This is a genomic window from Nocardia sp. NPDC004415 (assembly GCF_053602435.1).
Genome location: NZ_JBSGDP010000015.1, coordinates 55,697 through 105,832, shown reverse-complemented (window position 1 = coordinate 105,832; position 50,136 = coordinate 55,697). Strand labels below are relative to the sequence as shown.

Below are 50,136 nucleotides of genomic sequence, written 5' to 3'. Positions count from 1 at the left end.
CTGCGCCGATGGTACTGCACTCGACAGGGTGTGGGAGAGTAGGACACCGCCGGAACATCATTGCGAAAGGCCCCCAGCATTGCGCTGGGGGCCTTTTTGCGTTTGCCCGTCGGCTACCGTGGAGCTATGGCGACGACGAAGATCGGCACCCACATCAACGCGTCCCGCGCGGAGGTCTACCGGCTGCTGCTCGACGGGGACGCGGTGCGGATGTGGATGGTGCCCGACGGCATGGCCAGTGAGGTGCATCGGTTCGAGGCCGAGGTGGGCGGGTCGTTCTCGATCACCCTGATCTACGACGAGGTCACCGATGCGGGGATCGTTCCGCAGCACGACGCCTATTTCGGCACGTTCCGGCAGTTGACGCCGGACGAGCAGGTGGTCGAGGTGCTCGAGTTCGTCACCGAGAAGCCGGAGATGACCGGCGCGCAGACCGTCACCTTCACCCTGACCGACGAGGACGGCGGCACCCGCCTCGACATCCTGCACGAGGACGTGCCGCACGGGCTGAGCCCGGCCGACAACGAACTGGGCTGGCAGATGGCGCTGCGCAAGCTCGTCGCGCTGGCCGAGCGCGGCACGGTCGACTGATCCGTAGCGCGACCGCCATTTTCGACGTCGGCTACCCGTAAAGAGGCGTCCCTACAGTGGAGGGATGTCGTCGCCGGCTCGACACCCGTCCACCGTCGCGGACTATGACGATGCGCGACGGCGGGCGCGGCTGCGCGAAACCCGGCTCGGTCACGGGTGGCGCTCGTGGCGGTGGGTCCGGCTGGCGGTGTTGCGGTGCGCGCTGGTCGCGGTGGCGGTGCTGGCACTGTTCGGCCAGTACTGGCGCTACGACATCGCCCCCGAACGGGAGCGGCTCGCGCACACCACCCCGGCGCTGCTGCCCGTCGCGCCGCCGCTGCACGAGGACGGCTGGGATACCGCCGTCATCGATCTGGTCGGTCTGGGCGGGCTGAACGCGGCGCCGACCGCGGCCGCGCTGCCCTCGCTGCGGAACCTGGGCGTGGTGTGGGGGGTGCGTTACGACAACGCCGGTATCGACACCAAGGTGATCGCCGACATGATCGTGGGCGCCACCCAGCGCGCGGGCGTGCGCGACATCGTGCTGGTCGGGCACAGCATGGGCGGGGTGATCGCGCTCGAGGTAGCCCGGCACATCCATCTGGGCAGCGACCGCAGGCTGGTGTCGGTGCTGCTGGACTGCACGCCGGTGGACCTGGACGCGGTGCGGCCGCAGAGCCGGGGCCGCGGCACCGACCTGGTCCGGTTCATGGGCTGGTTGCCCGGAGCCAGGGAGAGCAGGCTGCTGCGCATGGCCGTGGAGACGACCGCGCGGCAGGACCGTTTCCTGCGGCGGGAGCGGGGCGCGTTCCCGGAGATCGATCTCGGTGAGCTGCGCGGGGTGTTCGGGGAAGTGTTGCGCGACAAGATCTTCTCGCGTGACGCGGCCAGCAACGGATTGATCGAGGCGCAGTTCCTGGCGATCGTCGCCGGTGGTGCGGCGGGGGATCTGCGGGCGCTGGCCAAAGAGTATCCGGACAAGCAGCGCCCGGCCATCGTGTTCATCCGGCCGCGCGACGGCGACCGCGACCAGGTCGTGGATGTGGAGTACTCGCATCGGGTGCTGATCGAGCTCTCCGGTGGCGTCGACGGCACGCTGCTGGTGGTGCGGCCCCGGCAGATCGAGCACGCCGATCCGCGCCAGCGGCCCGCGGAATACAACGCGGTCATCGAATCGCAGGTGCTGCCGTTCGTGCAGCGCTACCAGCGGGCGAACACACCATGACGGGGTGTTCGCGCGGTTCGAATCACGCTAAGGCTAAAGGTATTAGCTCACCACCGTAATTGCTTCAATCCGAGCTATGCACCGACCGAATCATTTCTTGCCCGGCCTGCGTGGCCGCGCCACCGCCGCGTTTCTCGCGGTGGCAACCATCGCGACCCTCGGCCTGAGCGGGTGCTCGGGCGGCAGCGAGACGCCGGTCGGCACCCCGGACGCGCCCCTGCCGACCGAGGTCCCGCCGGGGACCACGCTGGTGGTCGCCGACCAGCAGGAGCGTCTGCAGACCGCGCTGCGGCTCTCCGGTGAACTGGACAAGCTGCCGTTCAAGATCGAGTTCGCGAACTTCGTCGGGGGGCCCGCGATCCTCGAAGCCTTCCGGGCGGGGGCGGCCGATGTCGGCCAGGTCGGTGACGTGCCGCCCATCCACGCCTTGGCCGCCGGTCAGGACGTGCCGATCGTCGGTTCGTACCAGACCAACCCGCAGGCGCTGAAACTCGCTGTGGCGCCGGGACGTTCGATCACCAAGCTCACGGATCTGAAGGGCAGGAAGATCGCCTACGCCGAGGGCACCGCCCAGCAGGCGGCCGTGCTCAAGGCGCTCACCAAGGCCGGACTGAGTACCGGTGACGTGCAGCTGGTCCGGCTGCAGCTGGCCGAGTTCCTCGACGCCGTGCGCACCGGTCAGGTCGACGTCGCCCCGCTCATCGAGCCGAACGTGACCCGGCTGCTGCGCACCCAGGGCACCTCGGTGCTCGCCGATTCGGAGACCGCGGGCATCTACGCCGGTCTGGCCTATGTCTACGCGCGCCGGGCCGTGGTGACCGACCCGGCCAAGGCCGCGGCGACCCGCGCGCTGGTCGGCGCGTTCGTGCGGGCCTGGCACTGGACCAACACCCACCGCGCGGAATGGGCGACCCGCTACTACGTGGAGAGCCAGAAGGTCAGCGCCGACGACGCCGCGCGTATCGTCGAGTCGCTGGGCACCTACACCTTCCCGCACCTGGACCAGGCGCTGGTCGCCCGGCAGCAGACGACCATCGACGCCATCGACGCCGCGGGTGAGCTGCCCAAGAAGATCCGGGCCACCGACGGCTTCGACCTGCGCTTCGATGCCGTGATCACCGAGGCCGTGACCGCCGCGGGCGCCGCGTTCAGTCCGGCGGCGAGCTGATGGCCACGCTCGACGCCGGTGTACTGCGCCGGATCAGGGGCACCACGCAGGCACCGGCCGAGGCGCTCGCGCCGCGCGGCCGGGGCAAGCGCAGGCTGGGCCCGGGACGGCCGATTCCGTTCGGGTTCGCGCTGGGTCCGGCCCTGTTGATCGGGGTCTGGGTCGTCGGCTCGGCGGTCGGGGGTATCGACCCGGAGACGCTGCCCGCGCCGTGGACGGTCGCGCAGACCGCCGGTGATCTCCTCGCCGACGGCAGGCTGCAGTCCAACCTGCTGACCTCGCTGCAACGCGCGGTGATCGGGCTCGGGCTCGGCGTGCTGATCGGTGTGGTGCTGGCCCTGGTGGCCGGGCTCAGCCGCCTCGGTGAGGCGGTCGTCGACGGGCCGGTACAGATCAAACGCGCGATTCCGACGCTGGCGCTGATCCCGCTGTTCATCGTGTGGTTCGGCATCGGGGAGGAGATGAAGCTGATCGTCATCACGACCAGTGTGCTCATCCCGGTCTACATCAACACCCACGCCTACCTGCGCAGTGTGGACGCGCGGTATGTGGAGCTGGCCGAGACGGTGGGGCTGTCGCGGTGGGGTTTCGTGCGGCGCATCGCGCTGCCGGGGGCGCTGCCGGGTTTCTTCCTCGGGCTGCGGCTGGCGGTGACCATCTCCTGGCTGGCGCTGGTGGTGGTGGAGCAGGTCAACGCGACCAGCGGCATCGGCTACCTGATGACGCAGGCGCGCACCTACGGGCAGATCGACGTGATCGTGGTCGGCCTGGTGATCTACGGACTTCTCGGACTCTTCGGCGATCTCGCCGTGCGGGCCACGGAACGGAAGGTACTGGCATGGCGACAGACACTGGGCGACTGAGCCAGGAACGCGTGGTGGTGCGCACCCGCGCGCTGACCAGGGGTTTCGGGACGCGGGTCGTGCTCGACGGGATCGACCTGGAGATCCGGCGCGGGGAGTTCGTGGCCCTGCTGGGCCGCAGCGGTTCGGGCAAGAGCACGCTGCTGCGCGCGCTGGCCGAGCTCGACGCCGAGGTGCCGGGCTCGGGCGAGCTGAGCGTGCCCACCCAGCGGGCGGCGGTGTTCCAGGATTCGCGGTTGCTGCCGTGGTCGCGGGTGCTCGACAATGTCGTGCTCGGGCTGAGCGGCCGGGACGCGAAGGAACGCGGCCGGTCGGCACTGGCCGAGGTCGGCCTGGCCGGACGCGAGAACGCTTGGCCGCGTGAGCTTTCCGGTGGCGAACAGCAGCGGGTGGCGTTGGCGCGCTCGCTGGTGCGGGAACCGGAACTGCTGCTGGCCGATGAACCCTTCGGCGCCCTGGACGCGCTGACCCGCATCCGGATGCACGCGCTGTTGCAGGCGCTGTGCGCGGCGCACCGGCCCGCGGTCCTGCTGGTGACCCACGACGTGGACGAAGCCGTTCTGCTCGCCGACCGGGTGCTGGTCCTCGACGAGGGCCGCATCGCGATCGACCAGCGCATCGACACCCCGCGCCCGCGCAGGCACGCGCATCCGGAGTTCGTCCGGTTGCGCGAGGTCCTGCTCGCCGGCCTCGGCGTCGACACCACCGAATTCGAGAAAGTGAAGCAGGCATCATGAGTGCGCCCCGGCAGCTGAGTCTCAACGCGTTCATCTATCCGTCCGGTCATCACGAGGCGGCCTGGCGCCACCCCGACAGCAGGCCGGACCGGATCTACGACGTGTCCTACTACCAGGAGATCGGGCGTACCGCCGAGGCGGCGAAGCTGGACGCGGTGTTCTTCGCCGACGGTCCCGCCCTGCGCACCGATGTGCGCCACAACGCGGCGCCCGGGCTGGAACCGATCACGTTGCTCACCGCGATCGCCGCGGCGACAACGCATCTGGGCCTGATCGCCACGGCGTCGACCACCTACTACGAGCCCTACAACCTGGCCCGGCTGTTCTCCTCGCTCGACCACATCTCCGGTGGCCGGGCGGGCTGGAACATCGTCACCACCGGCACCGATCTGGCGGCGGCCAACTTCGGGCTCGACCGGCATCCCGATCACGCCGAACGCTACGCCCGCGCACGGGAATTCGTGGATGCGGTGGTGGCGCTGTGGGACAGCTGGGAGGACGACGCGATCCTGCTCGACCGGGAGGCGGGCGTCTACGCCGATCCGGACAAGATCCACCCGATCGACTTCGTCGGCGAACACCTGCGGGTGCGCGGGCCGTTCAATGCTGCCCGCACACCGCAGGGACATCCGGTGCTGGTCCAGGCCGGTGCCTCCAACGAGGGGCGCGCTTTCGCGGGCAAGTACGCCGAGGCCATCTTCACCGCGCATCAGCGGCTCTCGGACGCGCAGGCCTTCTACGCCGACATCAAGGGCAAGGCCGCCGAGTACGGGCGCACCGCCGACGAGGTGAAGATCCTGCCGGGGATCAGCCCGTTCATCGCCGACACCGAGGAGGCGGCGCTGCGGCTAGAGCGGGAGTTCAACGAGCTGACCGTGCCCGAATACGGGCTCAAGCAGCTGGAATCCATCACCGGCACGTCGCTGCGTTCGCTGGCGCTCGACGAGCCGGTGCCCGTGGAGACCTTCGCGGGGGCGGGCGATGTCACCGACAACGCGCGCAGCCGCCTGCAGGTGGTGGCCGGGATCGTCGAACGGGAGCGGCCGACCCTGCGCGGGCTGCTGCACCGGCTGGCGGGCGCGCGCGGGCACCGGGTGTTCGCCGGGACGCCCGAGCAGGTCGCCGACACGATCGAGGAGTGGTTCACCCAGGGCGCGGCCGACGGTTTCAATGTGATGCCGCCGTACTACCCCGGTGGGCTGGAGATCTTCGCCGAGACGGTGGTGCCGATCCTGCAGGAGCGCGGGCTGTTCCGGACCGAGTACAGCGGGACCACGCTGCGCGATCACTTCGGGCTGGCCCGTCCGCAGAGCCGGTTCGCCCGCTCCGCCGCGCTCGCGGGATGAGGGCCTGCCGAGCGGATCTCGCTGTCGGCGGGACCGCACGGTGACGCTGACGGGACATTCGGAATCGGCCGGTGAGCAGGTGACGGGCGCGCCGCGCACGCGGCTGCGGTCGATGGCGCTGGCGGTGTTCGTGCCGTCGGCGGTGTACGGGATCGGTTCCGGCGCGGCGGCTCCCATGCTGCCGCTGCACGCGCTGGAACTGGGCGCGTCGGTGGGGACGGCGGGCGTGGTCGTGGCCATGATGGGCTTCGGGCTCATCCTGGGCGACCTGCCCGCCGGGTGGCTGGTGGCGCGGACGGGGGAGCGCCGCGCCATCGCGCTCGGCTCGCTCGCCTGCGCGGTCGGGCTGCTGATCGCCATCCTCGCGCCGAACATCGCGGTGTTCGCGCTGGGTCTGCTGGTCAACGGTGCCGCGGGGGCGGTGTGGGGGCTGGCCCGGCAGACCTATGTCGTGACCATGGTGCCCGGTGCGGACCGGGGACGGGCGTTCTCGGCGCTGGCCGGGTGGATGCGGTTCGGGTTCTTCGCCGGGCCGTTCCTCGGCGCGGGCGCCGTGCACTGGCTCGGGCCGGTCGGCGGGCTGTGGATCCAGTTCGTGGCCACCGTCATCGGCGGCATCATGGTGTTCGCCATGCCGGAACCCGAAGGCGCGCCCGCGGTGGTCAGCGATCACACGATCCGGTCGGTGGTGGTGCAGCACCGCAGGCTGCTCGGCACGCTCGGGCTCGGTGCGCTGCTGATGGGCGCGGCGCGGGCGGCCCGGCAGTCGCTGCTGCCGCTGTGGGCGGTGCACATCGGGGCGGACGCGGCCACCACCAGTCTGGTGTTCGGTATCGCGGGCGCGGTCGACGTGCTCATGTCCTACCCCTCGGGCATCCTGCTGGACCGCTACGGCCGCCGCGCCATCGGCGTGCCCGCCATGATCGGCTTCGCCGTCGGGTACGCGGTGCTGCCCTTCGCCGGGTCGGTGGCCGGACTGACCGCGGTCGCGGTGCTGCTCGGCTTCGCCAACGGGCTGAGCAACGGCGTGATCATGACCGTCGGCGCCGATGTCGCCCCGCCCGAACAACGCGCCGAATTCCTCGGCGCCTGGCGGCTCACCCACGACATCGGCATGTTCGCCGGGCCGATCGCGGTCGGCGCGATCAGCGCGGTGACGGTGCTCGGCGCGGCCGCGGGCACCCTCGCGGTCGCGGGACTCGGTGGCGCGGCGGCGATGTACCGCTGGTTCCCGGGGCGGGTGACGGCCTCGGTCTCGGTGGTCGAGACGGGCGCCGGGCAGGCCGAGCGTGGTGCGAGTGTCGTCGACCGCGGTCCGGCTGTTCAGGAAACGTCGCCGACCAGCGGTGACGCGGTCCACGCCGGGTCACGGCCGGTGAGTGCGAGCAGCCGGTCGAGTAGTGGTGCGGCGGGGTCGACGGCGACCTCGGGGCCGTAGATCCCCATCTCGCGACCCTGCCGGGCGGTGGCGGTGGTCTCGGCGAGGGCGTAGGCGAGGAGGTCTTGGTTCCAGTCGACGGTGACGTCGACGGCGCGGGCGAGATCCCAGCCGTGGACGATCAGTTCGCCGGCGACCATGCCACCGACCAGTGGGGCGGGCAGTTCCATGGGACCGCCCATGACGGTGAGGCCCCGCCAGGCGGCCGGGTCACGCCACGCGTCGGTGAGCGCGTCGAGATGGGCTTCCAAGGCGGCGATCCCGTCGGTGCGGTCGCCGCCGGGCCCGTCGTCCGGCGGGGCCACCATCTCCTTGCGCGCGGCCCCGATCAGCGACGGACCCCAGAACAGCAGGTGGTCGATGAGGCCGCGGACATCGAAGTCGGCGCAGGGGGTCGGCGCGGTGAGCTGAGCAGGGGTGATGGCGCGCAGCAGCGCGGGCCAGGGGGCCGCGGCCTGGGCGATGCGTTCGGTGTCGGACATGCTTCGAGCCAACCACCACCGCGTGGCCGCTGTCTTGAACGAACGCGACATACACTCGCCGCATGGCGCGCGATCCGCGGGAACTCGGCGGTGCGTGGCAGTCCGCGCAACGCCACAGCTTCCGCGCGCCGTCGAGTGCGCTGGCACCCTATGTCGACCGGTACTGGGCGGTGTCGTGGGAATACGACCGGCCCTACCGGCAGTTGGTGGTGCCGCTGCCGCAGGTCCATCTGACCTTCCACCACGATCACGCCGAACTGCACGGACCCTGCTCCGCCCACGTCCATCGTGACTTGTCCGGTGCGGGATCGGTCTTCGGTGTCGCGTTCCGGCCCGGCATGTTCGGGGTGTTCCTCGGCGCGCCGGTGGCGAGCCTGCGTGATCGAACGGTCGACGCCACCACGGTTTTCGGGTCCGGACTGCCGATGGTCGCGGACGCCGCCACGGTCGAGCGCTTCCTGCTCGCCCGGCTGCCGGCACCCGATCCGCTCGCCGAGCTCACGGCGGACATGGTGAGGACCATCGCCACCGATGCCGCGGTGACAAGGGTGGACACCCTGGCCGGGCGGTTCGGGATCGGGGTGCGGCGGGTGCAGCGGCTCTTCGCCGACCATGTCGGGATCGGGCCGAAATGGGTGATCCGCCGCTATCGCCTGCACGAGATCACCGAGCGGCTCGCCGCCGGGGGCGAGATCGACTGGGCCTGCCTGGCCGTCGAACTCGGCTATGCCGATCAGGCCCATCTCAGCCGCGATTTCCGCCGGATCTTCGGCGAACCACCGACCGGCTACGCCCAGCGCTACGGGCCGGGGTGAGGTCAGCGGATGCGGGCGCCGAGGATGCTGCGGACGCCGGCGAGGAACAGTTGTAGGCCGAAGTCGAAGCGGGCGGTGGCGTCGGGGGTGTCGAGCAGTGGGGAGGAGTCGTCGGGGAGGGCGCCCGCGGAGTCCATCTGCATGCGGGACTGTTCGTCGACGGTTTGGCCGAGGACGTAGTAGAGCAGGGTGTAGGCCGTGAGTTCGGCTTCCTCCCTGGTCATTCCGGCCCGGATGACGATGCCCGCCAGGCGTTCGCGGGCCTTGCTGGTGGTCAGGCGCGAGGCGTAGGTGGCCGAGACCAGTTCGGCGCCGTCACGGTAGGCGAGCAGGCAGTCACGCAGACGGTGGGCCAGTTCGGTGACCTGGCCCTGCCATTCGACGGCCGCGACCGGGTCGTCCATGGGGGCCAGGATCCGGTCGGCGACCGCGCCGAGCAGGCTCTGCTTGTCCTTGACGTGCCAGTACAGCGCGCCGGGCTGCACCTGCAGCGAGCCCGCCAGCCTGCGCATGGTCAGGTCGGCCAGGCCGTACTGGTCCAGGATCTCGACGGCGGCATCGACCACATCCGTCTTCCGCAGTTGCACGCGCGTCCTTCCGTCCGATTCGCCGACCCGGGTGTGATGGCTCACTCCCAGCCGCTACCCTATCCTGAACACCGTTCAAGTTGTGCGGCCACGCCGGGTGGATCACACCCCTCGCGCCGCGCGAACCCCGACGAAGGGACAACACGTCGTGACGCAGGCACCCGTCCAGACCGACATTCTGGCCATCGCCCGTGAGCAGGTGCTCGAGCGCGGCGAGGGCCTCACCGAGGAGCAGACCGTCGAGGTGCTGCGCCTGGGTGACGACCGCCTGGAAGCGCTGCTCGAGCTCGCCCACGAAGTGCGGATGAAGTGGTGCGGCCCGGAGGTCGAGGTCGAGGGCATCATCAGCCTCAAGACCGGCGGCTGCCCCGAGGACTGCCACTTCTGCTCGCAGTCGGGCCTGTTCCAGTCGCCGGTGCGCGCGGCCTGGCTCGACATCCCCAGCCTGGTCGAGGCGGCCAAGCAGACCGCCAAGACCGGCGCCACCGAGTTCTGCATCGTGGCCGCCGTGCGCGGTCCGGACGCGCGCCTGATGGCCCAGGTCGCCGCCGGTGTCGAGGCCATCCGCAACGAGGTCGACATCCAGGTCGCCTGCTCGCTGGGCATGCTCGACCAGGAGCAGGTCGACCAGCTCGCCGCCATGGGCGTGCACCGCTACAACCACAACCTCGAGACCGCCAAGTCGCACTTCCCGAAGGTCGTCACCACCCACACCTACGAGGAGCGCTGGGACACCCTGCGCATGGTGCGCGAGGCGGGCATGGAGGTGTGCTGTGGTGGCATCCTCGGCATGGGCGAGACCATCGAGCAGCGTGCCGAATTCGCCGCGCAGCTGGCCTCGCTCGAGCCCGACGAGGTGCCGCTGAACTTCCTCAACCCGCGCCCCGGCACCCCCTTCGGTGACCTCGAGGTGCTGCCCGCGGCCGACGCGCTGCGTGCCATCGCCGCCTTCCGCCTCGCGCTGCCGCGCACCATCCTGCGCTTCGCCGGTGGCCGCGAGATCACCCTCGGCGATCTCGGTGCCAAGCAGGGCATGCTCGGCGGTATCAACGCCGTCATCGTCGGCAACTACCTGACCACGCTGGGCCGTCCGGCCGAGTCGGACCTCGACCTGCTCGGCGAGCTGAAAATGCCGATCAAGGCCTTCAACGACACCCTCTGACACGACGGCACAGTAGGGTGACAGACATGGACGAGCGCTACAACCCGTTCACCGGCAAGCGGATAGTGCCCGGTCTCGACGACGCGATGCCCACCGCCGCCGCACTCGGGCTCGAACCGCCCCGGTTCTGCGAGCAGTGCGGGCGCCGGATGATCGTGCAGGTGAGCCCCGACGGCTGGTGGGCCAAGTGCTCCCGGCACGGGGTCATCGAGTCGGCGCAGCTGGAACGCCGCTAGTGCTCGGCGCGCGGCCGCGTCCGGAGGTGTTGCGGCGCGAGGTGATCGGGGTCGGTCTCGTGGCCGGCCTCGTCCTCGTGGCCGGTGTGGTGGCCGGGATCGTCTGGGGTGTGCTCGCGCCGACCCAGCGGCTGCGGGTGACCACGCCGGAGAAGGGGGTGCCCCTCACCGGCGAGAGCCTGCATCTGTTCGACGGGGTCGCGATATTCCTGTGTCTGGGCGCGGTGGTCGCGGTGCTGAGTGTGGCCGCGGCCTGGCGGGTGCGCGGTGCGCGCGGGCCCGCGCTGGTCGTCGGGCTGCTGGCGGCCTCGGGACTCGGTGCGGCCGTGATGATGTGGGTCGGGGAGTGGGTGGCGCAGGTGCGGCATCCGCGTCCCGACGATCCCGCGATCGGGCAGATCGTGGCGCTGCCCGCCGAGGTGGGTACCGATCTGGTGTTGCTCGTGCAGCCGCTGCTGGCCGCGCTGGTGCTGCTGTTCCTGGCCGCGCTGCATCCGCGCACCGATCTCGGTTCGGGCACCGCGGGCCTGCTCGGTGACCTGCGACCGGCCGAATTCGACGACTATCCGGTGCACGACGCGGCCCGGGAATATCGGCCGAGCGGCGATTTCGACGCGAGTCCGCAACCCCGGGCCTGAGCCCCTCCCGATCGCTACCATCGCGAGTATTCGCAGGTGGGCGGCTCGGGAGGAGCGGTCATGGGATTCATCGGTGGCGGCCCGGTCGTCGAAGAGCTGGACGCGAAATTCTGGCGGCTCACCGAACCGCTCACGTATCAGGGGGCGGTCGAAACCTTCACCGTGCCCGCCGGATTCCGCACCGACTTCGCGTCGGTGCCGCGCCCGCTGGTCTGGTTGATCCCGCGCTACGGCGCCTACACCCGCGCGGCGATCCTGCACGACTATCTGTGCCGCGGCGCGGAAGTGAGCCGGGCCGACGCCGACGGCATCTTCCGGCGCTGCCTGCGCGAGTTCCGGATCTCGGTGCCGCGGCGCTGGATGATGTGGGCGGCGGTGCGGCTGGGTTCACATCTGCGCGGCGCCACGGTGGGTGATGTGCTGCGCTGGTTGCTGATCGCGGTGCCCTCGCTGGTGTTCCTGGCCCTGCCGGTCACCGTGGTGACCACCTTCCTGCTGCTGTTCTGGCTGGTCGAACTGGCCTTCTGGGCGGCGAGCAGGCTCGCCAGGCGCACCACCGTGCCGCCGCCGGCCCCGCAGATGAAGACCGCCTAGGGCCCGTGTGATTCACCCGGAACGGGCGATGCCCGCGGCCGGTGGGCGCTCTAGCGTCGGGAACGACAGTGGTCCGCCCACCGCCAGGAGGCCCCGATGCGTCTGCCCGAGCGGGCTTCCGAACCCGCGACACCGGAATGGTCGATCCCACGCGGGCTGATCGTCCTGCTGGCGGTGGCGGCGAGCGTGGTGGCCATCGGCGGTATGAAGGCGTTCTCCGGGGTGATCGGCCCGACCTTCCTGGCCCTCATGCTCACCATCGCGGTGCAGCCGGTGCAGGAGTGGGCGCGCAAACGCGGTTGGCCCGCCTGGCTGGGCATGCTGTGCGCGCTGGGCGCGGTGCTGTTCATCCTGATCGGGCTGGTCGGGGCGCTGGCGCTGTCGGCGTATCAGCTGGCCTCGCAACTGCCCGAATACACCGCGAAACTCAACGATCTGCTCGACTACGCGCGCGATCTGCTCGCCGATCTGGGGGTGAGTACCGAACAGATCCAGAAGGCCCTGCACAACATCGACATGAGCAAACTCGTCGGCCTGATCGACGACCTGCTCGGCGGCGCGATCGGGGTGTTCTCGAATCTGTTCTTCGTCGTCGCGCTGCTGCTGTTCATGGCGGTGGACGGGATGAGCATCCGCCAGCGCATGGGCGTGGTGGCGCGGCAGCGGCCCGCCATCGCGCACGCGCTGGGCGAATTCGCCTACGGCACCCGCAAATACCTGGTGGTCTCGACGGTGTTCGGCGCGATCGTCGCGGTGCTCGACGGTGGGGCGCTGTGGCTGATGGGGGTGCCGCTGCCGCTGCTGTGGGCGCTGCTGTCGTTCATCACCAACTACATTCCCAATGTCGGGTTCGTCATCGGTGTCATCCCGCCCGCGCTGCTGGCCCTGCTCGACAGCGGGCCGGTGCTGATGGTGTGGGTGATCGTGGTGTACTCGGTGATCAACTTCGTGATCCAGTCGATCATCCAGCCCAAATTCGTCGGCGACGCCGTGGGATTGAGCGTCACGCTGACCTTCCTGTCCCTGGTCTTCTGGACCTGGGTGCTCGGCGGTCTCGGCGCGATCCTGGCCGTCCCGCTGACCCTGCTGGTGAAGGCGCTGCTGCTCGACATCGACCCCTCGACCCGCTGGGCCGACGTACTGATCGGCGCCCCGCTGAACAAGAAGGAACTCGCCGAGGAGAAGGAGTCGCCGTGACCCCCGCCCGCTCGGCACCGCATCCGGTCCGGCAGGGGTTCGCCGGGGGCATCACCATGCTGATCGTGGTGTTGCTGCTCGTGTCGAGCATCCTGTCGATCCTGCGCGGGATCGCCCTGCTCGCGGGCGATCTGTTCGTCCGGGTTCCCGACTATGCCTACGCGTTCGACCCGGTCACGTGGGGCTGGGTCGATCTGGCGCTCGGCCTCACCGGCGTCTGCGTCGCCGTCGGGCTGATCCTCAGCGCCACCTGGGCGCGCGTCCTCACGACGTGCGTGGTGGCACTGTCGATCGTGGGCAGCTTCCTGTCGCTGCCGTACCACCCGTGGTGGTCGGTGATCGTGATCGCCCTCGACGTTATCGTCGTCTGGGCGGTGTCGAACTGGGAGCCCTACCACTTCTGACCCGCCGGAAAACCGGTGGCGCCCACGATCAGCCGTCCCTACTGTTGGCCGGTCACCATTTCCCGGGGGAGGACCCGATCGTGCAGACCACCGACCAGCAACCCACCGAACGCCCCGATCTCACCGCCTGGCGCCACCGCCACGCCCTGCGCAGCTCCAACGCCGCCACCCCGGTCCCGAGCGGGCGTCGCTACCGCCGCTCCGACAAACACCGGAACCGCAGGTACGAGTAGGTACGCTGGGGTGATGAACACTTCGGGGGACGAGTGGGTTTCGGTGGTGCGGTACGACAATGTCGCCGGGGCACCGCGGCCGAAGAGCGCGCTGCGGGGTTGACTGCGGGAGCGGGGGATCGACTGGATGCCGTTCTCCTGGGACGAGATCGGGTTCGATCTGTTCCGGGTGCGGCACGCGGACGGGCGGATGGGGTGCGTGGCCGGGGTCCGGGTGCGGGCCGGTGCGCTGTGGGCGTTGGGGCTGCATCCTGATCAGCCGTCGTCGCGGGTGGTGGGGCCTTCGCCGCCCGGGTGGTGGCATGCGGCGGGGGAGCGGAGTCCGTGGGCCCGATGGTGATGGGGCGCCCCGGGTTTCGGCCGGGGCGCCCGGGATCACATGTCGAGGCCGAGGTCCAGGACGCGGACGGAGTGGGTGAGGGCGCCGATGGCGAGGTAGTCGACGCCGGTGCCCGCGTAGTCGGCGGCCTGGTCGAGGGACAGGCCACCGGAGGACTCGAGTTTCGTGCCGGGGGCGGTGGCGTCGCGGCGCTGGACGGCGGCCTGGGTCTGCCAGAGCGGGAAGTTGTCGAGCAGGACGAGTTCGACGTTCTCGGCGAGGACGGCGTCGAGCTGTTCGAGGCTGTCGACCTCCACCTCGCAGTCGATCTCGGGGGCCAGTTCGCGCACCGCGCGCAGGGCGTTCACCACCGACCCGGCCGCCACGACGTGGTTGTCCTTGATCAGGGCCGCGTCACCAAGGCCCATGCGGTGGTTCACGCCGCCACCCACGCGGACCGCGTACTTCTGCAGGGCGCGCAGGCCGGGCAGGGTCTTGCGGCTGTCGCGGATCCGGCAGCCGGTGCCCTCGACCGCGTCGACCCAGGCCGCGGTGGCGGTGGCGATGCCGGACAGGTGGCAGACCAGGTTGAGCATGGTCCGCTCGGCGGTGAGCAGGCCGCGGGTGGGCGCGACGACGCTCAGCACCGAGGTGCCGGGCTCCACCCGGGTGCCGTCGGCGACCCGGCCGGTGATCTCGTAGCTGTCCGCGCCGAGCACCTCGTCGAGCACCAGCAGCCCGACGTCGATCCCGGCGACGGTGCCGTGCTGGCGCGAGACCACCGACGCCTTGCTCACCGCGTCGGCGGGCACGGTCGCCACGGTGGTGACATCGGGCCCGTAGCGCAGGTCCTCGTCGAGGGCGCCGCGGATCAGCGTCAGCAGTTCGTCACGGTCCAGAGCGGCATCCAGTGCCATCACTGCACTCCTGTTCTCCGGCGCGCGGAGCGCCGGGTCGATCCGGTGGCGACGCCGTGCGCGCCACCGGTGGTCTCGCCCGGGCACCACGCGAACGCGGTACCCGGGACTTCGGGTTGATCAGCCGACGCGCGCACGGAGTGTCACCGTGCGGCCAGCGGTGCCGGGCCGGATCGCACCGGCAGTGCTTCGCCGACAGGCACCGACGCCTCGGCCCGCACCTCGAGTTCGCCGTCGGCGTTCAGCCGGATCGCGGTGCTGTGGCGTCGGCCGTCGACCGGCCCCTGGTATTCCGCGCGGGTGTGGCAGCCACGGCTTTCCGCTCGGTCGGCGGCCGCGATCAGCAGGGTGCGGGCGGTCAGGGTGAGGGCCGCGTCCTCGATCCAGCGCAGGACTCGCGCGGAGTCGAAACCTTCTGGTACGTCAGCGGTTTCGTTTGCCGTGCTTCGTGCTGAATCCGGGGCAGCGTCCACTGGGAACGGCGCAGGTCGCGCGTCGCCGGAATCCTCGGGGTGGTAACCGGTTCCGTGGTTCGGCGCCGAGGCTGGGATCGGTGATCCCGCCGCGGCGGCGTCGAGCGGTGACGCTGTCGAGCGGGCGGCGTCGATCGTGGCGAGTGCCGCAGTGAGGCCGGTGCCGTCGCGGACGACCGAGGCGTGCTCGGTCATGGCCCGCTGGACCACGCCTCGGTCGGCGAATTCCACTGTCCAGGAATCGATGTCGCCGAGATCGGTGCGCAGGCCGAGGCGTTCGGACGCGGCGGCACCGGCGCGTTCGCCGACGACCAGGCCCTCGAGCAGGCTGTTGGAGGCCAGCCGGTTGGCCCCGTGCAGGCCGGTCCGGGCGACCTCGCCCGCGGCGTAGAGACCGGGGACGCCGGTGCGGCCGTGGGTGTCGGTCAGGACGCCGCCGCACTGGTAGTGCGCGCCGGGGGCGACCGGGATCAGCTGGGTCGCGGGGTCGATGCCCGCCGCCAGGCAGGAGGCGGTGATGGTCGGGAACCGCTGGGCGAAACCCGTGAGATGGCGGGCGTCGAGGAAGACGTGATCGGTGCCGGTGGCCCGCATCCGTTCCGCGATCGCCCGCGACACCACATCGCGGGGTGCGAGATCGCCGCGCGGATGCACGCCCGCGGTCACCGAATCGCCGTGCGCGTCGAGGAGAATCGCCCCTTCGCCGCGCACGGCTTCGCTGATCAGCGGTCGCCTGCCCACCCCGCCCGGCGTGTAGAGCACCGTCGGATGGAACTGCACGAACTCGAGATCGGCCACCGCGGCACCCGCCCAGAGGGCCAGGGCCACACCGTCGCCGGTCGCGCCGGGTGGGTTGGTGCTCGAGGCGTAGAGCTGGCCGAGCCCACCGGTCGCCAGCAGCACCGCGGGGGAGCGGACCACACCGAAACCGTCGGGCGAGACCGCCACCACACCGCACACACCGTCGGGCCCGGTGAGCACGCGCAGCGCCGCGGCGCCGAAGAGCACCGGCAGCCCGGCCGCGTTGAGCGCGCGCTGCACCTCCGCGCCGGTGGCGTCACCGCCGGCGTGGATGATCCGGCGGGTGCTGTGGCCGCCCTCGCGGGTGCGCGAGATCTGGCCGTCGCGGCCCAGATCGAACACCGCGCCCAGGTCGGTCAGCGCGGCCACCGCCGCCTGACCACCCTCGACGATGGAACGCACCGCGTCGACCTCGCACAGCCCGGCACCGGCCTCGACCGTGTCGAGCACATGCGAGTCGACCGAATCGCCCCGCGGCGCGACCACCGCGATGCCGCCCTGGGCGTACTGGGTGGAGGTGTCGGTGGGCCCGCCCTTGCTGAGGATCAGCACGCGCAGGCCACGCAGTGACGCCGTGCGCGCGGCCGTGAGCCCCGCGACGCCACCGCCGACGACCACCAGGTCCACCTCGGCCTCCCAGGAGACCGGAACCGTCGCCGTCACGGCCGTTACCGCGTCGACCGCGCGGGAGCCGAGGGGGTCACTCCCCACCGCCGGGGTTGCCGATCTCGATCATCCGCTGCACCGAGGCCCGCCCGGCCTCGGCCATCGCCAGGTCGACGTGCACCTCGTCGGCGCCCTCGACCAGGCAGCGCAGCAGCGCGGCCGGGGTGATCATCTTCATGTACGGGCAGGAGGCGCGGTCGTTGACGGCCTGGAAGTCGATGCCGGGGGCGGCCTTGCGCAGCTGGTGCAGCATGCCGATCTCGGTGGCGACGAGCACCTGGGTGGACTTGGCCTGCTTGGCGGCGTCGATCATGCCGCCGGTGGACAGGATGTGCACCCGGTCGGCCGGGAACGAGCCCTCCCCGGCCAGGTACAGCGCCGAGGTGGCGCAGCCGCACTCGGGGTGCACGAACAGCTCGGCGTCGGGGTGGGTGCGCGCCTGCTCGGTGAGCTCCTCACCGTTGATGCCCGCGTGCACGTGGCACTCGCCCGCCCAGATGTGCATGTTCTCGCGCTTGGTCTCGCGCTTGACGTGCGCGCCGAGGAACTGGTCGGGCAGGAACAGCACCTCGCGGTCGGGGTCGATCGAGGCGACCACGTCCACGGCGTTGGAGGAGGTGCAGCAGATGTCGGTGAGCGCCTTCACCTCGGCGGTGGTGTTGACGTAGGAGACCACCATCGCGTCGGGGTACTCGGCCTTCCAGGCGCGCAGTTCGTCGGCGGTGATGGAGTCGGCCAGCGAGCAGCCCGCGCGCTCGTCGGGGATGAGCACGGTCTTGGCCGGGCTCAGGATCTTGGCGGTCTCGGCCATGAAGTGCACGCCGCAGAACACGATGGTGTCCTCTTCGGCCTCGGCCGCGATCCGCGAGAGGGCCAGCGAGTCGCCGACGTGGTCGGCCACGTCCTGGATCTCGGGCAGCTGGTAGTTGTGCGCGAGGATGGTGGCGTTGCGCTCGCGCGCCAGGCGGCGCACTTCGCGCGCCCATTCCGGGGTCGCCTCGACACCCGCGTATCCGGTGGGTCCGTCGAACACCGAGCCCATCAGCGGCTGTGCAGTCGTCGTCGCCATGATGGCTCCCTTCTTCGTGCGAGCGGCTCCGTCGCCACGATTCGCACCAAACCAGGTTTTCGACTTATAATCGAAAACGTGCCCCATAGTAACACCATCCACGAATCGCTCACCGCGGTGTTCCAGGTTCGCCGCTTCCCCGCCGACATTTCCGCAGGTAGCAGCGTTTCGGGTCGGTCGAAGCACCCGGAACTGGCCGTTCTGCTGTGGGAGCGGGCACTGGATCCGCAGAAGGGCACCTGGTCGCTACCGGGCGGTCGGTTACGCGACGACGAGGACCTCGACACCTCGGCGCGCCGTCAGCTGGCGGAGAAGGTCGACGTGCGCGAGCTGTCGCATCTCGAGCAGCTCTCGGTGTTCAGCAATCCGCACCGGGTGCCCGCGCCGCGCCGCATCGCCTCGGCCTATCTCGGCCTGGTCCCGCTGACCACCGAGCCGGAGCTGCCGCCGGACACCCGCTGGCATCCGGTCTCGGCGCTGCCGGACATGTCCTTCGATCACGGCACCGTCGTCGAGCACGCCCGCACCCGGCTGGCCGCCAAACTGTCGTACACGAACATCGCCTACGCCCTGGCCCCGGACATCTTCACGCTGTCGGTGCTGCGCGAGATCTATTGCGCCGCACTGGGGTACGACGTGGACACGACCAATCTCCAGCGGGTCCTCACCCGCCGCAGGGTGATCACCCCCACCGGCGACACCGCCCCCTCCGGCCGCGCGGGTGGGCGCCCCGCCGCGCGCTACCGCTTCACCGATTCCGGCCTGCGCGTCACCGACGAATTCGCCGCCCTGCGCCCACCGGGCTGAGTGGTTTCGCGCGGTCCGAACTTGTCGGTGCCCGGTGCGACACTGCTGTCATGGATGCCGAATCGAATGTGCCGGACAGTGCCTCGACCATCTCCTACGACGATCCCGACGCGCCCTGGAACCGTGAGTACTCCCCGGAGGAGATGGTGGGCTGGAACGACGGGGTGATCACCGAGTTCCGGGAGAACGGTGGCGCGGTCGGCGGCGACTACGCCGGCGCGACCCTGCTGCTGCTCACCACGACCGGCGCGAGAAGTGGGCGCTCCCATCTGGTTCCGCTCGGCGCGCTGTACCGCGACGACACGCTGTATGTGAGCTCGTTCGTCGAGGGGAAGTACCCGGCCTGGGTCCACAACGCGAAAGCGAACCCGCAGGTGACCGTGGAGCTGGGTGGTGAGACCTTCGCGGCCACCGCCGAGGTGCTCGAAGGCGCCCGCTACGACGAGTTCGCCGCGTGGGCGCTGGCGAACAACAGCCTGCTGGCCGAGTACCAGGCCACAGTGGACAAGCCGCTGCCGCTGGTGGTGTTGCGCCGCGACGCGTGACCGGTGATCAGCAGGCGCGCGTCATCGTCTGCTGGTGCACTCGTTCGCCCCGGTAGCGCAGGCCGGGGACATCGGCGGGCGTGCCGGTGGGGGTGAAGCCGAGGCGGGTGAAGAAGCGGACGGCCCGGGTGTTCTCGGTGAGGGTCTGCAGGTAGCAGCCGGGCGCTCCGGCGGCGCCGGCGTGGTCGAGGAAGCGGTGGACGAGAGCTTCGGCGGCGCCGGTGCCGCGGGCGGCCGGGGCGACATTGATGTGCAGGTGGGCGGGGTAGCCGGGGTCGGTGAAGTCGCCTGCCAGCTCGCGGCGGCGCAGGCGGGAGGCGAGGGTGTCGGCGACCGCGCGGGCGAAGAACAGGGCGGGGCCGCGGCGCAGCACCAGGCGGTAGCGGCGGATGGCCTCGGTCATCCGCTCCTCCTCGCTGGGGAAGTTCGCGGAATCGACACTGCCGACCAGGTAGCCGGTGAGCTTGCCGTCGGCGACCGCGACGAACACCGATTCCGGTTCCCGGTCGAGGTAGGGATCGAGATACACCGCGGCCTCGGATTCCGGATGCCCCCACAGGCTCTCGGTCGGTGACCCCGACCCGGCGAGCACGGCCAGCTCCCTGAGCTCGATGCGGTCCTGTTCGGTGAATCCACGGATCTCCACCCCGCCGACGTTACCCGGGCCGGGGCGCGCGGCTCAGGTGGTGAGTTCGCGTTGCAGCGGTGTGCGGAACCGGGGGATGGCGCGGACATCGCCGAACCAGGTTGCCGTGCGGGCGATCTCGGCGTCGATGAGGGCGCGGTGGTCGCGGCCGACGTCCTCGAGCAGGCGGGTGACGATCTCGCCGTCGGCGCGCTGGGCCCAGCCGCCGACGATGCGGCCGTCGGCCCAGATGGTGGGGCCGATATTGCCGTTGCGGTCGAACAGGGCCGGGGCGTGCGGGCCGAGGAACCAGTCGCGGGACTGCCAGCCCATCGGGGTCGGGTCCAGGGCGGGCAGCAGGGCCGCCCACGGTTGCGGCTCGGGGACCGGGGCGAGGTCGTCGGCGAGCAGGAGGCCGGTGGTGCCGTCGAGGTCCACCTCGGCGATCGGCAACTGGGCCAAGGCTTTACGAACCTCCCCGAGCGTCCAGCCGGTCCACCACTTCAGATCCGTCACCGGCGCGGGTCCGAAGGCGTAGAGCCACTGCCGTACCAACTCGGCCCTCGCCTCCTCCGTCGACAGCGCCGAACCCTGTTCGGGCAGCCAGGTTTCCACCGGCGCCCAGGTGTACTGGCTGCTCGTCCAGCTGCCGTTGGGGCGGCCGCGGACGATGCGGCCCTCGGCACCGAGCACCACCAGCACCCAGGTGGTGATGTTGGTGGGCTTGGAGTACGACTTGCCGGGCGCGGTATCGATCTGGGTGCGCAGGCGCGGCACGTCCTTGCTGAGCTGGGCGCCCGTCGCCGCGCCCCGGGCCAGCAGCGCCGCGTGCGTCTCGGCCTCGACCTCGGCCAGCCACGAGGCGACGTCACCGTCGACGACACCGGCCTGCTCGATCAACCGGCCGTAGGTGCGCCGCTGCTTGTGGGCCAGCGCGTCACAGGTCGAGGCCTGCAGCACCGGCACCAGTTCGGTGGGCGCCACGAACATGGTGCGCCGCATGGCGAGCAGCCGCACCAGCGCGCGCTCGTCGTAGAGGGCCCGTTCCATCGCCGCCGGGGTGAGATCGATCCCGCGCGCGCCGACCGAGAGGTACACCGTGGCCGGGTCGGTGGCGTGCAGCACCACCATCGAGCGCGCGATCTCGACGGGGTCGGCCGCACGGGCCGACAGGGCGAGACGGTGTCTGGTCGCCAGCCGGGCCCGGCGCTGCGCGATATCGATCGAGGGCATGCGCGGATCGTAGGCGGGGCCACCGACATCCCCGAAGATCGCCGCCGTGGAACCCACTGCGGCACAGCACGGAACGGGCGCGGCGACCGGGGGAGTTTCTGTCACTTTTGTGCAGAATCCAGGGTCGTCGTTTTCGCCGTGGGGCAGGGGCCGATGTTGTTATCGTCGCGCTCATGAGCGCAGCGCCACCGGTTGTCACGGCCGCTGAACTGGGCGTCGACGACGAGGAACGCCCTGCCCGCGAGCTCACCGGGTTTTCCGCGCGGCTGGTCGGGATCGTGGCGCTGGGGCTGGCAGGACTGGCGCTGTGGCAGGTTTTCCGGCCGCTGTCGCAGGGCAGCCAGTACTACCTGGTCGTGTTCCTCGCGGTCGCACTGCCGCTGGTGTTCCTGAGTTACCGGTCCGGGTGGGGCAGGCTCGACCGGGTCGACGGGCCCGCGGTGCTGGACTGGGTACTGGCGGTGGGCGCGCTGCTGGTGTGCCTGTATCCGGTGCTGCCGTTCGTGATCGGTGACGGCGGCGGTGGTTACGACGCGTTCCTGGACCGGCAGGGCATGCTGGCCGGGATCGACATGGTGCTCGGCACGATCCTGCTGGTGCTGGTCCTCGAGGCGTGCCGCCGCACCACCGGCCCGATCCTGCCCGCGGTGTGCCTGGTGTTCCTCGCCTACGGCTACTACGGCGGGCTGCTGCCGCAGAGCTGGACCATCGCGCACGCGGGCCTGGACGTGGACCAGATCGTCGACGCCCTCTACAACTCCGGCAGCGGCTTCTACGGCACCCCGCTCGACGTGGCGGCCAGCTACATCGTGCTGTTCACGATCTACGGCGCGGTGCTCGAATTCTCCGGCGCCGCAAGGTTCTTCGTCGATCTGTCGGTCTCGCTGTTCCGGCGCTCGCACAGCGCGGCCGGACGCACCGCGGTGGCCTCGGGCTTCCTGCTGGGCACCGTCTCCGGCTCGGGCACCGCGACCGCGGTGAGCACCGGCGCGGTGACCTGGCCGATCCTGCGCAAGGCGGGCTACCGGCCCGAACAGGCCGGTGGCATGCTGGCCGCCGCGGGCGTGGGGGCCATCCTCTCGCCGCCGACGCTCGGCGTCGCGGCCTTCATCGTCGCCGAATATCTCAACGTGTCGTATGTGACGGTGCTCGGCTGGGCGCTGATCCCGACCCTGCTCTACTACCTGGGCATCCTGCTCTCGGTCGAGATCGACGCCCGCCGCATCCACGCCGAGGGCCGCGCACCCGCCGACCTCGCCGACGCGGCGCCACCGGTGTCGGGGTGGATTCTGCTGGGCCGCTTCGGTTATCACTTCTCGTCACTGATCGTGATCGTGGTGTTGCTGCTGGTGGGGATGAGCGCCACCCGCGCCGTCGTCTACGCCACCCTGCTCGCGCTGCTGCTCGCCGTCCCGGACCGGCTCCTGCGGGCCCGGGCGGCGGAAGATCCTGCGGCACAGAAGATCGCACCGGGCCGGTTCGTGCTCGACGCGCTGCGCGCCCTCTCGCTGGGGATGCGCGCGGCGCTGCCGGTGGTCGCGGTGTGCGCGGCGGCGGGCGTGATCACCGCCATGACGACCAAGACCGGGCTCGGCGCGCAGGTGGCCGCGCTGCTGGTGCGGGCGGGATCGGTGCTCTCGGACAACCCCGCCGTCGTGCTGGCGACCACGGCGGTGCTGGCGGCGGTCGCGCTGTCGCTGCTGGGACTGGCGGTGCCGGTGACGGCCTCGTTTGTCATCGGCTGGGTGATCATCGGGCCCGCGCTGCTGGAGCTGGACGTGCCCGCGCCCGCCGCGGCGATGTTCGTCTTCTACTTCTCGGTGCTCTCGGAGGTCACCCCGCCCACCGCGCTGGCCGCTGTCGGCGCCGCCGCGGTGACCGGCGCCAAGGCCATGGCCACCATGTGGCACGCCCTGCGCTACGCGCTGCCCGCCTTCCTCGTGCCGTTGATGTTCGTGCTCACCGACTCCGGCCAGTACCTGCTGGGCCGGGGTGCGGTGCTCGACGTGCTGTGGGTCGGCGCGGCCGCCTGCCTGGGCGTGGCCGCGCTGGCGGTGGCGACCGGCGGCTGGCTGTTCGGGATCGGCGCGGTCGGCACCCCCGTCCGCGTGCTCGCCGCGCTGACCGGGCTGACGCTGCTCTACCCGGCGCCGCCCGCCACCACGATCGGGCTCGGACTTCTGCTGGTGACGGTGCTCGCCGGGGTGGTCGAGCGGGCACGCGGCCGGACCGTCACGGAGACACCGTGACTCGAGAGGGGACACCATGGTCAGAACTGTTGTAGCCGCGGTCGCGGTGACCGCCGCGGCGGCGCTGCTCACCGGTTGCGGCGGCAGGCAGGACACCCCGACCGCCGACTCCGGCGGCGCGGTCACCTGTGAAGTCCACCAGGACACCAGGATCGGCATCGCGACCGGCAATGCCACCGGCGTGTACTTCGCGCTGGGCAACGCCTTCGCCGAGCAGATCTCCGACGCGACCAGCGGCACGGTCAAGGCCACCGCCGCCGAGACCGGCGCGTCGGTGCAGAACATCCAGCAGGTGGTCGGCGGCACCTACCAGGTCGGATTCTCGCTGGCCGACTCCGCCGCCGACGCCGTCCAGGGCACCGGCGGCTTCACCGACGCGCAGCCGATTCGCGCGCTGGCCCGCCTCTACGACAACTACACCCAGGTCATCGTGCGCGCCGACGCGGGCATCGCCACGCTCGCCGACCTGCGCGGCAAACGCGTGTCCACCGGCTCGCCGAAATCGGGCACCGAGGTGATCGCCCAGCGCGTGCTCCAGGCCGCGGGACTGAACCCGGACAGCGATGTGTCCGCGCAGCGCCTGGATCTCACCAAGACCGTCGACGGTATGAAGGACGGCTCGATCGACGCCATGTTCTGGTCCGGCGGGCTGCCCACACCGGGCATCACCGACCTGTTCACCACCGCGAAGGACAAGGTCCGCTTCCTCGACATCACCGGTGCGCTGCCGAAGCTGAAGGAGATCAACCCGGTCTACGAGGCAGGCGCCATCCCCGCCGCGACCTACGGGCTGGCCGCCGACGTGCCCACCGTCGTGGTGCCCAACCTGCTCGTCGTCCGCGAGGACCTCGACGCGAACCTGGCCTGCGTACTCACCCGCACCCTGCTGGACCGCAAACCCCAACTGGAACAGGCCAACCCGGCCGCCGCGGGCATCGACCGTGCCACCGCGAGCAAGACCGCACCGGTGCCGCTGCACCGCGGGTCGGAGGTCGCGCTGGGCTGACCGGGCTGTCCGTCGGCTGCTCGCGTGGGACGTGCCGGGGCGGTGTGTCGCGGGCCGACGGCTTCCCACGCGAATGCCGGTGCGTGCGGTATCGGGTGCGCGCTGGACGCCCGGTGCGTGGTGGCGGACAATCGCGGGATGAAGCGGGTCGGCGGTGTCGTCGCGGTGTGCGCCCTGGTGTTCGGCACGGTGGTCGCGTTCGGGCCCGTGCTGCGCGCGGAGCCGCTGTGCGCGGCCGGGGTGGCGGTGGAGCCCGTCGCGCTGACCGTCGACGGGGAGCGGGCCACCGGGCGCGTCTACGAGCCGTATCGGTGCGTGCCGGGTGATGCCCCCGCCACCCAGCTGGTGGTGGCCGTGCACGGGCACGGTGGGTCCTCGGCCGACTTCGCGCCGTATATGACCGCGCTGGCGCGGGCGGGCGGGTCACCGATCCTGCTGATGGATCTGCGCAGCGCGGACGGGCCGTGGCGCACGGGGGAGTGGAACCTGTGGGCGGGCTGGCGTGACGTGGTCGCCGCGACGCATTGGTATCGCGACGAGCACCGGGCGATCACCTCCACCGTGCTGTGGGGCTGGAGTCAGGGCGGGATCACCAGCGGGCTCGCGGTCGCGCACGGTCCGGCCGGGCTGTTCGACTACTGGGTCGACAACTACGGTCCCGCCGACGACTTCACCATGTGGGCCGCCGCGGGCACCGTGAACGCCGACCTGCCCGCCCAGATCGAACGCGACGCGGGCGGTTGCACGCCGCTGGTGTGCCCGCTCGCCTACGTCGACCGGTCGCCCGCGCTGCTCGCCGGGCGGATGAGTATGCGCCGCGCCTTCCTCGTCCACGGCACCGCCGACACCGTGGTGCCCTTCGCGACCAGCGTGGAACTGCGGGCCGCGCTCACCGCGGCGAGCAAACCGTTCTCCTTCTACACCGTCGTCAGCGGGCGCGACCTCGACGGCGCGATCGTGCCGGGCAACCACGATGTCGGACCCGCGCTGTACGAAGGCGGCTGTGTGGTGCTGCGGCTGCTCGCGGGCACCGAACCGCTGGACCCGCCGATCAGCGACTATGTCGTCGACGTGGCGGCGGGCGTGGTCACCGCGCCGCCCGCCCCACCCGCCGCGAAATGCGCCGCCTGAGGCAGGGGACGGAACACCGGCGCGGTCCCGGGTGTTGTCGCGGAGGCAGGGCAGACACCGGCGGAAACGAGGACACGATGAGCGAACCGGCGCGGCGCGCGGACCACTGGCAGCACCCGGATCTGGATCTGGACGCCTACCTGGCCCGCATCGGCTACGACGGACCGCGCACCCCGACGGCGCGGACCCTGCACGCCCTGGTCGAGGCACACACCACGACCATCCCGTTCGAGAACCTCGAGATCATCCTCGGCCGTGGCGTCCCGCTCGATCTGGCGGCGTTGCAGGACAAACTCGTCCGGCGCAGGCGTGGCGGCTACTGCTACGAGAACGTCACCCTGTTCGCGGCCGTGCTGGCCCGGCTCGGCTTCGGCGTCACCGGGATCAGCGGCCGGGTCACCATGGGCACCCTCGACAGCGGGGTGATCCGCCCCGCCACCCACGCGCTGCTGCGGGTGACCACCGACTCCGACGACCGGGTCTGGCTCTGCGACGTGGGCTTCGGTTTCGGCCCGCTCGCCCCGTACGAACTCACCGAGACGCCCGGCGAGTTCCGGATCGGACAGTGGCGGCTGCGGCTGGAGCGCCGCGTCGACGAACTGGGCGGCGACCTGTGGGTGTTGCACCATTTCGCCCGCGACGGCTGGCAGGACCGCTACAGCTTCGGCACGCTCCCGCAGTACCCCGCCGACTACGCGGTGGGCAACCATTTCGTGTCCACCTCCGCGCATTCGCCGTTCACCCGCAGGCCCTTCGTCCAGCGGTTCCGGCCCGAGGCCCACCACGTGCTCGACGACCTGACCCTGACCACCGAGTACCCCGACGGCACCGCCCAGGCCCGTGAACTCGAACCGGGCGAACTGCCGAAAGTGCTGGCAGAGGTGTTCGACATCGACCTGGACGAGGCCGACGCGGCTACGCTGGTCGGCACACCCTGGCGAGTGAACTAGGCACCGGCGCGGGGAGCTCGCGCACGGCCCGGCGGTTTGCTTCCGCGGTGTCGCTACGGCAAATTGATGGTTACTTGCCGGGAAACAACCCCGATGCTGGCTGTGGGGTTCGAGACAGTGGGGTCGTCCGTGCCGAAGCTTCCATCCGTGGTGCCGATTCAGCGGGAATCGGTGACCCGTCCCGGGACGGCCGACGCCGTCACCGTTCGGCGCGGGGATCTGGACGGGCTGCGCGGCGTCGCGATCGCGCTGGTGGTGGCCTTCCACGTGTGGATGGGCCGGGTCTCCGGCGGGGTCGACGTGTTCCTGGTGCTCTCGGGCTTCTTCTTCACCGGCGCGGTGGTGCGCGGGGTCGAGCGGCGCGGCGTCCTCGCCCCGATGGCCACGGCCCGGCGTACCGTGCGGCGGCTGATGCCCTCGCTTGTGCTGGTGCTGGCCGCGATCGTGCTGGCCACCATCGCGCTGCGGCCCTACACCCAGTTCGGCGAGACCGCCGCGCAGACACTGGCCTCGATGTTCTACGGCCAGAACTGGTATCTGGCGGGCGCCGAACTGGACTACCTGGCCCCTGATCCGTCGGTGAGCCCGTTGCAGCACCTGTGGTCGATGTCGGTGCAGGGGCAGTTCTATGTCGCGATCGTCGCGGTGCTGGCGGGCTGGGCGTGGCTGCGCAGGCGCGGCGCGGTCGGCAGGCCCGCCCTGCTGCTCGCGCTCACCGGCCTCGGGCTGCTCTCGTTCTGGTACGCCGCGCACGGCTCGGCCACCCATCAGGCCTGGACCTACTACGACAGCCTCGCGCGCGCCTGGGAACTACTGGCCGGTGCGGTACTGGCCGTGGCCGCGCCCTACCTGCGGATCCCGGTGCGATTACGCGGTGTGGTCGCCCTGATCGGGCTGGTCATGGTGCTGTCGTGCGGGCCGCTGTTCGACGGCGCCAACCAGTTCCCCGGGACGGCCGCGCTGTGGCCGGTGGCCGCGGCCTGCCTGGTGATCGCCTCCGGTTTCGGCCCCGCCGGACCGCGCGCGTGGCCCAACCGCCTGCTCGGTGGTCGCGTCTGCACCGAACTCGGCGCGCTGGCCTACCCGCTGTACCTGTGGCACTGGCCGATCCTGATCTTCTATCTGGCCGAGACCGGCCGCTCGCACGCCGGACTGGTCGACGGACTGCTCGTCATCGGGGTCTCGCTCGTCCTGGCCTACGTCACCGCGCGGCTGGTCGAGAACCCCTTGCGGATGCCGTCCGCGGGCCAGGTGAGCACCGCGAACAACCGGGTCGCAGGCGGTCTGGTCGGGGTCCTCACGGTCGGGGTGCTGGCCGCCACGCTCGGCTGGCAGGTCGTGCTCAGCGCCAATCCGGCGGTGCCGCCGCAGGCCCTGGACCCCCACCGCTATCCCGGCGCGTCGGCCCTGCTGTCCGGGGCCGAGTACTCGCCCGAACCCATGCGGCCCACCGTCTTCGAGGGCCCGGTCGACACCCCCTCGCCCACGACCGACGGCTGTATCACCCCCGATCGTGAGGTCCGCGTCTGCACCTACGGCGATCCCACCGCCACCCGCTCGATCGCGCTGGTCGGCGGCTCGCACTCCGAGCACTGGCTGCCCGCGCTGGAACTGCTCGGCGCCGAGCACGGGTTCCGGGTGATCTCCTATCTCAAGGAAGGCTGCCCGATCGTGCTGTCGGATCAGCCGTCCTACGCCGAGTACCCGTTCCCCGAATGCCACGCCTGGACCGTCGAGGTGCTCGACCGGCTGGCCGCCGATCCGCCCGGCTGGGTGCTGACCCTCTCGACCCGCTACCGCCAGTCCGGCGTGGGCGACGAGGTGCCGGTGGAGTACCTGGAGGCGTGGTCGGCGCTGCAGGACCGCGGGCTCAATGTGCTGGCGCTGCGCGATACGCCCCGCCTGCAGCGCGACGGGGTCTTCTACCGGGCCACCGACTGCCTGGCGCACCGCGGTGACGCCGACAGCTGCGGCATGGATCGCACCGACGCCCTCGACGCCGTCGACCCGGCCGCCGAACCCGCCGCCGGCTACCCGAACGTGCACCTGCTCGACCTGACCGACGCCGTCTGCCGCCCGCAGCGCTGCCGGGTGGTCGAGGGCAATGTGCTCATCTACCGCGACGAACACCACCTGACCGCCAGCTACGCCCGCTCGCTGGCCCCCGAGCTGGGCAGGCAGATCGGTCTCGTCACCGGCTGGTGGTAGCGCCGGATCCCCGCGCGGGCCCGCGACGGCGGCTACCCTCGGTCGCGTGCGACTTCCCCGCAAGACCCCGGTCCTGCTCTTCGCGCTCGCCCTGCTGCCGGTGGCCTGTTCGACCGGACCCGATCAACCCGAGACCGTCGCCACGGCCTTCGCCGCCGCGCTGACCAGCGGTGACGCGGCCGCCGCGGCGGCGCTCACCGACTCTCCCGCGCAGGCCGCGCCGGTGCTCACCGCGCTGTTCGAGAACCTCGGCCGCACCGACACCGTCCGGGTGTCGGGCACCGACGACAGCACCTTCACCCTCGAATCCACCTGGAAGTTCGGTCCCGAGGGCCGCAACGAGTGGACCTACACCACCACCGGCACCGCCACCGACAGCGACGGCTGGAAGATCGCCTGGCGCCCGGAGACGGTCGCGCCCGGCCTGGATCTGGGCCCCCTCGTCTACAGCCCGGTCCCACCGACACCGGCCCGGGTGCTCGACGCCTCCGGCGGTGACCTGATGACCGAGCAGGAGGTGACCCTGGTCCGGGCGGCGCCCGACGCCGACCTGCCCGCCCTGGCCGCGCTGCTCGACCGGCACGGTGTCACCGAGGCGGGCATACGCACCGAACTGGCCGCCGCCGAGGGCAACCCCGTCACCGTGGTCGCGCTGCGCGAGGCCGACATCGCGCCCGTGCGGGAGCCGCTGGGCGCCGTCCGCGGGGTGACGCTCGCGCCGCAGCCCCGCCTGCTCACCGTCGACCCGGCCCTGAGCGGCCCCACCCTGGCCGGGCTGAGCGAACTCTGGCAGGAGCAGACCGACGCCGCCACCGGCTGGGCGGTGCGCGCGCGGACCCCCGAGGGCACCCAGCGCATCGCCGGACCCGACGCGAAACCCGTCACCGACCTCGCGACCACTCTCGACATCGACCTGCAGAACGCCGCCGAGGCGGCCCTCACCCCGATCACCACCCCCGCCGCCATCGTGGCACTGCGCCCGTCGACGGGGGAGGTGCTCGCCGTCGCGCAGAACGATCCCGCCGACGACCAGGGCCCGATCGCGCTCACCGGGCTCTATCCGCCCGGCTCGACCTTCAAGACCGTCACCGTCTCGGCCGCGTTGCAGGCCGGGAACGTGAACGTCGACACCGTGCTGCCCTGCCCGGGCCGCGCGACCATCGAGGGCCGCACGATTCCCAACGACGACGGCTTCGACCTCGGCGCGGTCCCGCTGCACACCGCCTTCGCCCGCTCGTGCAACACCACCATGGCCGAACTCGGCGTGCGCCTGCCCGCCGACGGGCTCACCGCGGCGGCCGCACAGCTCGGTCTCGGCGTGGACTATGTGACACCCGGGTTGACGACCGTCACCGGGAAAGTGCCCGCCGCGCAGAACCCGGCCCAGCAGGTCGAGGCGAGCATCGGGCAGGGCGCCGTCACCGCCTCGCCCTTCGGGATGGCACTGGTGGCCGCCTCGCTCGCCCACGGCTCGGCGCCCACTCCGGCGATCGTGCGCGGCCGCCCCGGCGCCCCGGATCGGCAGGCCGCGCCGGTGCCCGCGACGGTGACGTCGCAGATAGAGACCATGATGGCCGAGACGGTGAGCGCCGGAACGGCCACCGCGCTGCGCGACATCCCCGGTCTGCTCGGCAAGACCGGCACCGCCGAATACCTCGACGACGAGCACGCGCACGGCTGGTTCGTCGGCATCGACGGCGATGTGGCCTTCGCGGTCTTCGTCGCCGACGCTGGCAGCTCCGGACCGGCGGTCGAGGCAGCGGGCAGGATGCTGCGTGTGAAACGATGATCTATGTCACGCGTCGCGGACGGGCAATCACCCCGCTGCCGCACGCGGTCATCCCACGGCCAGCTACACTCGTCGACGGACCATATCCATGGTCAATACGCGGGATGTCACAATTTCGAGAAGGTTCGGAGTAGGCGCCATCGATACCGGTCAGAAGATCGCGGAGCATTACCGCCTGGTCGAGCGTATTGGTAGCGGCGGCACAGGCGTTGTATGGCGTGCTGTCGACGAACGCCTCCAACGCTCCGTGGCTGTGAAGCAGATCCACATCAAACCCAGTTTGCCCGAGGGCGAACGGGATGTCTTGCGCCAGCGCGCGATTCGGGAGGCCCGCAACGCGGCGCGCTTCCAGCATCCCAATGCCATCGTGGTGTTCGACATCACCGAGCACAACGGTGATCCGTGCCTGGTGATGGAGTACCTCAAGTCGGTCAGCCTGGCGGCCGAGCTGGGCCAGAAGGGCCCGCTGCCGCTGGCCGAGGTGGCCCGCATCGGCGAGCAGGTGGCCTCGGCGCTCATCGCCGCCCACCAGGCGAGCCTGGTGCACCGCGACGTCAAACCGGGCAACATCCTGCTCGGCGAGCACGGTGAGGTGAAGATCACCGACTTCGGCATCTCCCGCGCCACCGGTGACGTCACCCTCACCGAGACCGGCCTGATCTGCGGCACCGCCGCCTACCTGGCTCCCGAGGTCGCCCGCGGCTCCGACCCGACGCCCGCCGCCGACGTGTTCGCATTGGGCGCCACGCTGTTCCACGCGCTGGAAGGCGAACCGCCCTACGGCGCCAACGCCAATCCGCTCGCCGTGCTCTACGCCGCGGCCAACGGCCAGGTGCGTGAGCCGCGCAACGCGGGCCCGGCCACCGACTTCCTGCTCGACCTGCTGAACCCGGACCCGCTGGACCGGCCGACCATGGCCGAGTCGCGTGCCGCGCTGGCCGCCTTCGCCGACGCGGACGCCGACGCCGTGCCCGCGGGCTTCGTCCCGGCCAGCGAGGCCTACAACCGCCGCAACTCCGCCGCGGCCACCCAGGTGATCCGCCAGTCCGGCCGCCGCGCCTCGCACGCGGGCGCCTCCACGGCGACCACCCGCCAGATCCGCTCGAACCCGCGGCCGCAGCCGCGCCTGGACACCGCCGCGCATCCGCCGACGCAGGCCCAGCCCGCGCCGCAGCCGCGCAAGCAGGCGGGCAAGGGCCGTGCGGTGCTGATCGGCTCCGGTGTGGGCGCGGTGATCGCGGCGATCGCCGTCGCGGTCAGCGCCATGAGCGGCTCGGACACCGATTCCCCTCAGGTGCAGGCGAATCCGTCGACCTCGGTGCAGTCGCCGGGCCCGGCCGCGAGCAACACCCCCGTGGCGGCGGCGCTCGGGCAGACCACCAATGTCGGCACCGTCGACATCGGTTCGGCCGGTCAGCTGGTGGAGGACTTCTACAGCAACCCGGCCGGTTCCTGGTCGCTGCTCACCCCCGCCGCGCAGAAGCTCTACGGCAGCGAGACCGCGTTCCGTGAGTACTGGAACGGGCGCATCATCAACACCTTCACCAGCATCACGGCGGTCAGCGGCAACAACGCCGACGGCTCCACCGACATGCAGCTGGCCAGCATCACCATCGACGGGCAGACCAGGTCCAACATGGTCATGCGCGTGGTGAACTCCGGCGGCCGCCTGCAGATCGACGGCAACACCCGCTGACACCGCCCACCCGAGCCGATCCCCGCGCCCGCGCCGGGATCGGCTCGCTGCTGTGCGGACCGGGGATGTGCCGGAAAAGCGATGGCGGGCGACCATTAGGCTGGTAGGTGACCTGAGACCGTGTAGAGACAGGATTGCACCCCGATATGACTCCCCGCATCGAGCTCGCCCGCGTCGACTTGCGCGGTCGTACTCCTTCCGCTGCCGAGCTGCGCACCGCGCTGCCGCGCGGAGGAGTCGACGTGGACTCGGTGCTGCATCACGTGCGGCCGGTCGTCGAGGACATCCGCGACCGGGGTGCCGAGGCCGCGCTGGACTACAGCGAGAAGTTCGACGGGGTGCGCCCGGCCGCGGTGCGCGTGCCGGTGGGCGAACTGGCGAAGGCGCTCGACGAGCTGGACCCGGCCGTGCGCGCCGCGCTCGAGGTGGCCATCGAGCGGACCAGGAAGGTGCACGCCGACCAGCGGCGCACCGACACCGTCACCGAGGTGGTGCCCGGTGGCACCGTCACCGAGAAGTGGGTGCCGGTGGAGCGGGTGGGGCTCTACGTGCCCGGCGGCAATGCCGTCTACCCGTCCTCGGTCGTGATGAACGTCGTCCCGGCGCAGGCCGCCGGGGTGGAGTCGCTGGTGGTGGCCTCGCCGCCGCAGGCCCAGTTCGCCGGGCTGCCGCACCCGACCATCCTGGCCGCCGCCGCACTGCTCGGTGTCGACGAGGTGTGGGCGGTCGGTGGCGCGCAGGCCGTGGCGCTGCTGTCCTACGGCGGCACCGACACCGACGGGGCCGCGCTCGAGCCGGTCGACCTGATCACCGGGCCCGGCAACATCTACGTCACCGCGGCCAAGCGGCTGTGCCGTGGCCTGGTCGGGATCGACGCCGAGGCCGGTCCCACCGAGATCGCGGTGCTCGCCGACGCCACCGCCGATCCGGTGCACGTGGCCGCCGACCTGATCAGCCAGGCCGAACACGATGTGCTCGCCGCCAGCGTGCTGGTCACCGATTCGCCCGCGCTGGCCGATGCCGTCGACGCGGCGGTGAACGCCCAGCTCGCCGTGGTCAAGCACAACGATCGCGTGCGCGCGGCGCTCAGCGGCAAGCAGTCCGGGATCGTCCTGGTCGACGACATCGCCCAGGGCCTGCGCGTGGTCGACGCCTACGCCGCCGAACACCTCGAGATCCAGACCGCCGACGCCGCGGCCGTGGCCGCGCGGGTGCGCAGCGCGGGCGCCATCTTCGTCGGCCCCTGGGCCCCGGTGAGCCTGGGCGACTACTGCGCGGGCTCCAACCACGTGCTGCCCACCGCGGGCTGCGCGCGGCACTCCTCGGGCCTGAGCGTGCAGACGTTCCTGCGTGGCATCCACATCGTGGAGTACACCGAGGCGGCGCTGAAGGATGTCGCCGGACACGTCGTCGCCCTGGCGAACGCGGAGGATCTGCCCGCGCACGGCCAGGCCGTGCAGGCGCGGTTCGAGGCGCTGTCGTGAGCACTCCTACCGTGCCCGGCGCCGCCGCGACCCTCGACCAGCTGCCCCTGCGCGACAACCTGCGCGGCAAATCCCCTTACGGCGCACCGCAATTGACCGTGCCGGTGCAGCTCAACACCAACGAGAACCCGCACCCGCCCAGTCGCGCGCTGATCGACGACGTCGCCGAATCGGTGCGCGCCGCCGCCGCCGACCTGCACCGCTACCCCGATCGCGACGCGGTGGCCCTGCGCGCCGACCTCGCCGCATACCTCACCCGGCAGACCGGCGTGCCCGTCGACGCCGTCAACGTGTGGGCGGCCAACGGCTCCAACGAGATCCTGCAGCAACTGCTGCAGGCCTTCGGCGGGCCCGGCCGCAGCGCCCTGGGTTTCGTGCCCTCCTACTCGATGCACCCGATCATCTCCGAGGGCATCGACACCGAGTGGATCGAGGCCAAGCGCAGCGGCGACTTCTCCCTCGACATCGACTACGCCGTGGCCCAGATCGCCGAACGCCGCCCCGACGTGGTGTTCGTGACCAGCCCGAACAACCCCACCGGCCACAGCATCCCGATCGGCGAACTCGAACGGCTGCTCGCCGCCGCCCCCGGCATCGTGGTGGTGGACGAGGCCTACGGCGAGTTCTCGGCCGCGCCGAGCGCGATCACGCTGATCGACCGGTTCCCGACCAAGCTCGTGGTCACCCGCACCATGAGCAAGGCTTTCGCCTTCGCGGGCGGACGCCTCGGCTACCTGGCGGCCTCGCCCGCGGTGATCGACGCGATCCTGCTGGTCCGGCTGCCGTACCACCTCTCGGTGGTCACCCAGGCGGCCGCACGCGCCGCACTGCGCCACGCCGACGAGACCCTCGGCAGCGTCGCCGAACTCGCGGCCCAGCGCGACCGGGTCGCCGCCGCGCTCACCGCGCAGGGCTTCGAGGTGATCCCCAGCGACGCCAACTTCATCCTGTTCGGCCGCTTCACCGACGCCGCGGTGGCCTGGCAGCACTACCTCGACGCCGGGGTCCTCATCCGCGATGTCGGCATCCCCGGCTACCTGCGCGCCACCATCGGCCTCGCCGCGGAGAACGACGAATTCCTGCGCGTGAGCGGCGAACTCGCCGGCACCGACCTCACCCACTGACCGCTGGAGGCAATCGATATGAGCAGAACAGCGCGGGTCGAGCGCGTCACCAAGGAATCCAGCATCCTCGTCGAGCTGAACCTCGACGGCACCGGCAAGACCGAGATCAGCACCGGCGTGCCGTTCTACGACCACATGCTGACCGCGCTCGGCCAGCACGGCGGGTTCGACCTGGTGGTGCGGGCCGAGGGCGACATCGAGATCGAGGCCCACCACACCGTCGAGGACACCGCCATCGTGTTCGGCCAGGCCCTGGGCCAGGCGCTCGGCGACAAGAAGGGCATCCGCCGCTTCGGCGACGCGTTCATCCCGATGGACGAGACCCTCGCGCACGCCATCGTCGACGTCTCCGGCAGGCCGTACTGCGTGTTCACCGGCGAGCCGGATCACCTGGTGCACACCATCATTCCCAGCGCGGGGCCCGGCGCCTCGTACTCGACCGTGCTCAACAAGCACGTCTTCGAGTCGATCGCGCAGAACGCCAGGATCGCGCTGCACGTGCGGGTGCTCTACGGCCGCGACCAGCACCACATCACCGAGGCCGAGTTCAAGGCGGTCGCCCGCGCCCTGCGCGCGGCCGTCGAGATCGACCCGCGCGTCAGCGGTGTGCCGTCCACGAAAGGTGTGCTGTGAGCAAGAAATCCGTCGCCCTGCTCGACTACGGCTCCGGTAACCTGCACTCCGCCGAACGCGCCCTGGTGCGCGCCGGCGCGCAGGTGGAGGTCACCGCCGACCCGCAGGTGGCGCTGGCCGCCGACGGGCTGGTCGTGCCCGGGGTCGGCGCGTACGCGGCCTGCATGGCCGGGCTGCGTGCGGTCCGCGGGGAGCGCCTGATCGGCCAGCGCCTGGCCGGTGGCCGTCCGGTGCTGGGCATCTGCGTGGGCATGCAGATCCTGTTCGACCGCGGCGTCGAGTTCGGTGTCGAGACCGAGGGCTGCGGCGAATGGCCCGGCACCGTCGCGGGCCTGGACGCCCCCGTCCTGCCGCACATGGGCTGGAACACCGTGAAGGCCCCCGCCGACAGCATCCTGTTCGCCGGCATGGACGCCGACACCCGCTTCTACTTCGTCCACTCCTACGCCGCCCAGCAGTGGGAACTGCCCGACAGCGACCACATCGCCCCCGCCCGCCTCACCTGGTCCGAACACGGCGTCCCCTTCCTCGCCGCCGTCGAGAACGGCCCCCTCTCGGCCACCCAGTTCCACCCGGAGAAGTCCGGCGACGCAGGCGCCCACCTCCTGCGCAACTGGATCGATTCGCTCTAGATCGCCTTTCGCCATCGCGACCATACACATCGGCGTCGATGTGTATGGTCGGTGGATGACCGCCGTCCCACCGCGCCCCAAACACCTCGACTCCCCGATGCTGCCCAAGATCTTCAAGATCATGGGGAAGACGCAGGTGTGGGTCTACCGGCGGACCGGTGGGCGGATCGGCGCGAAATGGCGTGTCGGCGCGGGCTTCCGCAAGCCGGTCCCGACCTTGCTGCTCGACCACCGCGGCCGCAAGTCCGGGAAGGTGTACACCACCCCGCTGCTCTATCTCGCCGACGGCGCGGACATCATCGTCGTCGCCTCCCAGGGCGGCCTGTCCACACATCCGCAGTGGTACCGCAATCTCCGCGCCGAACCCGACACCCACATCCAGATCGGCCGCACCCTCCACCCCGTCCACGCCATCACCGCCGACCCTCGCCAGCGGGCGCGCCTATGGCCCTTACTGGTCGACGCCTACGCCGACTTCGACCACTACCAATCCTGGGCCGCCCGCGAGATCCCGGTCGTCATCCTCCGGCCCCGGTCCGATCGGGCCCGCTGATCGTCGGCCGGTCGCGGCTCGTCCGGGAGATCGCGGTGGTGCGGCGTCGGGCCGGGCCGGCTGTCGCTGCGACAGTCGTGGACGGTTGATCGACTAGTTTCGGCACATGCGTTCGAAGAGAAGGCTTTTCGTCGGAGCGACCTTCGCGGTGGCGGCAGTAATCGCCGTATCCGGGTGTGCCGCGTCGGCGCCGGTCGCCACGCCTGTTTCGCCGTCGACGACCACCGTCCCGGCACCAACGACCACCGATCCGGCCACGGTCGGCGGATCCGACTTCGGGCCGGGCCCGTATCGGGTCGAGGCGACCGTGACGGTGGGCGAAAGTCCCACCAGTGTCGCGATCGACCCCGAAACGGGCAGAGCTTTCGTCGCGCGGTACGCGGAAGGCGCTGCCACGCAGTCGGTGTCGGTCATCGATACCCGCACTCACACGCACAGCGGCGACATTCCGGTGGGCCAGGTCTTCCCCTCGGGGCCTCAGTCGATCGCGGTCGACACGGATACCCACCTCGTCTATCTGGTGGGTGGGAACTCCGCAGGTCAGGTGCTGGTCATCGATCCGGACCGGGAATCGGTGACGGCGATCATCGAGGTGGACGGGGATCCGGTCGCGGTTGTCGTGGACGCCTTGCGCCACACCCTCTACGTCGCCAATCGGTTCTTCCGGACCGTCACGGTCGTGGATACCGCCACCCGCGCCACTGTCGCGACGATTCCGGTGGACGGATCTCCCAGTGGCTTGGCGGTCGATCCGGACACCCATCATCTGTGGGTCGCCAGCGAGGCGGGAGTCTCCGTCGTCGACGCAGGCACGCACACCGTGAGCACGACCGTCCAGGTAGGCGGAGATCCGGAACACATCGCCATCGACCCGCAGACGCGGACGGCCTTCGTGACTCACCCGGCCGAGAACTGGGTCTCGCTCATCGATACCACGAGTCGTACGCGGGTGGCCGCCGTATCGCTGGGTGTGCGGGGAAGAGCCTTCGCGGCGGTGGTCGACCCGGTCGCGCACACCGTCTATCTCACAGGCGGAGCTTTCGACGTGGTGACGATGATCGACACGAGCACCCGCGAGGTCACGGCTGCGCGGTACTCGGGAATCACCCGGACCACTCCATACGGCTCGGAAACCCTCGGAGCAGCCGTGGATCCGGTGAGCCACCTGCTCTATGTGACCAACGAGAATTCCGGCCGGATCGAGGTGATCGCCCACCTGTGAAACCTGGTCGTGGCCACGCGCGCCGGAATCACGGCCGGTCGAGGTGGGCGTGGTCGGCGGCTTCGGTGCCTGCGTCCCAGCCGTCGGTGCTGCGGATGGTGATGCCTCGGGTGTGGGTGGTGGGGAAGTAGGTGGTGAGGGCCTGGGTGAGGCGGGTGTGGTGGGCGGCGAGGATCGGGAGGAGGGTGGTGGGGTCGGGGGAGTGGGCGATGGTGGATTCGGTGGTGGCGGTGAGGCGGTCGCCGATGCGGGTGGCGTAGGCGGTGAGGAAGGCTTTTCGGTAGGCGCGGGTGCGGGAATCGCCGGTGCCGGGGGCGGTGTCGATCATGGTGCGGGTGGCCTGGACCAGCAGGGAGGTGGCGAGGAGTTCTACCGCGTCGAGGTCGGGGTCGTCGCCGATGATGGTGACGAAACCCCAGTCGGCGGCGAAGACGGCGCGGGCGCGGTTGGCGCGGGTGACCTGGTCGACGAGCAGGGCTTTGGCGTCGGTGTAGGGGGTGTCGAGCCAGAGGCGGCGGGCGGTGGGGAGCGCCGGGTCGGTGGTGTGGTGGGCGAGGATCGCGCGGTCGATGGCGTACTTGGTCATCAACTCCTGGGCCTTGGCGGAGAGGGCCTCGGCCTCCTCGGCGAAGGAGGTCGACTCGGCCTTCGCGAGCAGACCGCGGACGCGGCCCAGGGTCTTGGCGTCCACGTGCTCGTGGACGACCGGGCGCGCTGGAGTGCCGGGCAGCGGACAGATCGCCTCCAGCTGGGGGAGCTCGAGCAGTAGGGCCAACGCCGTGATGATCGAATCCAGTGCCTCGCTGCCGGACAGCAGTGCGCGGTCGGCCCACTGGCCGGGGTGCGGGCGGTCGGTGTCCCACCAGACGGTGGCGTCCAGGGTGTCGAGCTGGGTCTGCCAGATCTCGTCGACGGTGTCCGCGGCGAAGGGCGCGCGGTGCTCGGCCATGAGATCGGTCAGATAGCCGATGGCGAACTCGTCGACGCGGCGGCGGGCGGCCTGGTGGACGTCCATGGGCAGCCAGCCGGAGTCGAAGGCGTGCGCGATCAGCCGACGGCCCGCCCGCGCCGTGCCCTCGGCCACCTCGGCGGGGAGCGGGCCCGGTCCCGCGAGCTCGTCGACGAAACGGTGCACACCGGCCTTGTCGCCCCGGGCGGTCGCCAGCGCGGCGGTCACGACGGCCTCGGCGATCCGGGCGGGGTCACCGGCGACGGCGGCCGCGTCCAAGGTCGGCCCCGGCACCGGTTTGCGGCCGGTACGGCGGCGGCGGCGGTTCTGCTTGCCCACGGTCCGGGCCCTCCTCGGCGTCCAGTCTCGGCGACCATTGTCCCCGGTGGGGTCACCGCGGCGGGTCGGGCGGTCCCTCGGCGGTGACATCGGCCCAGGCGACTGTCGCGCGCGTGGGAATCACTCGGCGCGCTGATCATGACGCGGCAGCATGGTGGCACTCATGGCCGGACCGACGGCGCGGGCTGCATGTCACCGCGCGCGGATCGCGTTCGCGCGGAGGGGGAGCGGTGGCGAAAGGGGGTGTCGGGCGGTGGGATCGATACCTAGAGTGGGTTCATGAGTTATCGGGGGATGCTGGCCGCGGAACGCGCGGAGATGATCGAACTGCTGCGCGGGTTGAGCGAGGATCAGTGGGATACGCCGTCGCTGTGCGCGGGGTGGCGGGTCAAGGACGTCGTCGGGCATCTGCTCACCGATACCCTCGGCCCGCTCGCCTACCTGCGGACCTCGATCGCGCACCGCGGAAATGTCGACCGCATCAACAACGCGCTCGCCGAATCCTTCGCCGCACTGCCCACCGACGAACTGGTGGACCGGTTCGCGCACCGATCCGGGCGGCTGTCGAAATTCGCGCCGCGTCTCATGCTGGCCGACCTCACGGTTCATCAGCAGGACATCCGACGTCCCCTAGGCGTGGCCCGGACCATCCCGGCCGACCGGCTCACCGCGGTCCTGTCCCACCCCGACCCCTTCGCTTTTCCGGGCAAACGGACCAAGGGTCTGCGCTTCGTCGCCACCGATGTCGACTGGTCCTCCGGTGACGGCCCGGAGGTCCGGGGGCCCGGTGAGGCGCTCGCCCTGGCCATGGTCGGGCGCGCGGTAGTGCTCGACGAGCTCACCGGCGACGGAGTCCCCGAACTCCGCCGCCGCGGCTGAACTACTTCACCAGCGGCGAGTCCAGCTCGTTCACCAGCCACCGGCCCCAGACGTTGGTCAGCTTCACGGTGATCGCCATGTCGAGGCGTTCGGGTTCGGGGGTGGTGCGATTGGTGCGCAGTGGGCGCCGGTGTCGTCCACGGCCCGCGTGACACGGACCTCACCGGTGCCGACCGGTGGCGGCAACCGGGGTGCAGACCCACTAGTCTGATCGCGTGAGTCTTGTGCTGTTGCCCGCCGTCGATGTCGCCAATGGGGAGGCCGTGCGCCTCGTGCAGGGAGAGGCCGGTAGCGAAACCAGCTACGGCTCCCCCCGGGACGCGGCGCTGGCATGGCAGCAGGCGGGCGCCGAGTGGGTGCATCTCGTGGACCTGGACGCCGCCTTCGGCAAGGGCAGCAATCGCGATCTCATCGCCCAGGTGGTCGGTGAACTCGATGTGAAGGTCGAGCTGTCGGGCGGCATCCGTGACGACGACTCGCTGCGCGCGGCGCTGGCCACCGGCTGCGCGCGGGTCAATATCGGCACCGCGGCGATCGAGAACCCGCAGTGGTGCGCCAAGGTGCTCGGCGAGTACGGCGACCGGATCGCGGTCGGGCTCGACGTCAAGCAGATCGACGGCGAATGGCGGCTGCGCGGCCGCGGCTGGGTCACCGACGGCGGCGACCTGTGGGAGGTGCTCGAGCGCCTCGAACGCGACGGATGCTCGCGCTACGTCGTCACCGACGTCTCCAAGGACGGCACGCTGACCGGCCCCAATCTGGAACTGCTGAGCGAGGTCGCCAACGCCGCCGAGGCGCCGGTGGTGGCCTCCGGTGGCATCTCGGTGCTCGACGACCTGGTCGCCATCGCCGGGCTCACCGAGGACGGCGTGGAGGGCGCGATCATCGGCAAGGCGCTGTACGCGGGCCGGTTCACCCTGCCCGAGGCCCTGGCCGCGGTGCGCTGACCGCCCCGATGACGACCGCCCCGAGCACCGCCGAACTGACCGATCTGCTGGCCGTGGCAGGCCAGGTGCTGGACGCGACCGTCCCGCGCTTCGTCGAGGGCGTCGGTGCGCCGAGCGCGGTCACCAAGGGCCGCAACGACTTCGCCACCGAACTCGACCTCGAACTGGAACGCACCATCTCCGCCGAGCTGAGGCAGCGCACCGGTATCGCGGTGCACGGCGAGGAATTCGGCGGCCCCGCGCTCACCGCGGGCACGGCCTGGGTGCTCGACCCGATCGACGGCACCTTCAACTACTCCTCCGGCCACCCGATGTCGGGCACGCTGCTCGCGCTGGTGCACGAGGGCGAACCGGTCATCGGTCTGACCTGGCTGCCCGTGCTCGGACGCCGCTACGCCGCGGTGGCGGGCGGACCGCTGCTGCTCGACGGTGCGGTGCTGCCGCCGCTGGAGCCGGGCAAACTCGCCGACGCGATGATCGGGTTCGGCGCCTTCAACCTCGACTCGGCGGGCCGCATCCCCGGCCAGTTCCGTTTCGATCTGCTCGGCGCGCTGAGCAGGCTGTCCTCCCGGGTGCGCATGCACGGTTCCACCGGGATCGACCTGGCGTTCACCGCCGCGGGCGTGCTCGGCGGCGCGGTCGTGTTCGGGCATCATCCCTGGGACAACGCGGCGGGCGTGGCGCTGGTGCGCGCTGCGGGCGGTGTGGTCACCGACCTGGCCGGGCGGCCCTGGACCATCACCTCCGGCTCGGTGCTGGCCGCCGCGCCCGGCGTGCACGAGGAACTGCTGGAAATGATTTGTACGGTCAGCGAAGAAGAACGAGGCTGAGATCATGACATCGCGTACCGACAGCGCCACCGCGAGCACCCTGGCCGTGCGGGTCATCCCGTGCCTGGACGTGGACGCGGGCCGGGTGGTCAAGGGCGTCAACTTCCAGAACCTGCGCGACGCGGGCGACCCGGTGGAACTGGCCGCGACCTACGACGCCCAGGGCGCCGACGAGCTGACCTTCCTCGATGTCACCGCCTCCACCGGCGATCGCGGCACCATGCTCGACGTGGTGACCCGCACCGCCGAGCAGATCTTCATCCCGCTGACGGTGGGTGGCGGCGTGCGCACGGTCGAGGATGTCGACCGGCTGCTGCGCGCGGGCGCGGACAAGGTGTCGGTGAACACCGCCGCCATCGCCCGCCCCGAGGTGCTCTCGGAGATGTCGCAGCGGTTCGGTTCGCAGTGCATCGTGCTCTCGGTCGACGCGCGCACCGTGCCCGACGGGCAGCCCGACACCCCGTCGGGCTGGGAGGTCACCACCCACGGCGGCAAGCGCGGCACCGGCATCGACGCGGTCGAGTGGGCGATTCGCGGCGCCGAGCTGGGTGTCGGCGAGATCCTGCTGAACTCGATGGACGCCGACGGCACCAAGGCGGGCTTCGACCTGCCGATGATCGCGGCGGTGCGCGCGGCGGTGAAGGTGCCGGTGATCGCCTCCGGCGGCGCGGGCAAGGTCGAGCACTTCCCGCCCGCGGTGCACGCCGGGGCCGACGCGGTGCTGGCCGCCAGCGTGTTCCACTTCGGCGACCTGACCATCGGCCAGGTCAAGTCCGCGATGTCGGCGGACGGCATCACCGTCCGCTGACCTCGCGCTCAGGCTCCGGTGCCGCGCAATCGGGCCAGCGCGGCCGCGGGCACCACATCGTTGGGCAGGACGAAGCCCTGGGTGCCCACCGGCTGCAGGAACACCGTGTCGCCCACGACGATCACCTTCTTGATGTCGGCGTAGCGGTTGGTGACCTGACCGCTGGTCTGCTCGAGCTGCATCGCGTCGCGGGTGTAGCGGGCGGTGATCCGGTGGCCGGGACCGGCGACCGCGGTGAACTTGGGGTTCACCCGGGCCAGCTGCCAGGCGGTGACCAGGCCGATCACCACGAGTTCGAAACCGAGCACGATGAAGAAGGCGCCGAACATCTCGCCGATGTCCGCGTGGCCGCCGTCGGACAGCAGCTTGACGGTGCCGCGGACCAGCAGGAACGCTGGAAGCGCGAGCAGGAACGCCCATTTCGCGGGCAGCCGGAAGGTGACCAGGGCGGCGCCGCGGCTCACCCGGCGGGCGGTGCGGTCGTCACACACATAGGTGACCTCGATCGTGTCCCCGTGCTGCTGGACACCCCCACTGGGCTGCCCCGCGGGCGGGAACTGCTGTGGCGGATAGCCGGGCTGCGGATGACCGGGCTGCTGCGGATAGCCACCCTGCTGCGGATAACCGGGCTGGTACGGATAACGCTGGTACGGCTGATGCGGATGCATGAAATCCCCCTCCGAGCACAACAATTCGACGGAATCGTAGATAACCCTGTTCGACATTGTCGAATCCGGACGGCACCGACCACGCCCATTGTGTGTTGTCTACTGCGAGGATTCCGGCCACCAACCTCGCCGAACCCAAGCCCGCGCGCTCCTGGCCATCGCGTCGAGGCCCGCCGAGGCAGCGAAGCTCACCAAGCCCGCATCGCGGCTGCCCTGCGCCGGGCCGGGCGCAAACGCGGCGCAGGCCCGGCTCAGGAGGCGAGGCCACCCCCGGGTCGCCCCGCTGCGATAGCAAGGATTCGTGCCTAGCTGCCCTGCTACGACCGCCGAGCGTGTCAGACCCTTGGGATACTCTCTGAACATGCAGTTGCGGTACAGATTCCGCGTCTACCCGACCCCCGGCCAACAGATCGCGTTGGTCCGGGCGTTCGGGTGCGCGCGGGTGGTGTACAACGACGCGATCCACACCCGCGAGCAGGCCCGGCGGGATGGTTTGCCGTACCCGAAGGACGCGGAACTGTCGAAATCCCTGACTGCGATGAAGAAGACGCCGGAGCGGGCTTGGTTGGCTGAAGTGTCGTCGGTGGTGTTGCAGCAGGCACTTGCGGATGCGAACACCGCGTATCGGAATTTCTTCGCCTCGATCACCGGCAAACGCAAGGGGCCGAAACTGGGCGCACCCCGATTCAGGTCGCGTCGCGACAATCGGCAGGCGATCCGGTTTACTCGCAACGCGCGTTTCGAGGTGACGCTGGGCGGGAAGCTACGGTTGCCGAAGATCGGTGACGTGTTGGTTCGCTGGTCCCGTGTACTGCCGTCGGAGCTGTCGAGCGTGACGGTCATCAAGGATGCTGCTGGAAGGTACTTCGCCTCGTTCGTGGTCGAGATGACCGACGAGCCGCTGCCCGAGACGGACACCGAGGTCGGTATCGATCTGGGCCTGACCACGTTCGCGGTCCTGTCGAACGGTGAGACCATCACCTCACCCACGTTCCTGCGCCGCGCCGAACGTAAACTCCGCAAGGCGCAACAAGCCCTGTCCCGCAAAGACAAGGACAGCAAGAACCGGGCCAAGGCACGCACCCGTGTCGCCAAGACCCACGCGAAAGTGGCCGACGCCAGGCGCGACTTCGCGCACAAACAGTCCACGACGATCATCCGCGATAACCAAGCGGTGTACGTCGAGGGTCTGTGCGTCAAAGGTTTGGCGCGGAGTCGCATGGCGAAATCGGTCCATGATGCCGGTTGGGGCATGTTCATCCGCACGTTGGAGGAGAAAGCCTCCCGATATGGGCGGGTGGTGGTGAAGGTTGACAGGTTCTTTCCGTCCTCACAAATCTGCTCGGACTGCGGGCGAGTGGACGGGCCGAAACCGTTGTCGGTCCGTACTTGGGCGTGTCCGTGTGGGGTGGTCCACGATCGCGATCTGAACGCCGCGAAGAACATCCTCGCCGCCGGACGGGCGGAGAGGCTAAACGCCTGCGGAGAGACGGTAAGTCTGCCCGCGTAGCGGGGAGCGTGGCTCGACGAAACAGGAACCCACCAAGAGCGCTGCCAGCGCTGGTAGGAATCCTTGGCCTCAGGCCGGGGAGGACGTCAAACCGATCTGATCAGTGCTCGAACTGCTGGTGGCGATCGAGTTGCTGTTATAAACGAGGCATGAGTCTGGATCCCGCCATCGCCACCCGTCTCAAGCGCAACGAGGCGGGCCTGGTCGCCGCGGTCGCCCAGGAGAAGGCGACCGGTGACGTGCTGATGATGGCCTGGATGGACGACGAGGCGCTGGCCCGCACCCTGGCCACCCGCAAGGCCACCTACTACTCGCGCTCCCGGCAGCAGTACTGGGTCAAGGGCGAGACCTCCGGCCACACCCAGTACGTGCACGAGGTGCGCCTGGACTGCGACGGCGACACCGTGCTGCTCATCGTCGACCAGGAGGGCGCGGCCTGCCACACCGGCACGCACACCTGCTTCGACACCGACGTGCTGCTCGGCGCGAACTAGCCCTAGCCGTCCTCGGGAATCCGGTTCAGCCGGTCGGAGAGCACCTCGCCGAGCGCGGCGAGCTGCGCGGTCTGGTCCCGGTCGAGACCGTCGAGGACGAGTTTGCGCACCGCATCGACATAGCCCGGCGCCGCGGCGACGACCTTCTCGAAACCGGCGTCGGTGAGTACCGCGTGGACGCCGCGTCTGCCCGCGGTGGAGTCGCGCCGGGCCCAGCCGAGGCGCTCCAGTTTCGACACCACGTGCGAGAGCCGCGATAGCGACGCATTTGCCTTGTGGGCGAGGTCACTGAGCTGCATGCGGTGCCCGGCCTCCTCCGACAGCAGGCTCAGCACGCGGAACTCGAAATGGGTGAGCCCGGACTCCCGCTGCAGGCGGGTGTCCAGTGCCCCGGGGATCCGGGTCATGAGGGCGACGATCGCCTGCCATGCGCGTTGTTCGACCGGGTCGAGCCACTGGGTCATCGCCGGGACTGCCTCGCGGCCGGATGACAGGGGGGAGGGAGTGGGTCGCGCACCGAACCGAGTTTGCCACGACGTCGCTACGACGTCCGCGAGTTGGCGGTCCTCGTGAGGTCACTCACAGCAAGGCGAGTCCGGTCTCAGACGGGCGGAGCGGCAGGCGGTTCGGCGACCGGCGTGGTCTTGGCGGCCTTGCGGCGGTCGAGTCCGCGCTTGCCCATCAGCGCCAGCAGCAGCGCGAACAGCGCCGCGGCGATGATCGCGCCGACCAGGCAGGCACCGCGGAAGGCCGGTGCGTCGACATCGAGAATGCGCTCGCCGGCGTGCGCGGCATTGTTGCCGCCCAGCACGATGGTCAGCGTCATCAGATTCGGCAGCGCGGTGAGCAGCGCGACGATCACCGCCGCACCGGCGATGAACCTGCCGCCCTTGCGTTTCCACATCCGCACCGCGAGCAGGATCAGCAGCAGCGGGACCAGCGTGAACACCAGCCCGTAGACCAGGCCCCACCAGATGCCGGAGCTGAAACTGCCGTGCACCAGGCTCGCCAGCCGCTGCGCCCACCAGCGCGGCACGAACGACGAGAGGATGAAATAGGCGATCACCAGCACCACGGCCGTGGCGAGAGTGATGATCGCCCGATTGCGCCACACGGTGGCCGTGGGCTTCTGACCGCTCGACTGCACCTCGCCGGATGTCATCTCCCCAGCGTAGGTGCGGTCGCGGTACCGGGCCGCGATCCGCGGCCCGGCGTTTCACGATCGGGTCAGCTCTTGCTGTCCGCTCGCTCGCGCAGGAAGGCCAGCGCCTCGTCGGCGTGCACGGCGGCGCGCAGTTCGCCGGTGACGACCTTCAGGACGGTGCGATCGGTGTCGATGACGAAGGTGTGCCGTTTGACCGGGGCCAGCTTGCCCAGCAGACCACGCTTGACGCCGAAGGCCGCGGCCACCGCGCCGTCGGAATCGGAGAGCACGGGGTAGTCCAGGCGCTGCTTGGTGGCGAAACCGGCCTGCACGTCGACACTGTCGGTGCTGATGCCGACGCAGGTGGCGCCGAGGGCGGCGAACTCCGCGCTCAGATCGCGGAAGTGGCAGGCCTCGGCCGTGCACACCGGGGTGTTGGCGGCGGGGTAGAAGAACAGCACCAGCGGGCCGTCGGCGAGCAGGCCGTCGAGCGAGCGGGCGGTGCCGGTCTGGTCGGGGAGTTCGAACGGGGGCGCGGTCTGGCCTGGCTGCATCCGTCGACCCTAGCCAGCGCGGGGCCGGGAACGGAAGATCCCCGTCCGCGCGGGCGAACGGGGATCGATCCCGGCCGGCGCCGCCCCCGACGGACCGCACCCGCCGTGGCGGCCTAGCGCTCGAGCAGCGCGGCGATCTCCGGGCTCTTGACCTGCATCACGTCGAGGATGCCGTGCGCGCGCAGCAGCGGCTCGAGGCCGCGGATGAGTTCACTGTGCCCGGCGTACTCGTCCGGGAACTTGGCCTTGTCCAGATCCTGCATGGCCTTGGCGTAGGTGACGAACGAGTTCAGCGCGCTCGTGGTGGCGGCCTTCTGGCCCGGACCGTAGTGCTGCTGCGACGGGGCGGCCAGCCGGCCGTCCTGTGCGCCCTGGTGCGAGGGGTACAACTTTGCTCCTCTCGGAAAAAGGGGTTACCGCATGCGACATGGAACGCGCGCGAGTGTAGTGATGCCGGTCACCGCCGGTTCCGGCGCGGGGTCGGGTCAGCGCGCGGCGGTCCCGGCACGCCTGGGATGATGGGCCGCATGCAGGGCGCGCCGACATCGACCACCACGACCCGCGACCAGTTCCGGCTGCTCGCCGCCGAGCACCGGGTGGTCCCGGTGACCCGAAAGGTGCTGGCGGACTCCGAGACTCCGCTCTCGGCCTACCGCAAGCTCGCCGGCGACCGGCCGGGCACCTTCCTGTTCGAGTCCGCCGAGAACGGCCGGTCGTGGTCGCGCTGGTCGTTCATCGGCGCGGGCAGCCCCTCGGCGCTGACCGTCGTCGACGGTGAGGCCGCCTGGCTGGGCACCGTCCCGGCCGACGCCCCCTCCGGCGGTGACCCGCTGCTCGTGCTGCACCGCACGCTCGAACTGCTGCGCACCGAGCGTCTGCCCGGCCTGCCCCCGCTGACCGGCGGCATGGTCGGCTACCTCGGCTACGACGCGGTGCGCCGGATCGAACGGCTGCCCGAACTGGCCACCGACGATCTGCGCCTGCCCGAGCTGGTGCTCATGCTGGCCACCGACCTGGCCGCCTTCGACCACCACGAGGGCGCGATCACCCTCATCGCCAACGCGGTGAACTGGAACGGCACCGACGAGAACGCCGACGCCGCCTACGACGACGCGGTGGCCCGCCTCGACCGGATGACCGCCGCGCTGGCCACCCCCGCGCCCTCCACGGTCTCGGTGTTCGACCAGCCCGACCCGCAGTTCCTGCGCAGGCGCACCACCGAGGAGTTCGGCACCGGCGTGCGCCGCCTGATCAAGGAGATCGAGGCGGGCGAGGCGTTCCAGGTGGTGCTCTCGCAGCGCTTCGAGATGGACTACACCGGCGACCCGCTGGCGGTCTACCGGATGCTGCGCGCGTCCAACCCGAGCCCGTACATGTATCTGATGCACATCCCCGACGGCGCGGGCGGCACCGCGTTCTCCATCGTCGGGTCGAGCCCGGAATCGCTGGTCACCGTGAAGGACGGGGTGGCCACCACGCATCCGATCGCGGGTACCCGCTGGCGCGGCGAGAGCGCCGAGGACGACATCCTGCTGGAGAAGGACCTGCTCGCCGACGAGAAGGAGAACGCCGAGCACCTGATGCTCGTCGACCTCGGCCGCAACGACCTGGGCCGGGTCTGCCGTCCTGGCACGGTGCGCGTCACCCAGTACCGCCACGTCGAGCGCTACAGCCACGTCATGCACCTGGTCTCCACGGTGTCCGGGCAGCTGGCCGAGGGCAAGGTCGCGCTGGACGCGGTGCGCGCCTGCTTCCCGGCGGGCACGCTCTCCGGCGCGCCCAAGGTCCGCGCGATGGAACTGATCGAGGAGCTCGAGCCCACCCGGCGCGGGATCTACGGCGGTGTGGTCGGCTATCTCGACTTCGCCGGTGACGCCGACACCGCCATCGCCATCCGCACCGCGCTGCTCAAGGACGGCACCGCCTACGTGCAGGCGGGCGCGGGCGTGGTGGCCGACTCCGATCCGGTCGCCGAGGACACCGAGGCCCGCAACAAGGCCATGGCCGTGCTGCGCGCGATCGCCGCCGCCCAGACCCTGCGCACCTACGAGGGCGGACCGGCATGACCGCAGCCGCCCCCGCTCCCGCGCAGGCCAAGCCGGTCGTCCCGGTCGCGCTGCTGGCGCTGGCCGCGGCCGGGCTGTGGGCGTCCTCGCGGATGACCTGGGTGACGGTGCGCTCCGCCGACGGGCTCACCGAACCGCGCACCGACGACCTCGACGGCGCCACCTGGTTCGGCGCGCTCACCCCGCTGGCGCTGGTGCTGGTCGCCTCGATCGCGGCGGTGTTCGCGGTCAAGGGCGGGCTGCGCCAGCTGCTGGGTGTGGTGATCGCGGTGGTCGCCGCCGTCGCCGCGGTGCCCGGCTTCGCGCTGACCGTGGGGGCGGGCCGCACCGCCGAGCGGGCGGGCACGCTGGCCGAACTGCCGGTGCGCGCGGTCGTCGAGAGCGCCCAGACGCATCTCGCGCCCGCGATCCTGTCGATCGTGGCCGCGCTGTGCGCGCTCACCGCCGGGGTCCTGCTGACCCGCCGCGCCGCTGCGAGCACCGAGCTGTCGGGCAAGTACGACAACCCGGTCTTCCGCCGCGCCGACGCCAGCGCCCAGGTGAGCAAGCAGCGCGAGGACGACGGTGCCGCGGCGCCGCTGTCGGATCGGGTGCTCTGGGACGCGCTGGACGCGGGCACCGACCCCACCGAGGACCCGGACGACGACACCGCGCCCGGCGACCGGAAACCGTGACCCCCGCCGCACTTGACATCCGCGGCAACCACTATTCTTGACCAGCATCGGTGAGACAGCGCCTGAGGGGACTCTCGGGTGAGAAGTTCGTCTCCCCAGAAAGGATTCGAGCCAGATGACGGTACTCGACTCGATTCTCGACGGGGTTCGGGCGGATGTTGCCGCTCGTGAAGCCCTCCTCGATTTTCAGGCGATCAAAGCCGCAGCGGCCGCCGCCAAGGCGCCGCTGGACGCCCGCGCCGCCCTGCACGAGGACGGGATCGGTGTCATCGCCGAGGTGAAGCGTGCCAGCCCCTCCAAGGGCGCGCTGGCCGACATCCCGGACCCGGCCGTGCTGGCCAAGGCCTACGAGGACGGCGGCGCGCGCATCATCAGCGTGCTCACCGAGAGCAGGCGCTTCGGCGGGTCGCTCGACGACCTCGACGCCGTGCGCGCCGCGGTGAACAT

General features: G+C 70.9%; 52 protein-coding genes (1 of these 52 running past the window's edge). 39 read left to right on the top strand and 13 right to left on the bottom strand.

The window, feature by feature from the left end; genetic code table 11:
* The first annotated feature begins 126 nt into the window (after nucleotides 1-126).
* The 7 genes from ACWEMY_RS10390 (at nucleotide 127) to ACWEMY_RS10360 (ending at nucleotide 7,347) form a co-directional block, all read left to right on the top strand.
* Entirely contained in the window at nucleotides 127-591 is a 465-nt protein-coding gene (locus ACWEMY_RS10390) for an SRPBCC domain-containing protein (RefSeq protein ID WP_452389741.1), read from the top strand.
* A gap of 64 nt (nucleotides 592-655) precedes the next feature.
* Nucleotides 656-1,795 (top strand): alpha/beta fold hydrolase, encoded by a 1,140-nt coding sequence (locus ACWEMY_RS10385; protein WP_452389740.1) that lies wholly within the window; start codon nucleotides 656-658, stop codon nucleotides 1,793-1,795.
* A gap of 76 nt (nucleotides 1,796-1,871) precedes the next feature.
* Nucleotides 1,872-2,963 (top strand): ABC transporter substrate-binding protein, encoded by a 1,092-nt coding sequence (locus ACWEMY_RS10380; RefSeq protein ID WP_452389739.1) that lies wholly within the window; start codon nucleotides 1,872-1,874, stop codon nucleotides 2,961-2,963.
* A complete protein-coding gene (locus ACWEMY_RS10375; RefSeq protein WP_375937983.1) occupies nucleotides 2,963-3,826 on the top strand; it encodes an ABC transporter permease in 864 nt (287 codons plus the stop codon). The genes ACWEMY_RS10380 and ACWEMY_RS10375 overlap by 1 nt, the downstream gene beginning before the upstream one ends.
* Nucleotides 3,802-4,563 (top strand): ABC transporter ATP-binding protein, encoded by a 762-nt coding sequence (locus tag ACWEMY_RS10370; protein WP_452389738.1) that lies wholly within the window; start codon nucleotides 3,802-3,804, stop codon nucleotides 4,561-4,563. The genes ACWEMY_RS10375 and ACWEMY_RS10370 overlap by 25 nt, the downstream gene beginning before the upstream one ends.
* Complete coding sequence (locus tag ACWEMY_RS10365) at nucleotides 4,560-5,909, top strand: LLM class flavin-dependent oxidoreductase (protein WP_375937988.1); 1,350 nt, start codon at nucleotides 4,560-4,562, stop codon at nucleotides 5,907-5,909. The genes ACWEMY_RS10370 and ACWEMY_RS10365 overlap by 4 nt, the downstream gene beginning before the upstream one ends.
* Nucleotides 5,910-5,949: 40 nt before the next feature.
* Nucleotides 5,950-7,347 carry an MFS transporter gene (locus ACWEMY_RS10360; protein WP_452389737.1) on the top strand — a complete coding sequence of 466 codons (1,398 nt, stop codon included), beginning with the start codon at nucleotides 5,950-5,952 and terminating at the stop codon, nucleotides 7,345-7,347.
* Here the strand turns inward: ACWEMY_RS10360 and ACWEMY_RS10355 are convergent.
* On the bottom strand, nucleotides 7,233-7,829 hold the full coding sequence (locus ACWEMY_RS10355; RefSeq protein ID WP_452389736.1) for a TIGR03086 family metal-binding protein: 597 nt from the start codon (nucleotides 7,827-7,829) through the stop codon (nucleotides 7,233-7,235). The two genes, ACWEMY_RS10360 and ACWEMY_RS10355, sit on opposite strands and share 115 nt — an antisense overlap.
* A gap of 62 nt (nucleotides 7,830-7,891) precedes the next feature.
* On the opposite strand from ACWEMY_RS10355, the gene ACWEMY_RS10350 reads away from it, so the two are divergent.
* Complete coding sequence (locus ACWEMY_RS10350; RefSeq protein ID WP_452389735.1) at nucleotides 7,892-8,644, top strand: AraC family transcriptional regulator; 753 nt, start codon at nucleotides 7,892-7,894, stop codon at nucleotides 8,642-8,644.
* Between the two features lie 2 nt (nucleotides 8,645-8,646).
* On the opposite strand, the gene ACWEMY_RS10345 is transcribed toward ACWEMY_RS10350, so the two are convergent.
* Nucleotides 8,647-9,231 carry a TetR/AcrR family transcriptional regulator C-terminal domain-containing protein gene (locus ACWEMY_RS10345; protein WP_452389734.1) on the bottom strand — a complete coding sequence of 195 codons (585 nt, stop codon included), beginning with the start codon at nucleotides 9,229-9,231 and terminating at the stop codon, nucleotides 8,647-8,649.
* 148 nt (nucleotides 9,232-9,379) lie between these two features.
* Here ACWEMY_RS10345 and bioB point away from each other — a divergent pair, with 148 nt between their 5' ends.
* The 7 genes from bioB to ACWEMY_RS10310 all read left to right on the top strand — a co-directional run bounded on the left by bioB (nucleotide 9,380) and on the right by ACWEMY_RS10310 (nucleotide 13,695).
* Entirely contained in the window at nucleotides 9,380-10,393 is a 1,014-nt protein-coding gene (gene bioB / locus ACWEMY_RS10340; RefSeq protein ID WP_452389733.1) for a biotin synthase BioB, read from the top strand.
* Nucleotides 10,394-10,419: 26 nt separating this feature from the next.
* A complete protein-coding gene (bsaP, locus tag ACWEMY_RS10335; RefSeq protein ID WP_375938003.1) occupies nucleotides 10,420-10,629 on the top strand; it encodes a biotin synthase auxiliary protein BsaP in 210 nt (69 codons plus the stop codon).
* A gap of 41 nt (nucleotides 10,630-10,670) precedes the next feature.
* Nucleotides 10,671-11,267: a DUF2567 domain-containing protein gene (locus ACWEMY_RS10330; protein WP_452389732.1), complete on the top strand. Its 597-nt coding sequence runs from the start codon at nucleotides 10,671-10,673 to the stop codon at nucleotides 11,265-11,267.
* Nucleotides 11,268-11,327: 60 nt separating this feature from the next.
* Nucleotides 11,328-11,861 carry a DUF1353 domain-containing protein gene (locus ACWEMY_RS10325; RefSeq protein WP_375938007.1) on the top strand — a complete coding sequence of 178 codons (534 nt, stop codon included), beginning with the start codon at nucleotides 11,328-11,330 and terminating at the stop codon, nucleotides 11,859-11,861.
* Between the two features lie 96 nt (nucleotides 11,862-11,957).
* A complete protein-coding gene (locus ACWEMY_RS10320; RefSeq protein ID WP_452389731.1) occupies nucleotides 11,958-13,058 on the top strand; it encodes an AI-2E family transporter in 1,101 nt (366 codons plus the stop codon).
* Nucleotides 13,055-13,462, top strand: coding sequence for a DUF7144 family membrane protein (locus ACWEMY_RS10315; protein ID WP_452389730.1), 408 nt, complete (start codon nucleotides 13,055-13,057; stop codon nucleotides 13,460-13,462). Before ACWEMY_RS10320 ends, ACWEMY_RS10315 begins: the two co-directional genes overlap by 4 nt.
* Nucleotides 13,463-13,542: 80 nt before the next feature.
* Entirely contained in the window at nucleotides 13,543-13,695 is a 153-nt protein-coding gene (locus tag ACWEMY_RS10310) for a hypothetical protein (RefSeq protein ID WP_452389729.1), read from the top strand.
* Nucleotides 13,696-14,070: 375 nt separating this feature from the next.
* On the opposite strand, the gene nadC is transcribed toward ACWEMY_RS10310, so the two are convergent.
* The 3 genes from nadC to nadA form a co-directional block, all read right to left on the bottom strand.
* A complete protein-coding gene (nadC, locus tag ACWEMY_RS10305; RefSeq protein WP_375938016.1) occupies nucleotides 14,071-14,931 on the bottom strand; it encodes a carboxylating nicotinate-nucleotide diphosphorylase in 861 nt (286 codons plus the stop codon).
* A 143-nt stretch (nucleotides 14,932-15,074) separates the two neighbouring features.
* Complete coding sequence (locus ACWEMY_RS10300; protein WP_452389728.1) at nucleotides 15,075-16,868, bottom strand: L-aspartate oxidase; 1,794 nt, start codon at nucleotides 16,866-16,868, stop codon at nucleotides 15,075-15,077.
* Between the two features lie 37 nt (nucleotides 16,869-16,905).
* On the bottom strand, nucleotides 16,906-17,940 hold the full coding sequence (nadA, locus tag ACWEMY_RS10295; protein ID WP_375938022.1) for a quinolinate synthase NadA: 1,035 nt from the start codon (nucleotides 17,938-17,940) through the stop codon (nucleotides 16,906-16,908).
* Nucleotides 17,941-18,018: 78 nt separating this feature from the next.
* Here nadA and ACWEMY_RS10290 point away from each other — a divergent pair, with 78 nt between their 5' ends.
* Both ACWEMY_RS10290 and ACWEMY_RS10285 read left to right on the top strand, forming a co-directional pair.
* Complete coding sequence (locus ACWEMY_RS10290) at nucleotides 18,019-18,747, top strand: NUDIX hydrolase (protein ID WP_452389727.1); 729 nt, start codon at nucleotides 18,019-18,021, stop codon at nucleotides 18,745-18,747.
* A 50-nt stretch (nucleotides 18,748-18,797) separates the two neighbouring features.
* The gene (locus ACWEMY_RS10285; RefSeq protein WP_452389726.1) at nucleotides 18,798-19,292 is read left to right on the top strand and encodes a nitroreductase/quinone reductase family protein; all 495 of its coding nucleotides are present in this window, start codon (nucleotides 18,798-18,800) and stop codon (nucleotides 19,290-19,292) included.
* A 7-nt stretch (nucleotides 19,293-19,299) separates the two neighbouring features.
* On the opposite strand, the gene ACWEMY_RS10280 is transcribed toward ACWEMY_RS10285, so the two are convergent.
* Both ACWEMY_RS10280 and ACWEMY_RS10275 read right to left on the bottom strand, forming a co-directional pair.
* Entirely contained in the window at nucleotides 19,300-19,938 is a 639-nt protein-coding gene (locus ACWEMY_RS10280; RefSeq protein WP_452389725.1) for a GNAT family N-acetyltransferase, read from the bottom strand.
* A 33-nt stretch (nucleotides 19,939-19,971) separates the two neighbouring features.
* The gene (locus ACWEMY_RS10275; RefSeq protein ID WP_452389724.1) at nucleotides 19,972-21,150 is read right to left on the bottom strand and encodes a winged helix DNA-binding domain-containing protein; all 1,179 of its coding nucleotides are present in this window, start codon (nucleotides 21,148-21,150) and stop codon (nucleotides 19,972-19,974) included.
* A gap of 173 nt (nucleotides 21,151-21,323) precedes the next feature.
* Between ACWEMY_RS10275 and ACWEMY_RS10270 the strand changes: the two genes are divergently transcribed.
* From ACWEMY_RS10270 to ACWEMY_RS10210, 13 genes are all read left to right on the top strand, one after another.
* Complete coding sequence (locus ACWEMY_RS10270) at nucleotides 21,324-23,399, top strand: TRAP transporter permease (RefSeq protein ID WP_452389723.1); 2,076 nt, start codon at nucleotides 21,324-21,326, stop codon at nucleotides 23,397-23,399.
* Nucleotides 23,400-23,415: 16 nt separating this feature from the next.
* Nucleotides 23,416-24,405 (top strand): TAXI family TRAP transporter solute-binding subunit, encoded by a 990-nt coding sequence (locus ACWEMY_RS10265; RefSeq protein WP_452389722.1) that lies wholly within the window; start codon nucleotides 23,416-23,418, stop codon nucleotides 24,403-24,405.
* 138 nt (nucleotides 24,406-24,543) lie between these two features.
* Nucleotides 24,544-25,536 carry an alpha/beta hydrolase family protein gene (locus ACWEMY_RS10260; RefSeq protein WP_452389721.1) on the top strand — a complete coding sequence of 331 codons (993 nt, stop codon included), beginning with the start codon at nucleotides 24,544-24,546 and terminating at the stop codon, nucleotides 25,534-25,536.
* 77 nt (nucleotides 25,537-25,613) lie between these two features.
* Entirely contained in the window at nucleotides 25,614-26,486 is an 873-nt protein-coding gene (locus tag ACWEMY_RS10255) for an arylamine N-acetyltransferase family protein (RefSeq protein WP_375938044.1), read from the top strand.
* A gap of 147 nt (nucleotides 26,487-26,633) precedes the next feature.
* Entirely contained in the window at nucleotides 26,634-28,694 is a 2,061-nt protein-coding gene (locus ACWEMY_RS10250; RefSeq protein ID WP_452389720.1) for an acyltransferase family protein, read from the top strand.
* A gap of 46 nt (nucleotides 28,695-28,740) precedes the next feature.
* On the top strand, nucleotides 28,741-30,483 hold the full coding sequence (locus ACWEMY_RS10245) for a penicillin-binding transpeptidase domain-containing protein (protein WP_452389719.1): 1,743 nt from the start codon (nucleotides 28,741-28,743) through the stop codon (nucleotides 30,481-30,483).
* A gap of 88 nt (nucleotides 30,484-30,571) precedes the next feature.
* Nucleotides 30,572-32,179 (top strand): serine/threonine-protein kinase, encoded by a 1,608-nt coding sequence (locus tag ACWEMY_RS10240; protein WP_375938053.1) that lies wholly within the window; start codon nucleotides 30,572-30,574, stop codon nucleotides 32,177-32,179.
* Between the two features lie 146 nt (nucleotides 32,180-32,325).
* Nucleotides 32,326-33,663, top strand: a complete 1,338-nt coding sequence (gene hisD / locus ACWEMY_RS10235; protein ID WP_452389718.1) for a histidinol dehydrogenase — start codon at nucleotides 32,326-32,328, stop codon at nucleotides 33,661-33,663.
* Nucleotides 33,660-34,787 (top strand): histidinol-phosphate transaminase, encoded by a 1,128-nt coding sequence (locus ACWEMY_RS10230; protein ID WP_452389717.1) that lies wholly within the window; start codon nucleotides 33,660-33,662, stop codon nucleotides 34,785-34,787. The genes hisD and ACWEMY_RS10230 overlap by 4 nt, the downstream gene beginning before the upstream one ends.
* An 18-nt stretch (nucleotides 34,788-34,805) precedes the next feature.
* Complete coding sequence (gene hisB / locus ACWEMY_RS10225; RefSeq protein WP_375938062.1) at nucleotides 34,806-35,420, top strand: imidazoleglycerol-phosphate dehydratase HisB; 615 nt, start codon at nucleotides 34,806-34,808, stop codon at nucleotides 35,418-35,420.
* Nucleotides 35,417-36,052: an imidazole glycerol phosphate synthase subunit HisH gene (hisH, locus tag ACWEMY_RS10220; RefSeq protein ID WP_452389716.1), complete on the top strand. Its 636-nt coding sequence runs from the start codon at nucleotides 35,417-35,419 to the stop codon at nucleotides 36,050-36,052. The genes hisB and hisH overlap by 4 nt, the downstream gene beginning before the upstream one ends.
* 55 nt (nucleotides 36,053-36,107) lie before the next feature.
* Nucleotides 36,108-36,605, top strand: a complete 498-nt coding sequence (locus tag ACWEMY_RS10215; RefSeq protein ID WP_452389715.1) for a nitroreductase family deazaflavin-dependent oxidoreductase — start codon at nucleotides 36,108-36,110, stop codon at nucleotides 36,603-36,605.
* Nucleotides 36,606-36,912: 307 nt separating this feature from the next.
* Nucleotides 36,913-37,827 (top strand): hypothetical protein, encoded by a 915-nt coding sequence (locus ACWEMY_RS10210; protein WP_452389714.1) that lies wholly within the window; start codon nucleotides 36,913-36,915, stop codon nucleotides 37,825-37,827.
* Between the two features lie 28 nt (nucleotides 37,828-37,855).
* Here the strand turns inward: ACWEMY_RS10210 and ACWEMY_RS10205 are convergent, their stop codons facing one another.
* Entirely contained in the window at nucleotides 37,856-39,115 is a 1,260-nt protein-coding gene (locus tag ACWEMY_RS10205) for a DUF2786 domain-containing protein (protein WP_452389713.1), read from the bottom strand.
* 279 nt (nucleotides 39,116-39,394) lie between these two features.
* On the opposite strand from ACWEMY_RS10205, the gene ACWEMY_RS10200 reads away from it, so the two are divergent.
* The 4 genes from ACWEMY_RS10200 to hisF all read left to right on the top strand — a co-directional run bounded on the left by ACWEMY_RS10200 (nucleotide 39,395) and on the right by hisF (nucleotide 42,579).
* Nucleotides 39,395-39,994: a maleylpyruvate isomerase family mycothiol-dependent enzyme gene (locus ACWEMY_RS10200; protein WP_452389712.1), complete on the top strand. Its 600-nt coding sequence runs from the start codon at nucleotides 39,395-39,397 to the stop codon at nucleotides 39,992-39,994.
* Between the two features lie 215 nt (nucleotides 39,995-40,209).
* On the top strand, nucleotides 40,210-40,941 hold the full coding sequence (priA, locus tag ACWEMY_RS10195; RefSeq protein ID WP_278265977.1) for a bifunctional 1-(5-phosphoribosyl)-5-((5-phosphoribosylamino)methylideneamino)imidazole-4-carboxamide isomerase/phosphoribosylanthranilate isomerase PriA: 732 nt from the start codon (nucleotides 40,210-40,212) through the stop codon (nucleotides 40,939-40,941).
* 8 nt (nucleotides 40,942-40,949) lie between these two features.
* Nucleotides 40,950-41,771: an inositol monophosphatase family protein gene (locus tag ACWEMY_RS10190; protein WP_452389711.1), complete on the top strand. Its 822-nt coding sequence runs from the start codon at nucleotides 40,950-40,952 to the stop codon at nucleotides 41,769-41,771.
* Between the two features lie 4 nt (nucleotides 41,772-41,775).
* Nucleotides 41,776-42,579 carry an imidazole glycerol phosphate synthase subunit HisF gene (hisF, locus tag ACWEMY_RS10185; protein WP_452389710.1) on the top strand — a complete coding sequence of 268 codons (804 nt, stop codon included), beginning with the start codon at nucleotides 41,776-41,778 and terminating at the stop codon, nucleotides 42,577-42,579.
* Between the two features lie 8 nt (nucleotides 42,580-42,587).
* Here hisF and ACWEMY_RS10180 read toward each other — a convergent pair whose 3' ends face one another.
* Entirely contained in the window at nucleotides 42,588-43,247 is a 660-nt protein-coding gene (locus tag ACWEMY_RS10180) for a hypothetical protein (protein ID WP_452389709.1), read from the bottom strand.
* A 361-nt stretch (nucleotides 43,248-43,608) separates the two neighbouring features.
* On the opposite strand from ACWEMY_RS10180, the gene ACWEMY_RS10175 reads away from it, so the two are divergent.
* The gene (locus ACWEMY_RS10175; protein ID WP_452389708.1) at nucleotides 43,609-44,757 is read left to right on the top strand and encodes an RNA-guided endonuclease InsQ/TnpB family protein; all 1,149 of its coding nucleotides are present in this window, start codon (nucleotides 43,609-43,611) and stop codon (nucleotides 44,755-44,757) included.
* 149 nt (nucleotides 44,758-44,906) lie between these two features.
* Nucleotides 44,907-45,251, top strand: a complete 345-nt coding sequence (gene hisI / locus ACWEMY_RS10170; protein ID WP_375938119.1) for a phosphoribosyl-AMP cyclohydrolase — start codon at nucleotides 44,907-44,909, stop codon at nucleotides 45,249-45,251.
* 2 nt (nucleotides 45,252-45,253) lie between these two features.
* Here hisI and ACWEMY_RS10165 read toward each other — a convergent pair whose 3' ends face one another.
* From ACWEMY_RS10165 to ACWEMY_RS10150, 4 genes are all read right to left on the bottom strand, one after another.
* Complete coding sequence (locus tag ACWEMY_RS10165) at nucleotides 45,254-45,715, bottom strand: MarR family winged helix-turn-helix transcriptional regulator (protein ID WP_452389707.1); 462 nt, start codon at nucleotides 45,713-45,715, stop codon at nucleotides 45,254-45,256.
* A 137-nt stretch (nucleotides 45,716-45,852) separates the two neighbouring features.
* Nucleotides 45,853-46,413: a permease gene (locus tag ACWEMY_RS10160; RefSeq protein ID WP_375938125.1), complete on the bottom strand. Its 561-nt coding sequence runs from the start codon at nucleotides 46,411-46,413 to the stop codon at nucleotides 45,853-45,855.
* 65 nt (nucleotides 46,414-46,478) lie between these two features.
* A complete protein-coding gene (locus tag ACWEMY_RS10155) occupies nucleotides 46,479-46,949 on the bottom strand; it encodes a peroxiredoxin (protein ID WP_452389706.1) in 471 nt (156 codons plus the stop codon).
* Between the two features lie 113 nt (nucleotides 46,950-47,062).
* Nucleotides 47,063-47,338 carry a hypothetical protein gene (locus ACWEMY_RS10150; protein ID WP_452389705.1) on the bottom strand — a complete coding sequence of 92 codons (276 nt, stop codon included), beginning with the start codon at nucleotides 47,336-47,338 and terminating at the stop codon, nucleotides 47,063-47,065.
* A 138-nt stretch (nucleotides 47,339-47,476) separates the two neighbouring features.
* Between ACWEMY_RS10150 and ACWEMY_RS10145 the strand changes: the two genes are divergently transcribed.
* The 3 genes from ACWEMY_RS10145 to trpC all read left to right on the top strand — a co-directional run.
* On the top strand, nucleotides 47,477-49,015 hold the full coding sequence (locus ACWEMY_RS10145; RefSeq protein ID WP_375938134.1) for an anthranilate synthase component I: 1,539 nt from the start codon (nucleotides 47,477-47,479) through the stop codon (nucleotides 49,013-49,015).
* A complete protein-coding gene (locus ACWEMY_RS10140; RefSeq protein WP_452389704.1) occupies nucleotides 49,012-49,689 on the top strand; it encodes a TIGR02234 family membrane protein in 678 nt (225 codons plus the stop codon). The genes ACWEMY_RS10145 and ACWEMY_RS10140 overlap by 4 nt, the downstream gene beginning before the upstream one ends.
* A 115-nt stretch (nucleotides 49,690-49,804) precedes the next feature.
* A protein-coding gene (gene trpC, locus ACWEMY_RS10135; RefSeq protein WP_278265958.1) for an indole-3-glycerol phosphate synthase TrpC crosses the window boundary here: on the top strand, nucleotides 49,805-50,136 show its start. Its footprint extends 490 nt past the window's final position; the window shows 332 of its 822 coding nt (coding positions 1-332); its start codon is at nucleotides 49,805-49,807; the stop codon falls past the right edge of the window.

Excerpts from the sequence above, each read along its gene's own strand:
- ACWEMY_RS10390 (WP_452389741.1), top strand. The coding sequence starts at position 127 with ATGGCGACGACGAAGATCGGCACCCACATCAACGCGTCCCGCGCGGAG.
- ACWEMY_RS10385 (WP_452389740.1), top strand. The coding sequence starts at position 656 with ATGTCGTCGCCGGCTCGACACCCGTCCACCGTCGCGGACTATGACGAT.
- ACWEMY_RS10380 (WP_452389739.1), top strand. The coding sequence starts at position 1,872 with ATGCACCGACCGAATCATTTCTTGCCCGGCCTGCGTGGCCGCGCCACC.
- ACWEMY_RS10375 (WP_375937983.1), top strand. The coding sequence starts at position 2,963 with ATGGCCACGCTCGACGCCGGTGTACTGCGCCGGATCAGGGGCACCACG.
- ACWEMY_RS10370 (WP_452389738.1), top strand. The coding sequence starts at position 3,802 with ATGGCGACAGACACTGGGCGACTGAGCCAGGAACGCGTGGTGGTGCGC.
- ACWEMY_RS10365 (WP_375937988.1), top strand. The coding sequence starts at position 4,560 with ATGAGTGCGCCCCGGCAGCTGAGTCTCAACGCGTTCATCTATCCGTCC.
- ACWEMY_RS10355 (WP_452389736.1), bottom strand. The coding sequence starts at position 7,829 with ATGTCCGACACCGAACGCATCGCCCAGGCCGCGGCCCCCTGGCCCGCG.
- ACWEMY_RS10350 (WP_452389735.1), top strand. The coding sequence starts at position 7,892 with ATGGCGCGCGATCCGCGGGAACTCGGCGGTGCGTGGCAGTCCGCGCAA.
- bsaP (WP_375938003.1), top strand. The coding sequence starts at position 10,420 with ATGGACGAGCGCTACAACCCGTTCACCGGCAAGCGGATAGTGCCCGGT.
- ACWEMY_RS10325 (WP_375938007.1), top strand. The coding sequence starts at position 11,328 with ATGGGATTCATCGGTGGCGGCCCGGTCGTCGAAGAGCTGGACGCGAAA.
- ACWEMY_RS10320 (WP_452389731.1), top strand. The coding sequence starts at position 11,958 with ATGCGTCTGCCCGAGCGGGCTTCCGAACCCGCGACACCGGAATGGTCG.
- nadC (WP_375938016.1), bottom strand. The coding sequence starts at position 14,931 with ATGGCACTGGATGCCGCTCTGGACCGTGACGAACTGCTGACGCTGATC.
- nadA (WP_375938022.1), bottom strand. The coding sequence starts at position 17,940 with ATGGCGACGACGACTGCACAGCCGCTGATGGGCTCGGTGTTCGACGGA.
- ACWEMY_RS10285 (WP_452389726.1), top strand. The coding sequence starts at position 18,798 with ATGGATGCCGAATCGAATGTGCCGGACAGTGCCTCGACCATCTCCTAC.
- ACWEMY_RS10275 (WP_452389724.1), bottom strand. The coding sequence starts at position 21,150 with ATGCCCTCGATCGATATCGCGCAGCGCCGGGCCCGGCTGGCGACCAGA.
- ACWEMY_RS10270 (WP_452389723.1), top strand. The coding sequence starts at position 21,324 with ATGAGCGCAGCGCCACCGGTTGTCACGGCCGCTGAACTGGGCGTCGAC.
- ACWEMY_RS10265 (WP_452389722.1), top strand. The coding sequence starts at position 23,416 with ATGGTCAGAACTGTTGTAGCCGCGGTCGCGGTGACCGCCGCGGCGGCG.
- ACWEMY_RS10260 (WP_452389721.1), top strand. The coding sequence starts at position 24,544 with ATGAAGCGGGTCGGCGGTGTCGTCGCGGTGTGCGCCCTGGTGTTCGGC.
- ACWEMY_RS10255 (WP_375938044.1), top strand. The coding sequence starts at position 25,614 with ATGAGCGAACCGGCGCGGCGCGCGGACCACTGGCAGCACCCGGATCTG.
- ACWEMY_RS10240 (WP_375938053.1), top strand. The coding sequence starts at position 30,572 with ATGGTCAATACGCGGGATGTCACAATTTCGAGAAGGTTCGGAGTAGGC.
- hisD (WP_452389718.1), top strand. The coding sequence starts at position 32,326 with ATGACTCCCCGCATCGAGCTCGCCCGCGTCGACTTGCGCGGTCGTACT.
- hisB (WP_375938062.1), top strand. The coding sequence starts at position 34,806 with ATGAGCAGAACAGCGCGGGTCGAGCGCGTCACCAAGGAATCCAGCATC.
- ACWEMY_RS10215 (WP_452389715.1), top strand. The coding sequence starts at position 36,108 with ATGACCGCCGTCCCACCGCGCCCCAAACACCTCGACTCCCCGATGCTG.
- ACWEMY_RS10200 (WP_452389712.1), top strand. The coding sequence starts at position 39,395 with ATGAGTTATCGGGGGATGCTGGCCGCGGAACGCGCGGAGATGATCGAA.
- ACWEMY_RS10190 (WP_452389711.1), top strand. The coding sequence starts at position 40,950 with ATGACGACCGCCCCGAGCACCGCCGAACTGACCGATCTGCTGGCCGTG.
- hisF (WP_452389710.1), top strand. The coding sequence starts at position 41,776 with ATGACATCGCGTACCGACAGCGCCACCGCGAGCACCCTGGCCGTGCGG.
- ACWEMY_RS10180 (WP_452389709.1), bottom strand. The coding sequence starts at position 43,247 with ATGCATCCGCATCAGCCGTACCAGCGTTATCCGTACCAGCCCGGTTAT.
- ACWEMY_RS10175 (WP_452389708.1), top strand. The coding sequence starts at position 43,609 with ATGCAGTTGCGGTACAGATTCCGCGTCTACCCGACCCCCGGCCAACAG.
- hisI (WP_375938119.1), top strand. The coding sequence starts at position 44,907 with ATGAGTCTGGATCCCGCCATCGCCACCCGTCTCAAGCGCAACGAGGCG.
- ACWEMY_RS10165 (WP_452389707.1), bottom strand. The coding sequence starts at position 45,715 with ATGACCCAGTGGCTCGACCCGGTCGAACAACGCGCATGGCAGGCGATC.
- ACWEMY_RS10160 (WP_375938125.1), bottom strand. The coding sequence starts at position 46,413 with ATGACATCCGGCGAGGTGCAGTCGAGCGGTCAGAAGCCCACGGCCACC.
- ACWEMY_RS10155 (WP_452389706.1), bottom strand. The coding sequence starts at position 46,949 with ATGCAGCCAGGCCAGACCGCGCCCCCGTTCGAACTCCCCGACCAGACC.
- ACWEMY_RS10145 (WP_375938134.1), top strand. The coding sequence starts at position 47,477 with ATGCAGGGCGCGCCGACATCGACCACCACGACCCGCGACCAGTTCCGG.
- ACWEMY_RS10140 (WP_452389704.1), top strand. The coding sequence starts at position 49,012 with ATGACCGCAGCCGCCCCCGCTCCCGCGCAGGCCAAGCCGGTCGTCCCG.